Source organism: Bradyrhizobium elkanii USDA 76 (assembly GCF_023278185.1).
Lineage (GTDB): Bacteria > Pseudomonadota > Alphaproteobacteria > Rhizobiales > Xanthobacteraceae > Bradyrhizobium > Bradyrhizobium elkanii.
This window is the reverse complement of record NZ_CP066356.1, coordinates 6,486,591-6,544,261: the sequence shown is the minus strand read 5'-3', so window position 1 is coordinate 6,544,261 and position 57,671 is coordinate 6,486,591. Positions and strand designations below refer to the sequence as shown.

Sequence of the window (57,671 nt, the reverse complement as noted above, 5' to 3'; positions counted from 1 at the left end):
CGAAGGATCGACGGCCACCAGGTCGGCCGCCGCCGGGTGTGGCCGATCAGCGGTCCGAATGCAGCTTCTCGAGAAACTCCTTCACGGCGCTGACGGCGCCGGTGTTGGAGGCGACATAGCCGGGAAGGGCGCCCACCGCCTTGTGGAACTCGCTGCTCTTCATGATGTCGAGCACGCGCTGCATCGGCTCGGTCTCGAGGAAGGCGCGCCTGCAGACGAAGAAATAATCTTCCGTGAGCAGGCGGATGAAATCGAGCCCGAACTGGCGCGCCGCGGCCTCGACGCCGAAGCTCGCATCCGCCATGCCGCTCGCGACATAGGCGGCGACCGCCGCATGGGTGAATTCCATGTGCTGGGCGCCGTTGATCCGCCCTTCCGGGATCTTGTGCAGCGCCAGCAATTGATCGAACAGCAGCCGCGTGCCGGAATCATGGTCGCGGTTGACGAAGCGGGCCTTGCGCTCGACCAGGTCCTTCAGCGACGTGATCTTCAGCGGGTTGCCGCGCTTGACCATCAGGCCCATCTCGCGCGTCACGAAATTGATGACGCGGTCCTCGCGCGGATCGAGCCATTCGCGGCAGGCCTTGATGCCTTGCGCGCGTAGTTCGCCGCGCGGCAGGTGCACGCCGGAGAGATCGCAGGCGCCCTGCGCCAGCGAGACCAGCGAGTTCTGGTTGCTGACATAGCGCAGATCGACGCCCACGCCGCCTGCGCGGTCGAGGAACTCGCGCAGCTTGGACACCGCAAAGCCGTGGCTGGCATGGACCCGGATCACCGACGGCCGCTGCTCGAGAAACGGCTTGATCTCGGTGACCAGTTCCTGCGCGAGGTTCTCGAGCTGCAGCCCGAGCCGCGCCTGCATGCGCTCGCCGGCCCACACCAGCTTCTCGCCGAAGGGCGTCAGCTTCGAGCCCTTGCCGCGCTGCGTCTCCACCAGCGGCACGCCGAAGAAGCCGGTCCATTGCTCGATCAGGTTCCAGACATGGCGGTAGGACAGCTGCGCGTCGTTGGCGGCGCTGGTGATCTTCCCGGTCTTCCTGATCTCGTTGAGGATGCCGAGCATCACGACCGCGGTCTGCGGGCTGTCCTCCTTCCGGAATCGCCAGACGGTCTCGATCTCGATCTGCAGCATGGTGGCCACCAATTATGAATTTGACTTCATATCCTGGCATGCCAATAGGCACAAGATATCATATTTACTGCTGATCAAAGCCTCCTAGGTTGAGTGACAACACGAGGAGGAAATATGATGTCTGTTGCATATGACTATGAGCGTGACGCCCGCCGCGCGACGACCATCAGGGACGAATTGCTGCTGATCGACGGCGCTCGCGTCCGTTCGCTGTCCGGAAACACCTTCACGTCGCTCAATCCCGCCACCGAGCAGGTGATCGCGACCGTCGCCGAAGGCAACGAGGCGGATGTCGACCGTGCCGTGGCGGCTGCCCGCCGCGCCTTCGAGGGACCGTGGCGCACCATGCGCGCGGCCGAGCGTGGCCACATTCTGCTCCGATGGGCCGAGCTGCTGAAACAGCACGCCGATGAAATCGCAGCGCTGGAGAGCCTCGATGCCGGCAAGCCGATATCGGCGGTGCTGCGCCAGGATTTTCCGGCGGCCATCGACACGCTGACCTATTACGCCGGCTGGGCCGACAAGATCAGCGGCGATGTGGTCTCGGCGCGCGACGACGCGCTGACCTATACGGTGCGCGAGCCGGTCGGCGTGGTCGCCGCCATCGTGCCGTGGAATTTCCCGCTGATGATCGGCATGTGGAAGCTCGCGCCGGCTCTCGCCTGTGGCTGCACGGTGGTGATGAAGCCGGCCGAGCTGACCTCGCTGTCGGCGCTCAGGATCGGCGAGCTCGCGCTCGAGGCCGGGTTGCCGAAGGGCGTGCTCAACATCGTGACCGGCCCCGGCCGTGTCGTCGGCGATGCGCTGGTCAATCATCCCGATGTCGACAAGGTGACGTTCACCGGCTCGCCCGGCGTCGGCCGCGGCATCATGAAGGGCGCCGCCGGCAACTTCAAACGGGTCTCGCTCGAGCTCGGCGGCAAGTCCGCCAATGTGATCTTCGACGATGCCAATCTCGAAGCCGCCGCCAAAGCCGCGGCTGCCGGCATCTTCTTCAACGCCGGGCAGGTCTGCTCGGCCGGCTCGCGCGTGCTGGTGCAGGAGAACGCCTATGACGAGGTGGTCGAGCGTCTGGTCGCCCGCGCCGAGGCGTTGCGGGTCGGCGATCCCGCAGATCGCGCCACCGCGCTCGGGCCGGTCATCTCCGAGAAGCAGATGCGCTCGATCCTCGATTACGTCGAGATCGGCAAACATGAGGGCGCGCTGCTGGCCACCGGCGGCGCGCGGGTCGGTGACCGCGGCTATTTCATCAGTCCCGCGGTGTTCGCCAACGTCGCGCACGAGATGCGCATATCGCAGGAGGAGATTTTTGGTCCCGTCGTCAGCGTGATCAAGTTCAAGGACGAGGCCGATGCGCTGCGCATCGCCAACGGCACCGCCTACAGCCTCGCCGCCGGCGTCTGGAGCGCCGATATGGGCCGCGTGCAGCGCTTCGCCAAAAAGGCCCGCGCCGGCACGGTGTGGATCAACACCTATGGCTACACCGATGTGCGGTTGCCGTGGGGCGGCGAGCGCGATTCCGGCCTCGGCCGCGAGCACGGCACCGCCGCGCTCGATAACTTTACCGAGCCGAAGGCGGTGTGGATGAACCTCAACGTTTGACGATGCGCAACGCCGTCAAACGGGGGCGGGTAGGCGGGCCCGCACTGATGGGATTGCGCGAGAACGCGTCGCATAACAGCTGTCGTCCCGGCGAAGGCCGGGACCCATAACCCCAAATCCGCGTTGTTGGAACACGCTGGGGCCGCAGCGGCCTCTACAATTGACTCTTGTGGTTATGGGTCCCTGCGTTCGCAGGGACGACACTGTGGAGACACGATCGTCTCTTTCCTCTATCTTTGCGCGGGGACAAGAGCGAACACGCAGAACGAGGCGATCGTGCAGACGAAAAAATTCGGCGACAGCGGCCCGCAGGTCTCGGTGATCGGGCAGGGCACCTGGTATCTCGATCGCGGTGACCGCAAGGCGGCCGTCGCTGCGCTGAAGCGCGGCATCGATGCCGGCATGACGCATATCGACACCGCCGAGATGTATGGCGACGCCGAGCTTGTGATCGCAGATGCGATGTCAGGCCGCCGCGACGAGCTGTTCCTGGTCTCGAAAGTCCTGCCGAGCAACGCCTCGCGACGCGGCACCATCACCGCTTGCGAGCGCTCGCTGAAGCGGCTGAAGACCGATCGCCTCGATTGCTATCTGCTGCACTGGCGCGGAACCACTCCGCTTGCAGAGACGGTCGCGGCGTTCGACGAATTGATCGCGGCCGGCAAGATCCGCGCCTGGGGCGTCAGCAATTTCGACACCGAGGATCTCGACGAACTGCTCGATGTCGCGGGTGAGGGCACGATCGCCTGCAACCAGGTACTCTACCATCTGCAGGAGCGCGCCATCGAGCATGCCGTGATCCCGTGGTGCGAGCAGCACGGTGTCGCCGTCGTCGCCTACTCGCCGTTCGGTCACAATGATTTTCCCGCGCCGTCGAGCAAGGCCGGCACGGTGCTGCAATCGATCGCGCAGGCGCACAAGGCAACGCCGCGCCAGGTCGCGCTGAGCTTCCTCACGCGGCTGCCGTCAGTGCTCGCGATTCCGAAGGCGTCGAACGCGGACCACGCGGCGGAGAATGCTGCCGCCGGCAAGCTCAAGCTCAGCGCCGAGGAACTTGCCGCGCTCGATGCCGCGTTCCCGCGCGGGCCGAAGCCGCGCTCGCTGCCGATGCTCTGAGCGCGTTCCGCTTCACACAGTTCTTAACAAACTGTTGCAGTTGCGGCGGCACACAGCCTGCGGCGGGCGGTCGCGCGCGCTGGTGCATATCGGAGTCCCGTTTTCGGGCATTGTTCTTGCGGCGGAATTGGCGTTTTGTACGCGCAGCAGATTCCCTTTATTTTGCCTTCGAGATTGCCGTGACACCGCCCCCCGCAGCCGTGGCCGCCAGGCTGGACAGCGTTCCCCTTTCATTGCCCGCAAAGACCGCGCCCGCAGCGACAAGCAAGGCGCCCGCCCGCACCGACCGGCCGTTCAAGGGCATCGCGCTGATCCTGCTGTCGACCGTGTTCCTGGGCACCTCCGACGTCACGGCAAAATATCTCTCCTCCACGCTGCCCTCGATCGAGATCGCCTGGATCCGCTTCCTGGTGTTCGCGATGATCATGACGCCGGCGATGCTGCCGGGCTCGCCGCTGTTCGCGCTGCGCAGCAGCCGTCCCGGGCTGCACGTGCTGCGCGGCGCCGCATTGCTCGGTTCCTCGCTGATCTTCATCACGGGGCTCGGCTTCCTGCCGATCGCCGAAGCCTCGGCCACCAGCTTCGTCTCGCCGCTGTTCGTCACCGCGCTGTCGATCGCTTTCCTCGGTGAGAGGGTCGGCATGCGACGCTGGATCGCGACCGCGGTCGGCCTCGCCGGCGTGTTCATCATCCTGCGGCCGGGCACCAGCGCGTTCCATCCCGCCGCGATCTTCCCGCTCGTCTCGGCGCTGGCCTGGGCCGGCACGCTGATCCTGACGCGCATGATGAGCGGCAGCGAGCGCCCGATCACCGTGATGACCTATTCGTCCATCGTCGGCGTCGCCATCGTCAGCGCGCTGGTGCCGTTCGTCTGGGTCACGCCGAGCTGGCACGACATCATGTTCGGCATCCTGATCGGCGTTGCGTCCACCGTCGGACAGTGGATCGTGGTGCTGGCATTCCGCTATGGCGATGCCTCGGTGCTGGCGCCGTTCTCCTACACGCAGCTGCTGTGGGTCAGCATCCTCGGCTTCCTGATCTTCGGCGAAGTGCCCGACAGCTGGACCATCCTCGGCGCCGGCTTCATCGTCGCCTCGGGCCTCTACACCGCGCATCGCGAGCGCGTCCGACGGTCGCAGCTGCTGACCGTGGCCAGCGAGCCGTCGCCGAACGCCTGACCACAGTACCAAGAATCGTGCGCTGGTTGCGAGGCCAGCCTCCGCTAGCGTTGCGGGTGTACAACAGTGGGGCCGAAACTTCGACCTCCGGAAGCTGAATCGAAGGATTTCGGACACAATCAACAATCGCGCGTTTGGCAGCATGCTAATCTCGTCCCAAGAGCGCCGTAGAGCGTTTGGGGGCAATTCACGTGCATTTTGGTTCGGTCTTTTTTTCGTTTGCTCGGCAGTTTCGCGGTGTGTTGGCTTCGGCAGTCTGCGTCTCGGCGGCTGCAAGCCTGTTGCCGTCCAGTTCGGCACAGGCCCAGAGCTTCACCTGGGGCGGCAGCGGTAGCACAACGAGCAGTGCCGACTACCAGCTCCCGACCAACTGGTCGACGACGTCGCCCGGCGCGCCGCCGATCCTCCCGACCCAATCCGCCATTTTCGATTCGACGGGATCGGCGACGGTCACGATCGGCGCTGGCCCGATGCTGCTGGACTCGTGGACCTTCACCGCCAATTCGCAGTCGTACACGATCAGCGGCAACCCGGTTAACTTCGCCCTGACGGGGCCGAGCGGCGGCCTGATCAACCGGGCCAACAGCGGCCAGACCATCACCATCAGCGCCAACATCAACGACGGATTTGCGCCCGGCGCGATGGTGCACCAGCTCGGCAACAGCACGCTGGTGCTCGCAGGGACCAATGGCTACTCCGGCGGCACGCTGATCTCGGCCGGCACCGTGCAGGTGACGAATGCGGATTCGGTCGGCACCGGCACCATCACGCTCAATGGCGGCACGTTCCAGATGCAGTCGCCGACGGTCTCGAGCGTCGCCTTCGCCAACAACATCGTGGTCAATGCGGCCGGCGGCACGGTCGATGCGAACGGCGCCCAGGTCAATCTCCAGGGCGTGATCGCCGACGGCGCCGGCGCCGGGGTTCTGCGCCTGATCGATTCGTCGGCGTCCGCGTTCTCCAACGTACAGCTCTCCGGCGCCAACACCTATTCCGGCGGCACGCTGGTGGTCGATACGACCGTCGTCGTCGGCAACAACAGCTCGGTCGGGTCAGGCAGCGTCACGCTCGACAATGCCTCGTTTCAGGCCGACGGCCTCGGCAACCTGACTTTCAGCAACAACTTCAAGATCAATACGTCGGCCATCGGCAGCGCGATCGACGCCAATGGCGTCACGCTCACGATCGCCGGCAACATCGCCGACGGCAACGGCCCCGGCAAGCTGACGGTGCTGGACAATTCGGGCGGTCTCGGCCGCGTAGTGCTAACAGACACCAACACCTACACGGGCGGCACCACGATCTGCGATTGCGCGACGTTGCAACTCGGCAACGCCAGCCACACCGCCTCGATCGTCGGCGAGGTCGCGGTCGACGGCAAGTTCGACATCGTCAACGCCAACACGGCCGGCATCACCAAGATCGTCAACGACGGCTTCAACGGGATCGCCACCACGACGTTCTACAATTCCACCACGGCGTCGACGGCGACGATCGTCAACCAGAATTTCGGCATCACGGAGTTTCGCGACAGCAGCACCGCGGGCAATGCCACCGTGAGCAACACCAATGGTGCGCTCACGATCTTCCGCGACACCAGTTCTGCCGGCAACGCCAGATTCACCAACACCAACGGCGGCACTGTGGTGTTCGGCGACGCGTTTGGTCCTCCCGGCGGCTCCGACACCAGCACGGCCGCCAAGGCCGTGATCGACAACTCCGACGGCGGTGCCGCGGTGTTTCTGGGCCACACCAATGCGGGGCAGGCCACCATCACCAACGGCACCAATGGCGGTTCGACGCAGTTTTTCGAGTCCTCATCCGCGGCTTCCGCAACGATCGTCACGCTCGCGGGCGGTCAGGTCGCCTTTTTCCAGAACAGCACGGCGGCAAACGCCAGCTTCGACAACAGCGGCGTGCTCTATTTCGGATCTGGCGGTTTCAACCCGGTGGAGGCGCCGACCGCGGCCAACGCGACGATCATCAATCGGGACGGCAGCGTTCTCCAGTTCGATGCCTATGCCACCGCGGGCAATGCGACCATCGACAACCAGGCCGGCAGCCAACACATCTTCACGGCGTTCGCTACGGCGGGCGATGCCACCATCATCACCGAAGCCGGCAGCACCATCAAGTTCTTCAACAACGCGACCGGCGGCAACGCACAGTTCATCACCAACGGCACCGGACTGGTCGATTTCTCGCTCAGCACGGGGCTGAACGGCGACGGGCGCATCACCGCGGGTTCGATCGCAGGCTCCGGCTTCTATTATATCGGCTCAGGCAACACCCTCGTCGTTGGCAGCAATAATCTCTCGACGGCGCTCAGCGGCGTGCTTGCCGACTTCGATCCGTTGAACCCATTCCATATCTGTGGCTGCTTCGGCGGTGGCCGCACCGGTCCCGCCAATTTCGAGAAGACCGGCAGCGGTACCCTGACGCTGTCCGGCGTCAACAGCTATACCGGCACCACGACGGTCAACGGCGGCATTCTTCAGGTCGACGGCTCGATCGCTTCGTCGAGCCTCACCACGGTGAATGCCGGCGGTGCGCTCGCCGGCATCGGCACCGTCGGCAACACGACGATTGCAAGCGGCGGCATCCTGATGCCCGGCAATGCGACATCAGGCACATTCCTGAACGTGGCGGGCAACCTCGCCTTCCAGTCCGGTGCACTGTACCTCGTCGGGCTCAATTCGACGGCGTCCACCCTGGCCAAGGTGGGCGGCAGCGCGACGCTGGCCGGATCGGTCGGCGTCAGCGTCGCCGCCGGCAGTACGATCGCCAAGCAATACACCATCCTGTCGGCGGCCGGCGGCCGCAGCGGCACGTTTGCGGGTGTCGATTCAACCGGGCTGCCGTCGAACCTCGTCGCGACGCTCGGCTATGACGCGAGCAACGCCTATCTGAACTTCACGCTCGATTACGGCGCGAAGTCGAAGCTGAACGTCAATCAGCAGAACGTCGCCACCACGCTGCAGAACTTCTTCAACGCCAATGGCGGTATCAACGCGGTGTTCGCCGGACTGTCGCCGAACGGCCTGACGCAGGCTTCGGGTGAGGGCGCGGCCGGCTCGCAGCAGGCGACGTTCAACGCGATGGGCCTGTTCCTCGGTCTGCTGACCGATCCGTTCGTCGCCGGGCGTGATGGTGGCCTCGGCGGCGGCGCGGGGGCGACGCCGTTCACCGAGGAGAGCACCCCGCTTGCCTATCCGGCGCGCAAGACCGAGCCGCGCGATGCGCTGGCCGCGATTTACACCAAGGCGCCGCCACTGCAGCCGAGCTTCGAGCAGCGCTGGAGCGTTTGGGCGGCGGGCTATGGCGGCTCGCAGACCACCAGCGGCAATGCGGTGCTGGGTTCGAACAACACCAGCAGCAGCCTCTATGGCACCGCGGTCGGCGCCGACTACCGCTTGTCGCCGAACACCATTGCCGGCTTTGCGCTCGCCGGCGGCGCCACCAGCTTCAGCGTCAACGGTCTCGGCTGGGGCCGCTCCGATCTGTTCCAGGCCGGCGCGTTCGTTCGCCACAGCGTCGGCGCGGCGTACTTAAGTGCTGCGCTCGCCTATGGCTGGCAGGATGTCACCACCGACCGCATCGTCACCGCGGCCGGCGCCGATCACCTGCGCGCCAACTTCAATGCCAATGCGTGGTCGGGCCGGCTCGAGGGCGGCTATCGCTACGCCACGCCGTGGATCGGGCTGACGCCTTACGCGGCGGCCCAGTTCACGAGCTTCGAGCTGCCGGCCTATGCGGAGAGCGTGGTCTCCGGCGACGGCGCCTTCGCGCTGAATTATGCAGCGAAGAGCGTCACCGACGTCAGGAGCGAACTCGGCCTGCGCTCCGACAAGTCGTTCGCGGTTGACGGCGGCATCGTGACGCTGCGCGGCCGCGTCGCCTGGGCGCATGATTTCAATCCGGACCGCGCCGTCGGTGCGGTGTTCCAGACACTGCCCGGCGCGGCCTTCGTGGTCAACGGCGCGGCGCAGGCCAGCGACTCGGTGCTGACCACGGCCTCCGCCGAGCTGCGGTGGCGCAACGGCTGGTCGGCCGCCGCGACCTTCGAGGGCGAATTCTCCAACGTGACGCAGTCTTACGCCGGCAAGGGCGTTATGCGCTATACGTGGTGACCCTCCGTGCTATAGCCTCCTGCGGCGAAAGCCTGTCCCGGACGTGATCCGCGACGGCATTTCGCGGGACGAAATACGCATCAAAATGAGTGGGACAAAACCCACGCGGGAGGGAATATGCGCGCAGCGATCTTCAGGAACGGCGAGATTGTCGTCGACCGGATGCCCGAGCCGAAGCCCGGCGCCGGCCAGGTGCTGGTCAAATCGCTCGCCTGCGGCATCTGCGGATCCGATCTGCACGCGCGCAAGCACGCCCACCGCATGGTCGAGCTGAGCAAGTTCCTGCCCGGCCGCACGCCGATGGATCTGTCGCGCGACGTCGTGTTCGGCCATGAATTCTGCTGCGAGGTTCTCGACTACGGGCCGGGCACCACGCGCAAGCTGAAGCCGGGCACGCGCGTATGCTCGCTGCCGGCGTTGCTGACGCCGGAGGGCCCAAAGGGCATCGGCTACTCCAACGACTATCTCGGCGGCTATGCCGAGCAGATGCTGCTCAGCGAGCCGCTGCTGCTCGAAGTGCCGAACGGGCTTGCGGCCGAGCACGCCGCGCTCACCGAGCCGCTTGCGGTCGGCGTCCATGCGGTGGCGATGGCCAATATCCACGGCGGCGAGGTGCCGCTGGTGATCGGCTGCGGACCGGTCGGGCTGGCGGTGATCGCGGCGCTGAAGATCAGGGGGCTCGGCCCGATCGTTGCTGCCGATTATTCGCCGGCGCGGCGCCTGCTCGCCGAGAAGATGGGCGCCGATGTGGTGGTCGATCCCGCCAAGACGCAGCCCTATGCGAGCTGGGCCGAGCACGCCCAGATGACCGACGCGGAGAAGGCGGCGCGTCCGCCGATGCAGGCGCTGCTGCCGCCGCTGAAGCCCGCGCTGATTTTCGAATGCGTCGGCGTGCCCGGCGTGCTGCAGCAGGTGTTCGAGGGCGCCCCGCGCAGCGCCCGTGTCGTCGTGGTCGGCGTCTGCATGGAGACCGACAAGTCCGAGCCGATGCTCGGCATCATCAAGGAGCTCAACGTCCAGTACGTGCTCGGCTATACGCCGGAGGAATTTGCCTATTCGCTGCGCCTGATCGCGGAAGGCCAGGTGGATGCCGCCTCGCTGGTCACCGGCCGCGTCGGCATCGACGGCGTCGCGCAGGCCTTTGCCGATCTCGCCAATCCCGAGGAGCACACCAAGATCCTGGTCGAGCCGTGGCGATAATCTGGCGCTAAACTGATGGCGATGGGCGCGGTTTGCATTTCGTGATGCCGAACCTATAGTTCGCTGTCTGTTATCGCACTGACTGCACGAACCTCATGCGCGTTTCAATCATCACGGGAGGCGGCTCCGGCATTGGCGCCGCAGTCGCGCGCCGGCTCGCCGGCCCCGGTCAATCCCTGATGCTGCACGGACAGGGCGCCGAGGCCACCGGGCTCGCGCGGCTGAATTCGGTTGCGGAGGAATGCCGCAGCAAGGGCGCGAAGGTCGAGGTGAGCACCGGCGATCTCGCCAAGTCCGGCGCCGGCACCGCGCTGGTCGCGGCAACGCGGGCCGCGTTCGGGCCGATCGACAGCATCGTGCACGCCGCGGGCTTTGCCGACCGGCGCGAATTCTCAAGCCTGCCACGCGAGGCGCTGGAGCGTGCCTTCGCGGTGATGGCGGCGGCCTTCCATGAAATCGCGGCGGCCGCGCTGTCCGACCTCACGCGCAGCGCGCAGGGCCGCGCCGTCGCGGTGTCGAGCTTCGGGCCGCATCGCTTCGTGCCCGGCGCCACCTATCCGGGATCGGCGGCTGCGAAAGCCGCGCTCGAGGTGCTGGTGAAGTCGCTTGCGATCGAGCTCGCCGCGTCGGGCGCCACCGCCAATGCCGTGATGCCCGGCTACACCCGCAAGGATCCCGGCTTGTTCGGCGCGCTGGATACCGCGACCTGGGAGCGCGTCGCAAAGGCCAATCCGATGCAGCGGCTGGCCGAGCCCGACGAGGTCGCCGCCGTCGTTGCCTTCCTGCTGTCGCCGGAAGCAGGCCACGTCACCGGCGCGACGCTGCCGGTCGATGGCGGCCTGACCTTGATGTGACGGCATGAGCGAGGGCACGCCAGCACAACAGGTCGATGTCGCCGTGCTCGGCGCCGGCATGGTCGGCGTCTCGGCGGGCCTCGCCGCGCGGCAGCGCGGGCTCTCCGTCGTCATCGTCGATCGCCGCGAGCCCGGCAGCGAAACCTCCTACGGCAATGCCGGTATCATCTCGTCAGGCTCGATCCTGCCGCTCAATACGCCGTCGCTGCTGAAGAACCTGCCGAAATATCTGACCAACGCGCATCCGGCGCTGCGCTGGAACATTGCGTGGGCGCTTGCCAATGCCGGCTGGGTGATGCGCTTCCTCGCTGCGGCGACGCCATCACAGACCAGGCCGCGCGCGGCCGCGCTGTACGGCCTGATCGGAACCTCGCTGAAGCTGCATCGCGACTGGATCGTGCAGGCCGGCGCCGGCCATCGCATCCGCGAAACCGGCTGGCTCAAGGCGTGGCGCAGCGACGGGCTTGCCGCCGCGCAGGCCGAGCAGGCCGCGCTCGCCGAATTCGGCATCAGGAGCGAGGTGCTTGATCGCCAGGCGATCTCCGCGCTCGAGCCCAACATCATCCCTGCCTACAGCACGGGTCTCCTGCACGCGCAGACGGCATCGGTCGATTCACCCGGCGCGGTGGTCAAGGCCTACGCGCAGATGCTCGCCGCTGGCGGCGGCACGATCAGGCAATCCGGGATCCGGCGGATCGAACCGCACGGCGACGGCTGGCGCGTGCAGCTCGCCGACGGCGAGATCGCCGCGCGCCATGTCGTGGTCGCGCTCGGGCCGTGGTCGGCCGAGCTGCTGCGGCCGCTCGGCTATCGCGTGCCGCTGGCGTTCGAGCGCGGCTATCACCAGCACTTCGTGCCGAACCCGGCACGCAAATTGCTGCGGCCGATCCATGATGCGGACGGCGGCTTTCTGATGACCCCGATGGAGCAGGGCGTTCGCGTCACCAGCGGCGTCGAGCTCACCGCGCGCGACGCGCCGTCGAATTTTTCGCAGCTCGAGGCGGTGGTGCCGATGGCGCGCAGCGTGGTCGAATTTGGCGATGCAGTCGGCGAGCGCTGGCGCGGCGCGCGGCCGACGCTGCCCGACAGCCTGCCGATGATCGGTGCGGCGCCGCGGCATCGCGGGCTCTGGCTCGCCTTCGGCAACCAGCATATCGGCTTCACCACCGGCCCCGGAACGGGCGCCGCAATCGCGGCGATGATCGCGGGCGATGCACCGCCGTTCGAGGCGCAGGCATTTTCGCCGAACCGGTATATCGCGTGACACGCGCGAGGCCGCCTGCGATGTTTGGCGATCAAGCGCGCGGTAACCGAGGGGCAGGATGAACTACGTCTGGGATTTCGGCATCCTTGCCAAATACAGCCATCTGTTCTGGCTCGGGCTCGGCTGGACCATCGCCTACACCATCGGCACCATCATCCTCGGGACCCTGATCGGCCTGATCGTCGGCATGCTGCGGCTGCGGCGGATCCCGGTGATCGACTGGCTCCTGATCGCCTATATCGAATTGTTCCGCTGCACGCCGCTGCTGGTGCAGATCATCTGGTTCTACTACGCGTTTCCGGTGGTGATCGGCGTCAACATCCCGGCGCATGTCGCAGCCGTCAGCGTGCTGTCGCTCTATGGCGGCGCATTCTATGCCGAGATCGTGCGCGGCTCGATCGAGAGCGTGCCGGTCGGGCAATGGGACGCCGCGAAGGCGCTCGGCTTCCGCGGCTGGCGCCTGATGCGGCTCGTGATTCTGCCGCAGGCGCTGAAGCCGATGATGGCGCCCTATGTCAACCAGTCGGTCACGCAGCTCAAGAACACCTCGCTGGTCTCGATCATCGCGGTGCCCGATCTCGTCTACAACGCGACCTTGATCAACGCCGACACCTACCGGCCCCTCGAGGTCTACACCATCGTCGCGCTGATCTATTTTGCGATCCTGTTCCCCTCGACGCTGGTGGCCAGGCGGCTGGAGCGCGGGCTGACCTACGACAAGGTGTGAGGTCTCGCACCACCGTCATGGCCGGGCTTGTCCCGGCCATCCACGTTTTTTTCTTGTAGAAACGAAGACGTGGATGCCCGGGTCAAGCCCGGGCATGACGAGTTGACGGAGGCGGAGCTTCACCCCCTCAAATACTCAACTCCACCGGCACGTCCTCGGGCTTGACGCCGGCGAGGCCGAGGCCCTTGACGAACCATTCGCGCATCTGGCCGATGCCGCGGTTGTAGTCGATCCACACCGAGAGGAAATCGCGCCAGCGCTTGTCGGCTTCGCGCCGTACCGCCGTGCCGCTCGCGATCGTCACCGACGGCGAGGCCAGGATCTTGTAGGTGCCGAGGTTCGGGTTCTTGGCGATCGCGGTCAGCCCGAGCACCAGCGCGTTGACCACGCAATCGACGCGGCCCGACGACATTTCCAGCATCACCTCGTCGCGCGACTTCAGCGACTTGATGGTGGCGTTCGGCGCAAAGCGCCGCGCCACGGCTTCGTTGGCCGAGCCGACGTCGACTGCGATCTTCACCTCGGGCTTGTTGATGTCGGCCCAGGTCTTGGCTTCCAGCCCCTTCTTCAGCATCGCGCCGAACGGATGCGGGAACACCAGATTTGTGAAATCGACCACCAGCGCGCGCTGCGGCGTCGGGTTGAGCGCGAAGCCGAGGTCGATCTTGTTGGCCTGCAGATCGAGAATTGAATTGCCGTAGGTCGACTCGACATATTCCAGCTTGACGTCGAGCAGTTTGGCCAGATCGTTGGCCATCTCGATCGAGAAGCCGGACCAGGTGCCCGAGGCGAGGTCCTTGTTGAAATAGGGCAGTTCGCCCGGCAGCACCGCGATCCGCAGCACCTTGCTGGCCCGGATGCGATCCAGCGTGTTGTCGGCTGGCGTCTGCGCCGAGGCCGGCGTTGCCATCGCGGCCGCGAGCGCCGCGCCGCTGCCGATCCCGAGCGCATAGCGCAGCGCGTCGCGGCGATCTTCGGAAATTGTGATGTCGTCGGATTGAGTCAAGCGGGCCTCCCTGCACCAGATCGCCGGAAGCCTAGCGTCGGTATCCGGTACCAGCAATACCGCCGGCCTGCGCCAATAGTAGGCGATGGGGTGGCTATTTCTTCACCTCCCCTTGGACTGAGCTCTCAGCGCGCCGTCATGGCCGGGACAAGCCCGGGCATGACGAGTTTGTGGGGACGTTCAGCGGTTCCGCGAGCGGGAGAGGCCAGTGATCGCGGCTCTCAATACCGTCCCGGCACGTACATTTCCTGCGGGATCGGGCCGCGGTGATAGTCGGGGTTGCGCACCCGCGGCGGCAGCACTACCGGCTGATGGGTGACCGCCTGATAGGGGATCTGGCTCAAGAGATGCGAGATGCAGTTGAGCCGGGCGCGCTTCTTGTCGACGGCATCGACGATCCACCACGGCGAGTCCTGCAGGTGCGTGCGTTCCAGCATCGTTTCCTTGGCCTTGGTGTAGAGCTCCCAGCGGGTCCGCGCCTCGACGTCCATGGGGCTCAGCTTCCACTGCTTCAGCGGATCCTGGATCCGCATCGAGAAGCGGAACGCCTGTTCCTCGTCGGTGATCGAGAACCAGTATTTCAGGAGGATGGTGCCGGAGCGGATCAGCATGCGCTCGAATTCCGGCACCGAGTTGAAGAATTCCTCGTACTGCTCGTCGCTGCAGAACCCCATCACCTTCTCGACGCCGGCGCGGTTGTACCAGCTGCGGTCGAACAGCACGATCTCGCCGCCGGCCGGCAGATGCGAGACATAGCGCTGGAAGTACCATTGCGTGCGCTCGCGCTCGTTCGGCGCCGGCAGGGCCGCGATCCGGCACACCCGCGGATTGAGCCGCTGGGTGATGCGTTTGATCACGCCGCCCTTGCCGGCGGAATCGCGGCCCTCGAACAGCACGACGACCTTCTTCTTCTCGTGCTGCACCCAGTCCTGCAGCTTGACCAGCTCGCCCTGCAGCCGCAGCAATTCGCGGAAGTAGAACTTGCGGTCGATCGACGGCTTGCCGGGGGCGCCGTCATGGTCGAGCTCGTCGAGCCTCATGTCGTCGAGCTCGAGCTCGAGTTCCTCGTCGAGGCTGTCGGCCATCTCCTGATGGATGCGGGCGCGCAAGGCTTCGTCGTGCAAGGCTTCGTCGTGCAAGGCTTCATCGCGCAAGGCTTCATCCCGGGAGGCTTCGTCGGTGAGGGCGGAGGTCGTCATGAAGGTCCGTCTTTCAGTATGTTAGATGGATCGGACGGCAGCATTGACGGGCGATGTTACCCCTCTATGACAATGCCATGACCGCTGTTTCACGCCGCCGGGCGGACTGTGCTAACAAGTCGACAAAACCAAAAAGGGAGATGTGCCGATGATTTCGCTCACGCCAAAAGACGTCCTGCCGGAGGACGGCACCGCCGGCACGCTGGTCGGACGGGTCTGGCTGCCGCAGGCCGGCGGACCGGCCGTCGTCGCGGTACGGGCAGACGGCGTGTTCGACGTTACGGCGCGGTTCCCGACGGTGAGCGCGCTCTGTGAGGAAAGCGATCCCGCGGCCGCGCTGCGCGCCACGCGCGGCGAGCGGATCGGTGATTTCGAGGCGATCCTCGCCAACACCCCGCCCGACGGCCGCGACAAGGCCAGGCCGCATCTGCTGGCGCCGGTCGATCTCCAGGTGCTGAAGGCCGCCGGCGTCACCTTCGCGATCTCGATGCTGGAGCGCGTGATCGAGGAGCGGGCGCGCGGCAATCCGTCCTCGGCGGACGCGATCCGCAAGGAGGTGGTGCGCCTGGTCGGCGACGATCTCTCCAAGCTGAAGCCCGGCTCCGAGCAGGCGATGAAACTGAAGCAGGTGCTGATCGATCAGAATGCCTGGAGCCAGTATCTCGAGGTCGGCATCGGTCCCGACGCCGAAGTGTTCACAAAGGCGCCGACGCTGTCCTCGGTCGGATCAGGCATGGATGCCGGGCTGCATCCGAAGTCGACCTGGAATAATCCGGAGCCGGAGGTCGTGCTGATCGTCTCCGCCGCCGGCAAGATCGTCGGCGCCGCGCTCGGCAACGACGTGAATCTGCGCGACTTCGAGGGGCGCTCGGCGCTCTTGCTGTCGAAAGCCAAGGACAACAACGCGTCCTGCGCGATCGGCCCGCTGCTCCGGCTGTTCGACCAGACCTTCTCGCTCGACGATGTCAGGAAGATGGATGTCGGCCTGACCGTGACGGGCGCAGACGGCTTCGTGCTCGAGGGCCATTCCTCGATCAGCAAGATCAGCCGCGACCCGACCGATCTGGTCGCCCAGACCATCGGCCCCGTGCATCAATACCCTGATGGATTTGCGCTGTTCCTCGGCACGATGTTCGCGCCGGTCAAGGACCGCGACGCCAAGGGCGAGGGTTTTACCCACAAGCGCGACGATATCGTCACCATCGCCGCGCCGCAGCTCGGCAAGCTGGTCAACCGGATGCGGGGCAGCGACGAGTGCGAGCCCTGGACCTTCGGCGTCGGTGCACTGATGAAGAACCTCGCACAGCGCAAGGTGCTCTGAGGATCGGGACGGGACGGCGAGTCCACTACCTCGGCCGCTTCGTCGGCCATGTGCGGCCTGTCGCGCGGCGGCAGGTCGGCGCTGAGTTGCGCCCGCAATCCGGTGACGTTCAGCCGCCTCTTGCAGAGCGTTGAACGACGATGATGGTGACTGTGCGAAAGCGGCGGCATTGTCGAACATGTTCAGAAACCTGCGCGGCAGAGCGACCGCGTGGCGCAACTTGAGCGCGCTAAAACACGAGGAATTTGCCGCTTTTTCCTGGCTTTATGTGAACCAGTTCATCCTCGTTCGCGCGGGTTCGCTCCAGCATATTGGCTCGACGCGAACAGAAGGAGTCGCGGACATGAGCGAGCAGCCATCAAACGGAATGCCCGATTGGCTCACCACCGATATGCTGGTCATTGCCGTCTCACTGGCCATCATCGTGATTGGGATATGGATCGCGCCGTAGCCTGGTTGTCGCGGCGAGGCCGTCCAGCCGGGCAGGGTGCCAGCGCCAATCACTGAGTTGCCCGACGGCGCAAGCCTCTCTTGCAAAACGGAACAAGATGCAAAGCTCGGACGATTCATGTTGCGAGAATGTGGATGTGACGCACAGATCATGCAACACACTCGGCGTCGTCCCGGCGAAGGCCGGGACCCATTACCCCAAATGCCAATGATCGCGCGACGCTGGGGCCACAGCCTTCTTCAACTACTCGACCCTGTAGTTGGGTCCCGGCCTTCGCCGGGACGACGGCGTACATCTTGGCGCGACCGACGGCACCATTCAGACGCGAGCAACACTCACACCGGCAACGCCGTCGAATACTTCACCTGGCTCAGCGCAAAGCTCGACTCGATCGAGGCGATGCCGTCGAGCCGGGTCAGCTTGTTTTTCAGGAATGCTTCATAGGAGGAGAGGTCGGCGGCGACGACGCGCAGCAGATAGTCGCGATTGCCCGTCATCAGGTAGCATTCGAGCACCTCGTCCCATTTCGAGATCGCGCGCGCGAAGCGGTTGAGGTCTTCTTCCTTCTGCCGCGCCAGCTTGATCGAGATGAAGACCGAGACGTGCAGCCCGATCGACTTCTGGTCGACGGTTGCGATGTAGCGAGAGATCACGCCGCGCTCCTCGAGCAGCTTGACCCGGCGGTGGCAAGGCGACACCGACAGCCCGACCTTGTCGGCGAGTTCCTGCATGGTCATGCGGCTGTCGGTCTGGAGCAGACTCAGGATCTTGCGGTCGATGGCATCGAGGGCGGGCATTGGGATGAACTCGTCAGTTGAAGCCGGATCGTGGGAATTTATCCCAATTTTTCCTGTGCTGTCGCGTGGAATTGAGATTTTCGCCGCCGCTTGCGGCAGTAACATTCCGGCATATCGCCCGGAGCATCGCCATGGGAATCGCGCCTGAACGCCTCGACATGCTGTCCGCCCTGGCCCGCAAGGTGCTGTGGCTGTCGTCGTGGACCATCCATCACGCCAACCATGTGCGGCTCTCGACCGACGGGTTGAAGGTCGGCGGCCACCAGGCGTCGTCGGCCTCGCTCGCCAACATCATGTCGGCGCTTTATTTCTCGGTGCTGCGCCCGCAGGACCGCGTCGCGGTGAAGCCGCATGCGAGCCCGGTGTTTCACGCCATCCAGTATCTGTTCGGCCACCAGACCCGCGACAAGCTGGAGAATTTTCGCGGCTACAAGGGCGCGCAGTCCTACCCGTCGCGCACCAAGGACAGCGACGACGTCGACTTCTCCACCGGCTCGGTCGGCCTCGGCGTCGCGCAGACGCTGTTTGCCTCGCTGGTGCAGGACTACGTCAAGGCGCATGGCTGGCTGAACGACCGGCCGGAGGGCCGCATGATCGCGCTGGTCGGCGACGCCGAGATGGACGAGGGCAACATCTTCGAGGCGCTGCTCGAGGGCTGGAAGCACGGCCTGCGCAACACCTGGTGGGTGGTCGACTACAACAGGCAGTCGCTCGACGCCGTGGTGCGCGAGGGACTGTGGGCCAAGTTCGAGACCATGTTCCGCAACTTCGGCTGGGACGTGGTGATCGTGAAGTACGGCAAGCTGATGCTCGAGGCGTTCGCCGAGCCCGGCGGCGAGGCGCTGCGGCGCTGGATCGACAATTGCCCGAACCAGATGTACGCCGCGCTGTGCTTCCAGGGCGGCGCCGCGTTCCGCAAGCATCTGCGCGACGACATCGGCGACCAGGGCGAGGTGTCGGCGTTGATCGAGCGCCGCAGCGACGACGAGTTGCTGGCGCTGATGTCCAACCTCGGCGGCCACGACATGGCGAGCATGATCGAGGCCTTCGAGGCGATCGACCATGATCGGCCGGTCTGCTTCATCGCCTACACCATCAAGGGTGTCGGCCTGCCGATGCAGGGCCACAAGGACAACCACGCCGGCCTGATGACGGTGGCGCAGATGGAGAAGTGGCGCGCCGCGCAGAACATCCGCCCCGGCCACGAGTGGGACAAGTTCGAGGGCCTGTCGCAGGAGCCTGCGAAGCTCGAGGCGTTCCTCGCCGAGGCGCCGTTCAACCGCGAGGGGCGCCGCCGCCTGTCGGCGCCTGAAATCGATGTGCCGGAACGGTTGGCCTTCAAGGCCTCGGCGCAGATGTCGACGCAACAGGGTTTTGGCCTCGTGCTGCACGAGCTGGCGCGCGGCGATAGCGAACTCGCCTCGCGCATCGTCACCGCATCGCCCGATGTCACCGTGTCGACCAATCTCGGCGCCTGGGTCAACCGCCGCGGCCTGTTCGCGAAGGCGGAGAACCACGACCTGTTCCGGCAGGAGAAGATCCCGTCCGCCTACACCTGGGAATATTCGCCGAAAGGACAGCACCTCGAGCTCGGCATCGCCGAGATGAATCTGTTCATCATGCTGTCGGCGCTCGGCCTGTCGCACCAGATCAATGGTGCGCGGCTCTTGCCGGTCGGCACGCTGTACGATCCCTTCATCGAACGCGGTCTCGATGCGCTGAACTACGCCTGCTACCAGGATGCCCGCTTCATGGTGGCGGCGACGCCGTCGGGCATCTCGCTGGCGCCGGAAGGCGGCGCGCATCAGTCGATCAAGACGCCCTTGATCGGGATCGGGCAGGACGGGCTCGCCTCGTTCGATCCGGCCTTTGTCGATGAACTTGCCGTGATCATGGGCTGGGGCTTTGGCCACATGCAGCGCGAGGGCGCCGAGGGCGGTTCGGTTTACTTGCGACTCTCGACGCGGACGCTGGAGCAGCCGCAACGGATCATGACCCCGGACCTGCAGCGCGACATCACCGACGGCGCCTACTGGATGCGCAAGCCGGGCCCGAACTGCGACATCGTCATTGCGTATACCGGCACCGTCGCGCCGGAGGCGATCGAGGCGGTCGGCCTGATCGGCGAGAGCCACCGCGACGTCGGTCTGCTGGCGGTAACTTCCGCCGACCGGCTCTATGCGGGTTGGTCCGCCGCACGGAATTTGCGCCGCGACCGCCGCGGCGCGCAGCATTTGAGTCATATCGAGCGCATGCTGGCGCCGCTCGGCCGCGACTGCGGCATTGTGACCGTGATCGACGGCCATCCGGCAACGCTCGGCTGGCTCGGCAGCGTGCGTGGCCACCGCGTCGAGGCGCTCGGTGTCGAGCATTTCGGCCAGACCGGCACGATCGGCGACCTCTACCGCCACTATGGCATCGACGCCAACGCCATCATCGACGCGGCGGAAAGCGTCTCGGTCGGCGCCCCGGTGCGGCATCGCAAGATGGCGGTGTGAGCCATTGCAGGCTCCACATCGTCGTCCCGGCCTAGTGCGCAATTGCGCACGGGGGCCGGGACCCATTACCACAACTGGCAGCAAGTAAACGCGACTCGTTCTAACAGCACCGTTTAGCAATTGCCGGCGGTGGTTATGGGCCCTGGCCTTCGCCGGGGCGACGAGACCAACCTTGCCACCTGCGCGATAGCGACATTATATGCTGTTCGCGCGCACGAGCCGCGTCCCGCATATGGCGGGTTCAATTCGCCGGGCTTTCGTGCAAGGATGCCTGCCGAACGCTTTCGTTCCCCATTCCATACGCCCCGTACAAGAGGTTTCCGATGGTCAATCGCATGCAATTCTACATCGACGGCGCCTGGGTCGATCCCGTCGTCAAAGGCAAGTCCACCCCGGTCGTCAATCCGGCGACCGAAGAAGCGATGTATGAGATTGCGCTCGGCTCCAAGGCCGATGTCGACAAGGCAGTCGCCGCCGCCAAGCGCGCCTTCGAGACCTATTCCCAGACCAGCCGCGAGGAGCGCGTCGCGCTGCTCACCAAGATCGTCGAGGTCTACAAGGGCCGCATGAAGGAGATCGGTGCTGCCGTCTCCGACGAGATGGGCGCGCCGCTGCCGATGGCCGAGAAGCTGCAGGCCGGCGCCGGCCTTGGCCACCTCATGAACACCCTCGAAGTGCTGAAGAAGTACGAGTTCGAGGAGACCATGGGCACCGCCGTGATCGTGCGCGAGCCGGTCGGCGTCGTCGGCATGATCACCCCCTGGAACTGGCCGCTCAACCAGATCGCCTGCAAGGTCGCGCCCGCGCTCGCCGCCGGTTGCACCATGATCCTGAAGCCGTCGGAGTTCACCCCGACCTCGGCGCTGATCTTCGCGGAAATCCTTCATGAAGCCGGCGTGCCGAAGGGCGTATTCAACCTGCTCAACGGCCTCGGCCCCGAGGTGGGTGCGGCGATGAGCGAGCACCCCGACATCGACATGATCTCGTTCACCGGTTCGACCCGCGCCGGCGTCGACGTCGCCAAGCGTGCGGCGCCGACCGTGAAGCGCGTCAGCCAGGAGCTCGGCGGCAAGTCGCCGAACGTGATCCTCGATGGTGCCGACCTGACCAAGGCGGTGACCGGCGGCGTGATGCACATGTTCAACAACTCGGGCCAGTCCTGCAACGCGCCGTCGCGCATGATCGTGCCGCTCTCCAAGATGAAGGAAGTGGCCGCGATCGCGAAGGGCGTCGCCGACAAGACCAAGGCCGGCGATCCGCGTGCCGACGGCACCACGATCGGTCCGGTGGTCAACCGCGGCCAGTGGGACAAGATCCAGGCGCTGATCCAGAAGGGCATCGACGAGGGCGCAACGCTGGTCGCCGGCGGCCCGGGCCTGCCCGAGGGCGTCAACAAGGGCTTCTATGTCCGTCCGACCATCTTCGCCGACGTCACCAACGACATGACGATCGCCCGCGAGGAGATCTTCGGACCGGTGCTGACCATCCTCGGCGCCAAGGACGAAGCCGATGCGGTGAAGATCGCCAACGACACGCCGTATGGTCTCGCCGGTTACGTCTCGGCCGACACCGTGGAAACCGCGCGCCGCGTCGGCCGCCAGATCCGCGCCGGCAACGTCAACCTGCAGGGCATGCCGAACGAGCGCACCGCGCCGTTCGGTGGCTACAAGCAGTCCGGCAACGGCCGCGAGTGGGGCCGCTACGGTCTGGAAGAATATCTCGAGGCCAAGGCGGTCGCCGGCTACAACGCCGCGTAAGCCGAGCCACGAGAGACGTGACTTTTGGCGCCGAGGCAGGCAACTGCTCCGGCGTCAGACGTTTTGGGAAGGTACAAGTTTTTGTCGTCGTCCCGGCGAAGGCCGGGACCCATAACCACCGATGCATCTGGTTGAGTAAGCTCGGGCCGCATTGTTCGAATAACGAAGGTCTGTGGTAATGGGTCCCGGCCTTCGCCGGGACGACGAAGAGACTTAACCGCCGAGCGCGCCCTGGGTGTTGACGTAGAGCGCATAGATCGACTGGCTCGCCGCCATGAACAGGCGGTTGCGCTTGATGCCGCCGAAGCAGAGGTTGGCGCAGCGCTCCGGCAGCGCGATGCGGCCGATCATGACGCCGTCGGGCGCGAACACGACCACGCCGTCGAGCTCGGGATCGCCCATGCCCCAGCCGCACCACAGATTGCCGTCGATGTCGCAGCGCATGCCGTCGGGCGTGCCCGGGCCGGCGTCGATGAAGACGCGTTTGTTGGAGATCGTCTTGCCGTCGGCTGCGACGTCATAGGCGAGGATCTTGCGGTTCGGCTCGCCGCGGGATTCCACGACGTAGAGGATCTTCTCGTCCGGCGAGAAGCACAGCCCGTTCGGTCCCAGCACGCCCTCGGCGACGACGGCGGCCTCGCGGGTTGCGGGATCGAGCCGGTAGACGTTGGGCTCGATCTCGGGATCGGCCTTGTAGCCTTCGTAGTTGCCGAGCAGGCCGAAGATCGGATCGGTGAACCAGATCGAGCCGTCGGATTTCACCACGACGTCGTTTGGCGAGTTCAGCCGCTTGCCGCCGAAGGAATCGATCAGCACCGTAATCGATCCGTCATATTCGGTGCGCACCACGCGGCGGCCGCCGTGCTCGCAGGTGATCAGCCGGCCCTGGCGATCGCGGGTGTTGCCGTTGGCGAAGTTCGACGGCTTGCGGAAGATGCTGACCGCGCCGGTCTCTTCCTCCCATTTGAGGATGCGCTGGTTCGGGATGTCGCTGCACAACAGATAGCGGCCGTCGCCGAACCACACCGGACCTTCGGCCCAGCGCAGGCCGGTCGCGATGCGTTCAACCGCGGAGAGTTTAAGCCAGTATTTCTCGAAGCGCGGATCAAGCGCGTGGATCGCGGGATCGGGATAGCAGGTCGCGGGACGCCAGCCGGCGGAATGAACATCGGACATTTGCTGTTCTCGTTGTTGTTTTTCGATGGTGTTTCCTTGAGCGCCTGGTTTGCTATCATTGTCGGCCTGCGACCGCAATTCGGTCGCAGCAATCAGGAAAGAAGAGGGACGGCATGCCACGCATTTTGATGACCGGCGCATCGGGGGGAATCGGAACGAGCCTGCGCAAGCTGCTGCCGCCGATCTATCCGGATCTCCTGCTGAGCGACATCAAGCAGCCCTCCGATCTCGGCGGCTACGAAAAGTTCAAGGCGGCCGATCTCGCCGACCTCGCAGAGGTCGAGGCGATCTGCGAGGGCGTCGACGGCATCCTGCATTTCGGCGGCTATTCGGTCGAAGGACCCTGGGACGCGATCCTGCAGTCCAACATCATCGGCTGCTACAATCTGTTCGAGGCGGCGCGCAAAAAGGGCGTCAAGCGCGTGATCTTCGCCTCATCCAATCACGCGGTCGGATTCTATCCGCGCCATCACCGCATCGGCACCGACGTCACCGCGCGGCCGGACAGTCGTTACGGTGTGAGCAAGGTGTTCGGCGAAGGCGTCGGCGCGCTCTATGCCGACAAGCACGGCATCAAGGTCACCTGCCTGCGGATCGGCAATTTCGGCGAGGCGCCGCTCGACCACCGCCGGCTCTCGATCTGGCTCAAGCCCGAAGATCTGGTTCAGCTCTGCCGCATCGGGCTCGAGCATCCCGACATTCATTTCGAGGTGTTGTACGGCGCGTCCTACAATGAGCGCTCGTGGTGGGACAATCACCGCGCCTACGATCTCGGCTATCGCCCGACCGGACGGGCTGAGGATTTCCGCGAGCACGCGATGGCCGAGCAGGCCAAGCTGCCGCCGGATCCGGTCGGCGACTATTATCAGGGCGGCGCGTTCTGCAGCATGGAGTTCGATGGCGACAAGGAGAGAGTGATCGACTGGAAGAAGTGATCAATCCTCGCATTGCGGCAGTTGCTTCACGGATTCGGTGTGCTGCTGCGCGTCCTTCGAACCTTGCCCGGATGTCTTGGGCGGGTTGCCGGGCCCGTCAAAGGTCTCGGCGAAGTGCGTGAGAGGAAAGGCGAGGCTGATGGTCTGCCCGGTAAGGTTCTTGGCTTCGACGGCGATGGTCTGCGCGTGCTTCAGCCGCTCGATCATTTCGCCGTCGGCCTCGAGCGTGCCGCCGCAGCCGAGCGTATAGCAATGCGGCTTGGCGATCTGGATCGGCTCGTCCTGATCGATGCGGAGGCTGATCGTGCCTTCCAGCATGGTCCGCGTTCCGACGTTGGCGCTCACGATGGCGCGCTTGCTGTTCTGCGGCGAGACGCTGAGTGTGCCGCCCGACGGCGAGCACTGACCGCGCGCGGCGGCGCCGACGAAGCAGCTAGCCTCTGTCAGGCACGTCTTGGTCCAGGGCTCGTAGGTGAGCTGCGTCGCGCGCGGATCGCCCGCTTCGCCGACGCCGCCGAGCGCGAGCTGCACGGCCAACGATCCAAGGAATATAGCCACGTAGCGCATCGCCGTCTCCTTCACGAGGAGGCCGCGTATCGCGCTATTGCGGCTTTTTGTCGTTGGAGATGCGGACGAGATAATCCGCCTTGCTGTACTGCATGTGATCGACGCAGAGCTGCGCCAGCGCCCAGCCGTCGCGGCCCTTCAAGAGCTCGATCATCAATTCGTGCTGGCGGCGCGACAATGCGAGGCCCTCGCTGTCGGCGAGATTTTTGGCGCGCATCGGCAGCGTCAGGTTCATGTAGTCCTGCAGCGAGCGGACGAGGTAGGGATTGCCGCAGGCGGAGAACAGCGCGAGGTGGAACGCATCGTTGGTCTCGTGAATGCCGCGCATGTCCTGCGCCTCGGCCTTGGTGCTGTAATGCCGTTGCAGTTCGCTCAATTGGTCGATCAGGCTTTGCGGCGCGGGCAGGGCGATCATCAGCGCGGCCTGGCGCGTCAGCATCTCGCGTACCTCATAGATCTGCCGTACTTCCTCGGCCGAATAGAACCGCACCGTGGCGCCGACATTCTTCTCGCGCAGCACGATGCCCTGGCGCTCGAGCTGGAACAGCGCCTGGCGGACGAAATGCCGGCTCGCGCCATAGCGCTGCATCAAGGTATCCTCGACCAGCCGCAAACCGGGCGCGAAGCGGCCGAAGATGATGTCCTCCTCCAACCGGCGGATCACTTCCGCCTGTTCCTCCTCGCGCGAGGGGGCCTGGAGTTCGGGCAATGTGGGCTCGGCTGTCATGCGCTCTCGGCTCCCGATCGGTGCCTGAGGTCAGCATGGCGCCACGGTTATTGTCAATAATGGGGGCGATTTTGCCGCAGACCAGCCACCCGTCGCGACCGGATTATCTCATATTGACAATAATTCCTGCCGCTCCTTAAGTGCGGCCGAACAACCACGGGACGACAAGAAAATGGCCGACGGACTTCGCAAGGGACTGACAAGCTATGGTGACGCCGGCTTCTCGCTGTTCCTGCGCAAGGCGTTCATCAAGGCGATGGGCTATTCGGACGATGCGCTCAATCGCCCGATCGTCGGCATCACCAACACCTATAGCGATTACAATCCCTGCCACGGCAACGTGCCGCAGATTATCGAGGCCGTGAAGCGCGGCGTGATGCTGTCGGGCGCGATGCCGTTCGTGTTCCCGACGATCTCGATCGCGGAGAGCTTTGCGCATCCGACCTCGATGTATCTGCGCAACCTGATGGCGATGGATACCGAGGAGATGATCCGCGCCCAGCCGATGGATGCGGTGGTCGTGATCGGCGGCTGCGACAAGACCTTGCCGGCGCAGATCATGGCCGCGATCAGCGCCGATCTGCCGACGGTGGTGATTCCGGTCGGGCCCATGGTCGTTGGCCATCACAAGGGCGAGGTGCTCGGCGCCTGCACGGACTGCCGCAGACTGTGGGGCAAGTATCGCGCCGGCGAGATCGACGACAATGAGATCGAGGCGGTGAACGGCCGCCTTGCGCCTTCCGTGGGCACCTGCATGGTGATGGGCACCGCCTCCACCATGGCCTGCATCACCGAGGCGCTCGGCCTGTCGCTGCCGATGAGCGCGACGATCCCGGCGCCGCATGCCGAACGCTTCCGCTCTGCGGAGGCCAGCGGCCTCGTCGCGGCCGAGATGGCGAAGACCAAGGGACCGAAGCCGAGCGAGATCCTGACGCCGTCGTCGTTCCGCAACGCCCAGGTCGTCATGCAGGCGATCGGCGGCTCGACCAACGGGCTGATCCACCTCACGGCGATCGCCAATCGCTCGCCGCACAAGATCGACCTCGAGGCATTCGACAAGCTGGGCCGCGAGGTTCCGGTGCTGGTCGACCTCAAGCCGTCGGGCGAACACTACATGGAGCATTTTCATCACGCCGGCGGCGTGCCGAAGCTGATGGCGCAACTCGGCGACCTCATCGATCTCGATGCCAAGACCATCACCGGCCAGACCTTGCGTGAGGTCGTCGCCAACGCGGAGGATGTGCCCGGGCAGGACGCGATCCGCTCCAAGGCGAACCCGATCAAGTCCGAAGGCGCGATGGCGATCCTGCACGGCAATCTCGCGCCGCGCGGTGCCGTCATCAAGCATTCGGCGGCGAGCCCGAAACTATTGCAGCACACCGGCCGCGCCGTGGTGTTCGAGTCGGTCGAGGACATGACGCTGCGGGTCGACGATCCCGCGCTGGATGTGACCGCCGACGACGTGCTGGTGCTGCGCAATGCCGGCCCGAAGGGCGCGCCGGGCATGCCGGAGGCGGGTTACCTGCCGATCCCGAAGAAACTCGCGCGCGCCGGCGTGAAGGACATGGTCCGCATCTCCGATGCGCGGATGAGCGGCACCGCGTTCGGCACCATCGTGCTGCACATCACGCCGGAATCCGCCGTCGGCGGTCCGCTCGGGCTGGTGCGGAACGGCGACATGATCCGGCTCGATGTCGCCAAGCGCAGCATCGATCTTTTGGTCGACGAGGCCGAATTGCAGAAGCGCCGCGCCGCGCTCGCGCCGGCCGGTACGCCCGATTGGGCCAAGCGCGGCTACGCGCACCTTTTCAACGAAACCATCCTGCAGGCCGACGAGGGCTGCGATTTCGACTTCATGCGCGCCAAGGGGAAGTAGCAAGTCGCAAGTAGCCGGCGTCGTTCGGCCCGGCGGTCGAATTGTCGATAATTTCTGCGATGCGGCACTCAATAATACCCGAGGGCAGCTCGTTTCGCCTGTTTTATTGACAATCCAGCGCGACTGGTGGGATGATCTCCTCAATTAAAAACAGGGGGAACGTCGCGATGGGCTATTCAGCTGGGATCGTCGGGATTGCCGTGGCTGCGGCAGCGTTGCTGCTGCCGCCGCGTGCTGGCGCGCAGGAGGTCAAGCATTACCGCTTCGCGCACGATCAGCAGCTCAATACCGGATATAGCGTCGCCTACGACATGTTCTCCGCCAAGCTCAAGGAATTGAGCAAGGGGACCATGATCGTCGACCAGTATCCGGGAGCGCAGCTCGGACAGGAGCCGCAGCTGCTGCAGCTTGTGAAATCCGGAGACATTGAATTCGCCATCATCTCGTCGGCGAACACTGCAACCATCTCGCCGCAGGCCGGTGTGATGTCGCTGCACTTCCTGTTCCGCGACGCCAACCACGTGGTCAAGGCGCTTGCCGATCAGAAGGTGATCGATGCGATCAAGGCGATGATCGACGACACGTCGCAAGGCCTTCATGTCATCGCGACGGGCAGCCAAGGTGTGAGAAGCATCTATGCGAGGAAGGAAATCCACAATGTCAGCGACCTCAAGGGTGTAAAGATTCGTGTTCAGGCGACGGCTACGGAAGACACGATCTTCCCGGCTTACGCGGCGCAAACCGTCCATATGCCGTTCGGCAGCGTGTACACGTCATTGCAGACCGGCGTCGTCGATGCGGCGGAAAACAGCGTGAACGTTTACCTCGTCAACAAGCACTACGAAGTCGCGCCGGTGCTCTCGATGACCGAGCACGAGGCCAACAATGCGCTGCTGTTCGTCAGCGACAAGCTGTGGCAGAGCCTTTCAGCCGAGCAGAAGACCTGGGTGACGACGGCGGCCGCCGAGGTCAGCGCCAAGGAGCCGGCGAAGGCGTTCGAATTGGAGAAGAACGCGGCTGCAAAACTGAAGTCGTTCGGCGTCAAGGTGGTCGAGGACGTCGACAAGAAGAGCTTTACCGCGATCGCCGATCCCTATCTCGACAAGCTCGCCAAGGATCTCGGGCCACATGCGGAGAAGATCAAGAATTTGATCCGCGCGGTCAACTAGACAAGCGTCGTCCCGGCGAAGGCCGGGACCCATACGCTGCGGCTCGTCCATTGAAGCACCGGGCCGCCGTTCTTTCTCAAAGCATCAGGCGCCGGTGGTTATGGGTCCCGGCCTTCGCCGGGACGACATACGAGGACGGAGCATTCGATGGCCATCGCCGACACGCTGGTGCTGCAACGGCAGCGGCATCTGAAATGGCGGGCGCTCGACCGGCTCGAGCTGATCCTGATGATGCTGTGCGGCTTGCTGTGCTTCGGCTTCTCGCTGTCGGTGACCGCAGATATCGTCACCCGCACCATCGGTCATCCCTGGCTGTGGCTGCAGGAGGTGACCTCGACGCTGTTCATCTACGCGATCTTCATCGGGGCCGCGGTCGCGACACGGCGCAACGACCATCTCTATCTCACCGCGATCTCCGAAGCGCTGCATGGCAGGTCGCGGCTGCTCGTGGAGATCGTCATCCGTCTGGTGGTGCTGGGCGTCGCCCTTTGCCTGGTGTGGTACGGCTATCAAAATTACCTCCGCGGCTTCGGCAGCTTCCGCCTGCCGTCGGGTACGCCGATCGCCTCGCTCTATGCGGTGATCCCGCTCTCCGGAATCCTGATCGGTCTGTTCACGATCGAGCAGCTCGTCAACGGCATCCGCAACGGCTTTGACCATCCGGAGCCGCCGGATGACGACCTTCCGATTCCTGCGATCGACACCCGCGCGACGACGGGAGTTCAGCCGTGAGCGCCCCGGTCGTGCTTGCGCTGATGTCGTTCTGCTTCCTGTTCTTCGGCTATCTCGGCGTGCCCGTGCCGTTCTCGCTGATGGCCGGCGTGTTCGTCGGCGCAGTGCTATCAGACGTCTCGCTGGCGGCGATCATCCAGAAGATCTTCGACGGCGTCGATTCCGAGGCGCTGCTTGCGATCCCGTTCTTCCTCCTGGTCGGCGAGCTCATGAGCTCGGCAAATGTCGTGGTCCGCATCGCCAATCTGTCGGTCTCGCTGGTCGGTCACATCAGGGGCGGGCTGTCGCAGGTCGTTGTCGTCTTCAGCATGTTCTTCTCGGAGATGTCGGGCTCGACCACCGCCGACGTCGCGGTCATGAGCCGGGCGCTCGGCGGGCCGATGCGGCGGGAAGGGTATGAGCCGGCCTTCATCGCCGCGATCATCGCCTCGGCCTCGACGATCGCAGCGCTGGTGCCGCCGAGCATCACGGCGGTGGTCTATGGTGCGGTCGGCAATGTCTCGATCGCCGGGCTGTTCATGGCCGGCGTGGTGCCCGGGCTGATGATCGGCTTCGGGCTGATGATCTATTGCTACTTCTTCGGGCCCTCGGGCCTGCGCAAGCCGCGCGCGCCGCCGCGCCAGGTTGTGTTCGCCGCCGGTGACGCGGCGCTCCCGATGATGATCCCGGTGATCCTGCTCGGCGGCATCCTGACCGGCTGGTTCACGCCGACCGAGGCCGGGGTCGTTGCGGTCGCCTACATCGTCATCGTGGTGATCCCGGCGCTGAACCGCGGGCACCTGAAGAAGATCCCGTACGACTTCTGTCTGGCCGGCCTGATCTTCTCGCTGCCGCTGATCACGATCGGCGCGGCGAACGCGTTCGGCTGGATGCTGGCCTATCTGCGCGGCGCGATCTACATCGCCGACTGGATCACCTCGATCGCCGGCAACGACCCACACCTCATCATGCTCCTGATGGTGCTGCTGTTCACCGTGGTCGGCGACTTCATCGAGCCGGTGCCGACCATCATCATCTTCATGCCGCTGGTCAACGCGCTGACCCAGGCCGGCGACATCAACGGCGTGCATATGGGCGTGGTGCTGATCGCAACGCTGGCGTTCGGCCTGATCACGCCGCCCTACGGGCTCGTGCTGCTGATGGCCTCGAAATTCGTCGGCATCAGTTTTGCAAAAGCGTTGCGGGCGGCGCTGCCGATCTATGTCGTGTTCCTGGTCACGATCTGCTTCACGATCTATTTTCCGAAGGTCGTGCTGTGGCTCCCCAAGCAGGTGATCCCGGAATCGGTCGGCTGCTTCAAGGCACCCGGCGGCACCGGCTATATCTGTCCGAACTAGCCGATCCGTCGCGGGCCTACTTCGACTTGCTGGTGAACTTCTTCACGGCGACGCGGAAATCGTCGGTATGCATCGCCGTGATGATCTTGTGTTCCTCGGCGTCGAGCTGCTGCTTGGTCGGCGTGGTGGCGGCCTGATAGACCAGTGACTTGGTCCCAGCTATTGCGGCGGGCGGATTTTGCGCCAGGCGCTCGGCGAGTTGCCGGGTGGCCGCCTTCAACTCGGCCGCGGGGACGGTCTTGACGACGAGACCCCATTCATAGGCCTGCTGCGCGGTGAATCCATCCTCGGCGAGGAAAATCTGCAGCGCGCGGCGGGTACCGACCGTGCCGACGATGCCGACCGTGCTGCCGCCATCCGGCGACACGCCGATCTTGGCATAGGCGGGCGTGAAGCGGGCATCGTCTGCGGCGATACACAGGTCGGTCACGAACGCGAGGCCCATGCCGGCGCCCGCCGCCGAACCATGCACGCTGGATAACACGATCTTCGGCATCCGCCGGACGGTCTCGATGAAGGCATGGTAGTGGTGAAGCATCTCGCCGACCACGGGGGCGACATTGTTGGCTTCGGTCGCAGCGCCGATGGTCTGCAGATCGCCGCCGGCGCAGAAGGCGCGGCCTTCGCCCTCGATGACCAGCACGCGAATGTCCTTGTTGGCTTCGACCTCGGCGCTGAGTTGCTCGAGCTTTTTGGCGATCGTCATGTCGATCGCGTTGAACGCGGCCGGCCGGTTCAGCGTGATGGTCGCGATGGCGCCGTCGATGCGGAGCAAAGCGGGGTCGTTGGCGGAGGGGGCGGGTGCTGGCATATTGAAGACCTTGGGCTTGTTGGTTCCGCATATTTAAGGCCTTGGCGGGAGCCGTGGCAATCCGGCCCGGCGGCCGGGGGGGGGCGCCCAGAATCGCCTGGGACCCCCTTGCGTCCGCTCGAGCCATGAGGCCAAATGGCACGCGCCTTCGGTACGCAGACACGAGCGCTGTGGGGACGGGGCAAGCAAGCTAACATCGACAAGAGGAAACGGCATGGGTCGCTCCTGCTCGCGCGTATTTGGGTTGTTCCGATGACGGGCTCGGTCATCATCGTGGGCGCCGGACACGCCGGCTTCCAGCTCGCGGCGTCGCTGCGCCAGGCCGGCTTCGCCGAACGCATCGCCCTGATCAATGATGAAGGCCATTTGCCGTATCAGCGGCCGCCGCTGTCGAAGGCCTATCTGAAGGGGACCGGCGGGCCCGAGACCCTGATGTTCCGGCCCGACAAGTTCTACCAGGACAACGAGATCGAGCTGATCACCGATCGCGCCCATGCGATCGACCGCAATGCGCGGAAAGTGGCGCTCGCCTCCGGCGCATCGCTCGACTACGGCCATCTGGTGTTCGCCACCGGCGCGCGGAACCGGCTGCTGGATATCCCCAACGCCAGGCTCGATGCAGTCCGCTACCTGCGCATCCTGGATGAGAGCCAGGCGCTGCGCGACTTGATCGCGCCCGGCATGCGTGTCGTCGTGATCGGCGCGGGCTTCATCGGGCTCGAATTCGCCGCCACCGCCCGGGCCAAGGGCCTCGAGGTCGATGTGGTCGAACTCGCCTCCCGCGTGATGGCGCGGGCGGTGACCGCGGAGATTTCCGAGTTCTCGCAATCCCGCCACAGCGCGGCCGGCATCCGGATTCACCTCGGGGTGCAGGTCACGGCGATCGAGGCCGATGGCGGCAAGGTTACCGGCGTCAGCCTGAGCAACGGCACGCATATCCCGGCCGATCTCGTCGTGGTCGGTGTCGGCGTGCTGCCGAATGTCGAGCTTGCCGCGGAGGCCGGCCTGCCGGTGGCATCCGGCATCATCGTCGACGAGCATCTTCTGACCGCCGATCCGAACGTCTCCGCGATCGGCGATTGCGCGCTCTATACCAGCAAACGCTTCGGCGGATCGCTGCGGCTGGAGTCGGTGCAGAACGCGACCGACCATGCGCGCTGCGTGGCGTCGCGGCTGACCGGCAAGACCGAGGTCTATGACGGCCTGCCGTGGTTCTGGAGCGATCAGGGCCCCGACAAGCTGCAGATGGCGGGTCTCACCACCGGCTACGACCGCGTCGTGGTGCGCGGCGACCGCGCGCAGGGCGCGTTCTCGGCGTTCTGCTACCGCGGCGACAAACTGCTCGGCATCGAATCGGTCAACCGCGCCGGCGATCACATGTTCGGCCGCCGGCTGCTCGGCGCCGGCGGCTCGATCACCCCGGAGCAGGCGGCGGATGCGAGCTTTGATCTGAAGAGTGCGCTTTCCTAACAACCTCGTCGTCCCGGCGAAAGCCGGGACCCATACTCCGCGGCGGGTCTAGTGAACGGGACTAGTCGTTCCAGCGCCGCAAACAATTGACATTTGTGGTTATGGGTCCCGGCCTTCGCCGGGACGACGTGGGGAGAGAGCGTCCTCGACCTCCTGCGCCGTCGGCATCGACGGCGCGGCTCCCATCCGTTGCACGCAAATCGAGGCCGCAGCGTTGGCGTAGGCCAGGGCGTCGCCGAGCGGCTTGCCGATGGCAAGCTGTGAGGCGAGAGCGCCGACGAAGCAATCGCCGGCGCCTGTGGTGTCGACGGCCTTGACCTCGCGTCCCGGCACGAGCAGCGGCTGGTTGTCGACCAGCGCCAGCACGCCACGCTTTCCGAGCGTGACGCAAACGATCCTGCCTTGCCCCAAGGTCCGGGCCGCCTCGGAGAAGCGCTCCGGCGTGTCGCTGTCTCGCAGCTCCGTGCCAGTCAGGTAGCCGAGTTCGGTCTCGTTCATAACGAGGATGTCGACGAGATCGAGCAGAGCCTTGTCGGCCTGTTTTGCCGGTGCCGGATTAAGGATCGTGGTGGCGCCGACGGCTCGGGCGCGCCGGAAGAAGGCAGCGATCGCCGGCAGCGGGATCTCGAACTGGCTGACCGCGACGTCGCCTCTTACGAAATCAGGTGAGGCGACGTCACGGGCACTGACCAGCCCGTTGGCGCCCGGCACGACGACGATCGTGTTGTCGGCATTGGCGAGCGTGATGATCGCCGTGCCTGAATGGGTGCCGCTCGTAGTCTTGACGCAGGAGAGATCGACGCCTTGCGCGACAAGGAACGCTCGCAGTTCCTTGCCAAACGCATCGGTGCCGAGCCGGCCGACAAGCGTGGTCGGGACGCCGAGCTTGGCCGAAGCCACCGCCTGGTTGGCGCCCTTGCCTCCGGGAAAATAGAGCACGGCCTCGCCGGCGACGGTTTCGCCGATCCGCGGATGGCGCTCGGCGGTCGCCACCACGTCCATATTGATGCTGCCGGCGACGAAGACGTGCCTCATGACTAGCCCCGTTCACCGATATCAGGCCTCGGCGCGAAATTCCTGCTTGACCGCTGCGATATCGGCGAGTGTCGGCAAGCCGGCCTCGTTGCCGAGCTTCTGGATCTTGAAGGTCGAGGCTGCACGCGCGAACTTGAAGTGCTCATGCCAGCCTTTGCTCGGGTTCGAAAGGTAAGAGTAGATGTAGGCGCCGTGGAAGACGTCGCCGGCGCCGTTGGTGTCGATCACGCGCGCGCGCGGGATCGGGAAAGCCGGCAGCGTGCGCACCGTGCCGGCCTCGTCATACCAGAGCAGGCCGCGCTCGCCCATGGTGACGCCGCCGACCTTGCAGCCGCGGCTCTTGAGATAGTCGAGCATCTGCTCCGGCGTCTTGTCCATCTGCTCGCACAGCCGTTCGGCGACGATCGCAATGTCGATGAATGCGAGCAGCTCGTGGGTGTTGGTGCGCAGGCCGCCGCCGTCGAGCGAGGTCAGGATGCCGTCCTCGCGGCACAGCTTTGCATAATGGATCGCGGCGTCCGGCTGGTGGCCGTCGATGTGCAACGCGCGGCAGCCCTTGATGTTCAGCAGCGGAAAGGGGTGGATGTGCTGGTCGTCGCGGCAGCGGACGATGGCGCGCTTGCCGTCGTTCGGCATGATGAAGGACAGCGAGGAGGAGTTGACCTTGCGGGGGTGGAACGAGATGCCGTACCTGTCGGCCATGTCCCAGAACATCCGTCCCAGCCAGTCATTGGCCATGGTGGCGATCAGGTCCGGCGGGACGCCGAGCTTGGCGCAGCAGAATGCTGCGGTCACGGCGTTGCCGCCGAACGACACCGCATAGGCGTCGGCGACGTGCTTTTCGTCGCCGACGGGCATGTGATCCGTGATGAAGGTGACGTCGATATAGGTCTGTCCGATGAAGAGAGCCTGCATTCGCTTTCCGTCGTGGCTTGGTGTGGTCCCGGCCGGCGGTTCCAGACTAGCATTGCTGATCGGCCGATATAGCTGAAATTATTCGCAACCCTGCCTGGTTTACAGGTAGAGGTGATGATTGCGCCGGGCCGTTCTCGCATGCGGCATAACGGCCGGCGGCAGTCCGTGGTTCCGGGTTGGGTCAAGGGAGAAACACAATGACGGCAGATTCGGGGAGGTTGCAGCCATGATTACCGGTCTCGATCACGTCGTCGTCCTGACCGGCGACATCGCGGCTGCCAGCGCGGCCTACGAGACGCTGTTCGCGCGGACGCCCTCCTGGCGCTACAGCGACGGCGGCGCGGACCGCACGCTGTTCACGCTCGACAACACCACGCTGGAATTGGTGGCGCCGCGCGGCGACGATGATGCAGCCCAGCGTGTCCGCAGCGCGCTAGCCACCCAGGGCGAGGGGCTTGCGAGCCTCTGCTTCCGCACCAGCGATATCGCGAAGACACACCGCAGGCTCGATCGGCTGACGCTGAAGCCCGAACCCATCACTGAAGTCGAAAGCCGCGACGAGACCAGTGGCGTCGTGCTGTCTTGGAAGCGGACCCGCGCTGCGACCGATGCGACGCGCGGCGTGCGCATGTTCTTCCTGGAGCGCGCGCAGGAGCGGCCGCTGTCGGTCCGCACCACGACCGCATCGATCACCGCGATGGATCACGTGGTGGTTTCGACCGCCGATCCGGAACGCGCCGCCGCGCTCTATGGCGCGCGGCTCGGCCTCGACATGGCGCTCGACCGGTCGCATCCGGAGTGGGGCCGGCTGATGTTCTTTCGCTGCGGCGACCTCGTGGTCGAGGTCACGCACCGGCCGGGCAAATCGGAGACGGACGCGCCGGACCGGCTGCGCGGCATCTGCTGGCGCGTCGCCGACATCGATGCCACACGTGCGCGGCTGATTGCCGCTGGCGTCGACGTCTCCGAGGTCCGCACCGGCCGCAAGACCGGCACGCGCGTGATGACGGTGCGCAACGGCACATGCGGTGTGCCGACGCTTCTGGTGCAGCCGTCACAGGGAAAGCCGGACTAGGCTGCGTCTCATCCGCGGGTCGTCCCGGCAGTGCGTGTTTTGAGTTTCTCGTCATTCCCCGGTGCGCAATTGCGCACCTGGGGGCTCGCGAAGCGAGAACCCGGAATCCATTCACGCACGGAACATGTTGCCCGATGGATTCCGGGTTCATGCCGCGCACGCCCTCAGGTGCGCAATTGCGCACCGGGGAATGACGAGGAGGGTGGTTGCGAGAAATATTCCCGCACAAGCGTCACGACAACATTCGTTCTCAAACGTCGCGCGTCATGCTACATTCACCAACCCAGCATCACCGGGCGATCGATTTGGCCAAGGCAAAGCGAATACAGAGATGGCAGCGCGACCCCCAGGGGATGCGGCTGCGGATTCTCGAGGCCGCAAAGCAGGAATTCGCCGCCCATGGCCTCGCCGGCGCGCGGGTCGACCGCATCGCGGCCAACGCCGGCGCCAACAAGCGCATGCTGTACTACCACGTCGGCAACAAGGAGGATCTTTATCTCGAGGTGCTGGAAGGCGCCTATGAGAAGATCCGCGCCGAGGAGCGCACCCTCGATCTCGAGCATCTCGATCCGCCCGAGGCGATCGGACGCCTGATCGACTTCACGTGGAACTATTTTCTGCGCAATCCCGAGTTCCTGGCACTGCTGAACACGGAAAACCTCGCCAAGGCAAAACACCTGAAGCGATCGACCAAGGTCAAGTCGATGCACTCGCCCTTTGTCGAGATGATCCGCACCGTGGTGACGCGCGGGGTCGAGAGCGGCGATTTCCGAGTCGCGGTCGATCCGGTGCAGCTCTACATCTCGATCGCCGGGCTGGCGTTCTTCTATCTCTCCAACAGCGCCACGCTGAGCGTGATCTTCGGCCGCGACCTCTTGAAGAAGGACGCCCGCGACGAGCGCCTCGAGCACATGACCGCGCTGGTGCTGGCGGCGCTGACCGGCAAGTCGACGGCAGGATTCGGCGGAGCGATGCCGGCGCTGAAGTCGATGGAACACCGCGTGGTGTGAGGCGGCGCGTTCGCGCTTATTGCCAATGGTGTCTTGTAGCCCGGATGAAGCGCAGCGCAATCCGGGGCAGCTTTATCCGTAGACACTCCGGGCCCCGGATTACGCTCCGCTGCATCCGGGCTACGGACCATAGAATTCTCGCCTGACGAAAGTAGCGTATTTCGGTGCGATTTTGCCGCGCGCTTGGGGCTGGACAGTATTTATCCAACGGGTTAATTTCTGAACGAACAGAGAGACTGCAAAGGGAGCGTGACGTGGCGGAGGCAAAGAGCCCTTCGGGCCTGTCGAAGGTGCTGAATGCGGCGTGGGTACGTCCGTTCCTGTTCTTGGTCGTCATCGTGGCGGCCTGGGACCTCGCGATCCGCTTGTTCCATATTCCGGCCTACCAAATTCCCTCGCCCGGCGACGTCGTGGCGGTGCTCTGGAGCGACTGGCCGGAGCTGCTGCGGCAGTCCTGGCCGACCACCTATGCAACGATTTGCGGCTTCCTGCTCTCGGCGCTGTTCGGCATTCCCGTCGCGATGCTGATCGCGGGTTCGAAGACGGTCGAGAGCTACGTCTATCCGCTGCTGGTATTCTCCCAGTCCGTGCCGAAGATCGCGATCGCGCCGCTGTTCGTGGTGTGGTTCGGCTTCGGCATCATCCCCAAGGTGATCTCCGCATTCCTGCTCGGCTTCTTCCCCGTGGTGGTCTCGGCGGTGCAGGGCTTCAAGTCGGTCGACCCTGATATGGTCGATCTGGCGCGCGCGATGCAGGGCAGTCGCTTCCAGGTGTTCCGCGCGGTCAACCTGCCGCACGCGATGCCCGCGATCTTTTCCGGCCTGAAAGTCTCGGTGACGCTCGCCGTGGTCGGCGCCGTCGTCGGAGAGTTCGTCGGCTCCAATTCCGGCATCGGCTACGTGATGCAGCGCTCGATCGGCACCTTCGACCTGCCGACGATGTTCGCCGCGCTGGTGATCCTTGCGCTGCTCGGCGTCATCCTGTTCTGGATCGTCGACCGCATCGAGCGGCTGGTGATCCCCTGGCACGTCAGCCAGCGCGACGACATCATCTTCGCTTCCTAGCGCAGCAACCGGACAAGCGGTCCACGCAAGGACCGCGGACAATAAAGGGAGAACAACCATGAAGCGTTTGATTGCGGTCGCGGGTGCCGCGCTCGCCTGGACCGCACTAGCGGTGGCACCGGTGTCCGCGGCCGACAAGGTCGTGCTGATGCTGAACTGGTACGTCTATGGCGAGCACGCGCCGTTCTATTACGGCAAGGCCAAGGGCATCTACGCCACTGAGGGCATCGACCTCGAGATCCAGGAAGGCCGCGGTTCGGCGGCGACCACGCAGGCGGTGGCGGCCAAGACCGCCGATTTCGGCTATGTCGACGTGCCCACGATGATGCGCGCCGCGGTGAAGGGCGCGCCCGTGATCGCCACCGGCGTGCTGCTGCAGACTAGCCCGATGTCGGCGATGAGCCTTGCCGACAAGAACATCAGGAAGCCGGAGGACATCAAGGGCAAGACGGTCGCGATCACGCCGGCGGATTCGATGACGCAGATCTGGCCGCTGTTCCTGAAGAAGACCGGCCTCAGGGAAAGCGATTTCAACACCGTCGCCGGCGACGGCCAGACCAAGCTCAACGCCGTGATCAACGGCCAGGCCGACCTGCTGCTCGGCTACGTCATGGACCAGTCGATGAAGATCAAGGATGCCACCGGCAAGGACGTCTATCCGATCAAGTTCGCCGACTACGGCATCAACATGGTGTCGTCGGGCATCATCGCGAACTCCGACTATGTGAAGGCCAATGCCGACCTGGTGCGCCGCTTCATGTCGGCGACCACCAAGGCGGTGGAAGCCGCGGAGAAGGACCCCAAGGCCGCCGCGCAGACGATCCTCGACGCCAACCCGAAGGGCGGCAAGATCGACACGTTGACGCAAGGCTTCGAGCTGACGATCCCGCTTTATCGCACGGCGGAGACCAGGACCAGGCGGCCGTTCCAGGTCACCGACCAGAACATGACCGAGTCGGTCAATTTGATGGTCGAGTATGGCGGCCTCGACGCCAAGGCCAAGGCCAATCCGAAGGCGTTCTACACCAACGACTATCTGCCGAAGGGCGATTCGTGACTGCAACAGGCACCATCATTCCGGGGCGATGTGAAGCATCGAACCCGGAATCTCGAAATTCCGGGTCTGGTCCTTCGGACCATTCCGGAATGACAGCAATCTATGTCCCTGCGGACCGGGCAGAATGAACCCAGCGACCAAGCCAATAGCCGACGTTCAGCCCGCCGCGCATCTGCGTCTGGTGTCGGACCGCGCGGCCGGTGCCACGCCGGGCATCAAGCTGTCGGGCGTGTCGAAGACCTACCGGTCGCGCGACGGCGATGTGCCGTCGCTGCGGCCGCTCGACTTCACCATCAATGACGGCGAGTTCTTCGTCGTGGTCGGGCCCTCCGGCTGCGGCAAGTCCACGCTGCTCAAGATGATCTCGGGCCTGCTGCCGCCGACGACGGGCGAGGTGCTGGTCGACGGCGAGCCGGTGACCAGGCCGCACGGCAATGTCGGCATCGTGTTCCAGAACGCGCTGCTGCTGCCTTGGCGCAACATCCTCTCCAACGTGATGCTGCCGATCGACATGAAGCAGCTGCCGCGGGACAAATATCTCGCCCGCGCCAAGGACCTGCTGAAGCTGGTCGGCCTCGAAGGTTTCGAGAAGAAGCTGCCCTGGCAGCTGTCCGGCGGCATGCAGCAGCGCGCCTCGATCTGCCGCGCGCTGGTGCACGATCCGAAGATCATGCTGATGGACGAGCCGTTCGGCGCGCTCGACGCCATGACGCGCGAGCGGATGAACGTCGAATTGATGCGGATCCAGCGCGAGACCGGCAAGACGGTCTTGCTGATCACGCACTCGATTCCCGAGGCCGTGTTCCTCGCCGACCGCGTGCTCGTGATGACCGAGCGGCCCGGCGCGATCGCCGCGATCTACGACGTGCCGATGCCGCGGCCGCGCTCGCTCGAGACGATGTCCGATCCTGTCTTCAACGAACTGGTGCAGCGGATCCGGAAGCATTTCTTCACACAGGGGTCGCTGGACTAACACCCGAGCCTTCAATGCCGCTTCGCCTCAAAGTCAACGACATCGCGTTCTTCGAACGGCCGCTGGTGTTCGCCCGGCCGTTCCGCTTCGGCGCGGTGACGATCACCGCGTCGACGCAGATGTTCGCGCGGGTCGAGATCGAGGTGGAGGGAAAGGGTCGCGCTACCGGCGCCGGCGCCGAGATGCTGGCGCCGAAATGGTTCGACAAGCGGCCGCATCTGACCGAAGCGCAGTCGCTCGACGGACTTCGCCGCTCGCTTGCGGTTGCGCGCGAGCTCTATCTTGCGAACAGGGGTTTTGAGACCGCGTTCGGCCTCCATGCCGAACGTATCGGCCCGCAGGTCGCGGCCTGCGCTGTGGAAGACATTCCTCCACTTGCCGCCGGATTCGGCCCGGCCGAGATCGACAAGGCGATCCTGGATGCGCTGCTGCGCGCGGCCGGCGCGAATTTCTTCGACGGCATGGCCGGCAATATCGCCGGCATCGACGCGCGGCTGACGCCGGATGTCGACGATGCCGCGATTGCGCGGTTCCTTTCTACACGCAAACGGCTCGAGCGGGTCGCCGTCAGGCACACGGTCGGAATGGACGACAAAATTGAAGGCGAGGGCGGCGTCGCCGACCGCAACGAGACCGCCGGTGCGCGCTATTTCAAGCTCAAGCTGAACGGCGATCCCGCGCATGACGCGGCGCGGCTGGCGCGGATCGGCAGCGAGCTTGCGAAGCTGCCTTACGCAACCAGGATCACGCTCGACGCCAACGAGCAATATGCCGACCTTGCCGCGCTGAGCGCGCTGGTCGACCGGCTCGACCATGACGCGGCGTTGCAGCCGATCAGGGCAAACCTGCTCTATATCGAGCAGCCGATGCCGCGCGATATCACAAGAGCCTCGCCGCTCGGGAAACTGGCGGCGCACGGCTTCATCATCGACGAGGCCGACGATTGCTATGATGCATTCCCGCAGGCGCGCGCGCTGGGCTATCGCGGCATCTCCTCCAAATCGTGCAAGGGCATCTACAAGTCGATCGTCAACGCCACCCGCGCGGCGACGTGGAGCGCTGAGAGCGGCGGCTATTTCATCAGCGGCGAGGACCTGACCTGCCAGGCCGGGCTCGGCGTGCAGCAGGACCTTGCGCTCGGCGCGCTGATCGGCGTCATCCATGCCGAGCGCAACGGGCACCATTATGTCGATGGCTTTGCCGATACGCCGGCTGACGAGGCCGACGCCTTCCTCACCGCGCATCCCGATCTCTACACGCGCGCGGGCGGCAAGGTCCGCCTCGCGATCCATGACGGTGATCTGCTGACCGGATCGATCGCCGCCGCGCCGGGCTTTGCCAGTTCGGTCCATCCGGACTGGTCCACCATGCAGCCGCTCAGGCGGCCAACACCACGCGTTTCGCAGGAGCAGACAGTATGACGACCAAGCGCCTCGGCCTGATCATGAACGGCGTCACCGGCCGGATGGGGCTCAACCAGCATCTGATCCGCTCGATCGTCGCGATCCGCGAGCAGGGCGGCGTGCAGCTCGCGAACGGCGACCGCGTCATGCCCGATCCGATCCTGGTCGGCCGCGATGCCGAGAAGGTCGGCGCGTTGGCAAAACGCTACAACATCGAACGGCACACCACCGATCTCGATCGCGCGCTCGCGGACAAGGGCGACACGGTGTTCTTCGACGCCGCCACCACGCAGGCGCGGCCCTCGCTGCTGACCAAGGCGATCAATGCCGGCAAGCATGTCTATTGCGAGAAGCCGATCGCGACCAATCTTGAAGAGGCTGTTGCGGTCGTGAAGCTCGCCAATGCCAAGGGCCTCAAGCACGGCACGGTGCAGGACAAGCTGTTCCTGCCGGGCCTGAAGAAGCTCGCTTTCCTGCGCGACTCCGGTTTCTTCGGCCGCATGCTCTCGGTGCGCGGCGAGTTCGGCTACTGGGTGTTCGAGGGCGGCTGGCAGGAAGCGCAGCGGCCGTCGTGGAATTACCGCGCCGAGGACGGCGGCGGCATCATCCTCGACATGGTCTGCCACTGGCGCTACGTGCTCGACAATCTGTTCGGCGAAGTCGAGAGCGTGACCTGCCTCGGCACGACTGACATCCCCGAGCGCTATGACGAGAAGGGCAAGAAATACCAGGCGACCGCCGATGATTCCGCCTACGCCACCTTCCGCCTGAAGGGCGGCGTCATTGCGCACATCAACATGAGCTGGGTGACGCGCGTCTACCGCGACGACCTCGTCACCTTCCAGGTCGACGGCACCCATGGCTCGGCGGTGGCGGGCCTCACCGACTGCGTGATCCAGGCACGTCAGGCGACCCCGCGGCCGGTATGGAATCCGGACGAGAAGCGGATGCACGATTTCTATGCCGACTGGCAGAAGCTGCCTGAGAACGTCGTTTACGACAACGGCTTCAAGGAGCAGTGGGAGATGTTCATCCGCCATGTCTGCGAGGACGCGCCCTACAAATACACCCTGCTCGAAGGCGCCAAGGGCGTGCAGCTAGCGGAATGCGCGCTGAAGAGCTGGAAGGAGCGGCGCTGGATCGACGTCGCCCCGATATCGGTCTGAGAAAGGACCTTGCCATGAACAAGCCAGTCCTGCCCAAGCCTGCCCTGACAGAGTCATCCCTGTCGCTGAAACTGCCGACCGCCGATGGCGGCCTCGAGACCTATCGCCTCGCGGCGTCGCGGACCTTTCCGGCGAAGCTCGAGGGTACGCTGAACCGCGTGGCGTTCTCGGCCGCGCATGTGGTGGCCGATCCGCGCGCCGACGTCGATCCCTGGTTGGCCGCGGCGATCGACTGGGACAAGACGATCGCGTTTCGCGAGCACGTCTGGGACCTCGGCCTCGGCGTCGCTGAAGCCATGGACACGGCGCAGCGCGGCATGGGGCTGGACTGGGCGACCTCGCTCGAACTGATCCAGCGCTCGGTGCAGGCGGCGAAGGCCAAAGGCAATGCACTGGTGTTCTCCGGCGCCGGCACCGACCATCTCGCGGTCGAGGACGCCAGGTCGATCGACGATGTGATCCGTGCCTATGAGGAGCAGATCGCAGCAGTGGAGAAGGCTGGCGGTCGCATCATCCTGATGGCCTCGCGCGCTTTGGCAAAGCTCGGCAAGAGCGCTGACGACTACGCCAGGGTCTACGACCGCGTGCTGTCGCAGGTCCGTGAGCCCGTGATCATCCACTGGCTCGGCGACATGTTCGATCCCGCGCTATCGGGTTACTGGGGCACGGCCGATCTCGACAAGGCGATGGATACGGCGGTTGCGATCATCAACGCCAATGCGGCCAAGGTCGATGGCGTCAAGGTCTCGCTGCTCGACAAGCAGCGCGAGATCGACATGCGGCGCCGCCTCGATCCGCGCGTGAAGATGTATACCGGCGACGACTTCAACTATGCGGAGTTGATCGCCGGCGACGACAAGGGATTTTCTCACGCGCTGCTCGGCATCTTCGATGCCATCGCCCCGGCAGCGTCCTATGCGCTGTCGCGGCTCGCCGCGGGCGATGAGGCCGGCTTCCACGATGTGCTTGGACCTACGGTGCCGTTGTCGCGCCATATCTTCAAGGCGCCGACGCGCTTCTACAAGACAGGCATCGTGTTCATGGCCTATCTCAACGGGCACCAGGATCACTTCACCATGGTCGGCGGGCAGGAGAGCGCACGCTCGACCTTGCATCTTGCCGAGCTGTTCCGGCTCGCCGACAAGGCCGGGCTGCTCGCCAATCCGGAAGCCGCGACGCGGCGGATGGCGACGATCCTGGCCACCCGCGGCATCGACGCCTGATGCGCGATTTCTCCAATGACCACCGCTGGCTGTCGCTGAACACGGCGACCGTTCGCAGGCAGGGCGACCTTCTCGCCATCGTCGAGGCCTGCGCGCGCCGTGGCATCCGCGCCATCGATCCCTGGCGCGACCAGGTCGCAGCGGTCGGCCTCGATCGCGCCGTCCGCGCGGTCAAGGATGCCGGGCTCGATCTGTCGGGCTATTGCCGCGGCGGCATGTTCACGGCAGATGGCGCGCATCGCAGCGAGGCGCGCGACGACAATCGCCGCGCGGTCGACGAGGCGGCGGCACTCGGCGCCTCCTGCATCGTGCTGGTGGTCGGCGGCCTGCCGCAATATTCTCGGCCGGGCAGCGCGGATTCGAAGGACATCGCGGCCGCGCGCCATCAGGTGCACGACGGCATCGCCGAGATGCTGGATTATGCGAAGCTGGCAAAGCTGCCGCTAGCGATCGAGCCGCTGCATCCGGCCTATGCCGCCGACCGCGCCTGCGTGAACACCACGAAGCATGCGCTCGATATCTGCGACGCGCTCGATCCCGGCAGAACCGGCGCGATCGGCGTCGCGCTCGACGTCTATCACATCTGGTGGGATCCGGAGCTGATGGGCCAGATCGCGCGCGCCGGCCAGGATCGCCTGCTTGCGTTCCACGTCTGCGACTGGCTGGTGCCGACCAAGGACATCCTCAACGACCGCGGCATGATGGGTGACGGCGTCATCGACATCAGATCGGTGCGCGCCGCCGTCGAGGCGCAGGGCTTTGCCGGCTATTCGGAGATCGAGATTTTCTCGAACGACTGGTGGGGCCGTCCGCTGGACGAAGTGCTGCGAACCTGCATCGAGCGGCACCGGACGGTGGTTTAGGACGCCGTCAGGTGGGCACGGCGCTTCATGCGCGCCTCGTGCCTCATCAGGACTCTTCGTTGCGGTGCTCGATCTCCAGCGTGACGAGGCGCGCCAGCAGCGTTGCCGGATAGAGCTGGCCGAAGATCGCCTCGAGATTGCACAGGCTCCGCGCGATCGGATGCAGCGGGGCGACGTCGCCATAACCTGTCGTCGTGAGCGTGGCGAAGCTGAAATAGAGGACGCGGCTCGCCAGCGTCGGACTGTCTTCCACCTTCATGCCGGGAAATGCGTCGGGCCTCAGCGTGCCGACAAAGGTGTAGAGCGCCGCGAAGATCACGGCGACCGTGAGATAGAGCAGGACCGCGCCGATCACACGGTGATAGGTGACGCGGCCTGGCGCGAACGTCGCGCGCGCCACCGTCACCGCCATGGTGAGGCCGACGAGCAGCCAGGATCCGGCGAACAGGTTGAGATCGAAAATTGAAGGTGAGCGTAGTCTCAGGATTCCGCCCGTGACGATCATGACGAGCGCGACCAGCATCGTGACGACCGCCAGCGCGCTGCCTGACATCAGGAAGACGCCGCCGACCAGGACCAGCGCGAGCAGGAGTTCAAAAATCTGGAATTCGAACAGGCCCAACGCCTGTAACGGCGCCACCACGAAAATCATGACCACGAGCAGGACAGTGAGCACTGTCAATAAGGAATCGCCCCAGCGCTCGCGTAGCTCGCCAGTGCTCATCCAGCCGCGCTTCATTCCCGCCCCGTCATTCGGCATTGCATCAGGACGCCGGTAGCAGACATTGCTGCGCGCCGGCCGCAAAGGCAAGATGGGGGACTGGCATTCCGTGGCGCACCCGGCGATCCGGATCGCCGGCCGGCCGTCTCAGGGGCTCGCAACCCGCTGCAGCGTGTTGAAGCGAGCTTTCTGCTCGCTGCTCAGCATCGTATAGAACTCATCCAGTGCAGGCTCGATCAGCTTCGCGGCCTTTTGCATGGCTTCGAGCCGGTGCTGCATCGCCTCCAGCCGGCCGACCGGCGTCAGCGGCACGTCGTTCGGACAGGCCGCCTGCAGGTCCGCGATGGCTTTTGTGGTCGCATCGCTCAGGCGGTCGAGCGCTTCCTTTTGCTTGCCCGCCGGATGAAGCGAGGCCGCGATCCGGTTGATCGGCAGGTGGGCCAGGTCGGATTTCGAATCGCCGCAATTGCCGGTTTGCGCGGTCGCCTCCTGCTGCTGCGGCGAACGCTCGCCGACATGTGGACCAAGCGCATTGAAGCGGGCCTGCTGCTCGTCGCTGAGCGAGCTGTAGAAATTCTCCAGCGCCGGCCGCACGATCTTGATCGCCTCGAGCGTCGCGCTGATGCGGTTCTGCATCGACCGCAGGCGGCCGGTGGGCGTCATGGCATAGCTGTCCGTGCAGGAGTCCTTGAAGATGTCGGCGGCCTTTGCCGCTGATGTCTTCAACTCGTCGAGCAACGCCCGCTGCTGCTGGTCCGGCCGTACCGCCCGCGCGATGTCGGCAAGCGGCCAGGCCGTGACGCCCTTGTCGGGCTCTCCGCAGAGCTGCTTGAGTGCCTGCGGGCTCGTGTCGCTGCGTTGACGGGACCAATCGCGACCCGCGGTCGCCCGATAGTCGCCAGGGTTGATGCTGGCATAGGCGGAGTAGGGAGTGTTGGTGTCCCAGAACACGGTGTCGACGAAGTCGTCATAGGCGTAGGCCCAATAGCCGGGCTCGTAGGCATAGGACCAGAACGTGTAGTCAAAGATGTCCGAATAGGCGTAGGGCCAGAACACCGGCCCAAGCCACGCCACGAAGGCCGCGTGGCTGCCGCGGCGCCAGGCATGCCGGGGCGCCCAGCCGCCCTGGCGCGCCGCAAGCCCTGCCTGGCTCTGCGCATTTGCCTGCTCGCGGAAGTGTGCGGCAAATCGCTCGCGCTGAGCCGCCTGCGTCGCGGCCGTGGTCGCGACCGCGGCGCCAACCGCAGCCCCAACCGTCGCTGCCGGCGCCAATCGCTGCTGACGGGCAAATTCGGCCTGCTGCGCACGCTGCTCGCGCTGCAACAGGCGGTTCTGCGCCTGCAGGGCGCGGTCATGGACGCGTTGCGCGCGTGCGCCTTGCACCTTTTGCGACTGCAATTGCTGCAGGCGATCGATCCGGGTCTGCCGCTCGGTGGTCTGGCGCGACAGCGCGTCACGCTGCCGCTGCTGCGCCGCCTGCTGGCGTTGCTGGATCATTTGCTGTTGCTGCTGCGCGCGCTGTTGAACGCGCTCCGTTGGCGACGGCCGCTCGCTCAAGCGCGACGGTGGGCTCGGGCGTGACGGCGCCGCGATATGCGGAGCCTGACGCTGCGGTGCTCCGCGACGGAATTCGGGGCGTGGCGCTGCGACACGCGGCGCTGCGATATGGGGGGCCTGGCGCACCGACGGGGCGGCGAAATGCGGTGCCGGGCGCAGCGCCATCGCCGGTCGCTGCGGGGCGTGGAACGCGGGTGGCGCCGGCCGTGCCATCGCGAGTGGCCGTGCCATTGCAGGCGGTCTCGCCATTGCGGGCGGCCTGGCCATTGCGGGCGGGGCGGCGTGTACCATCGGGGCGGGACGCGCCATCGCGGCCGGTGCAGCCGGCCTTGCCGCCGGTGGACCCTTTCCGTGTGGCTGGGCGGATGCGCCGCCGTGCGCCACGAGCATCGAGCTGCCAATCGAAAAGACAACAAACAAAGCGCTGCGGGAAAGCATGAGCTTAGCTCTCCGTTCAACAGTCGCCCGCAGTGCTTTAACGCACCGACGTCGGATTCGTTCGTTGTGGCTACGGCCGGCGTTACGGTCTTCCGGCGCGGGGAACCGTCAGGAGACATCCTGCGTGAGGGTCGCCGCGATCCGCTCCGTCGCCCAGTCGACCTGATCGGCCGTGATCACCAGCGGCGGAGCAATCCGGATGGTGTGTTCATGGGTGTCCTTGGCGAGGATGCCGCGCGCCTGCAGCGCCAGACAGTAGCGGCGGGCGCCGCCGGCTTCCGGGTGCAGCTCGATCGCCAGCATCAGCCCCCGCCCGCGCACCTCGCGGATCACGTTGGCGCGGATGTCCTGCAATCCGGCGAGAAAGCGCGCGCCCTGTTGCGCGGCGTTCTCGATCATTCCCTCGTCGATCAGCACGCGCAGCGCCGCCCGCGCCACCGCGCAGGCCAGCGGATTGCCGCCGAAGGTCGAGCCGTGCTGGCCGGGCCGCAAGGTGCCGAGCACGGCGTTGTTGGAAAGCACCGCCGACACCGGATAGAAGCCGCCCGACAGCGCCTTGCCGAGCAGCGTCACGTCGGCCTCGATCCCTTCGTGCTGCTCGGCGAGCAGCTTGCCGGTGCGGCCGAGCCCGGTCTGGATCTCGTCGAGCACGAGCATCACATTGTGCGCGGTGCACAGCTCGCGCACGCGGGCGAAATAGCCTGGCGGAGGAATCACGACGCCGGCTTCGCCCTGGATCGGCTCGACCAGGAAGGCCGCGGTGTTCGGCGTGATCGCCTGCTCGAGCGCGGCGGCGTCGCCGAATGGGATGATCTTGAAGCCCGGCGCGAACGGTCCGAAATGGTCGCGCGAACCGGGGTCGGTCGAGAAGCCGACGATGCCGAGCGTGCGTCCGTGGAAATTATTGGCGCAGACGATGATCTCGGCCTGCCCGTCCGGAACGCCCTTGACCTCATAGGCCCATTTGCGCACCGACTTGATCGCACTCTCCACCGCCTCGGCGCCGCTGTTCATCGGCAGCACCTTGTGCGAGCCGGTCAGTTCCGCGAGCTCGCGGTAGAAGGGAGCGAGCTGGTCGTTGTGGAAGGCGCGCGAGGTCAGCGTCAGCCGACGCGCTTGTTCGATCATGGCGGCGAGGATCTTCGGATGGCAGTGGCCCTGGCTCACCGCCGAATAGGCGGAGAGACAATCGAGATACCGGTTGCCATCGGTATCCCAGACCCAGACGCCTTGGCCGCGGGACAGCACGACCCCGATCGGCTCATAATTGTAGGTGCCGAACTGCGCTTCGGTTGCGAGGAAATCAGTGACCGATGCATTCATCATGCGTCACTCCCGCTGCAGCGCACGAGAGATTACATCAAATCGTGCCTGCAGTTGATTTGGGCATCAGTTCCTCCACAGGGAAGTGTGTCGCCGGCCAAATTCGCAGGCGACGATGTGTCGTCTTAGGCGCTGATGCTGCAGGGCACGCTGAGGAAGCCGCGGAAGCGCACCCGCCCGCCGCGCACCGGCTCGCCGTCGAGCGCGTAGTTCGGGAAGCGTTCGAGGAACCGCGATATCGCGACGGCGCCTTCGAGGCGCGCCAGCGCCATGCCGGCGCACTGATGCGCGCCGGTGCCGAAGGCGAGGTGGCGGTTCGGCGTACGCGCGACGTCGAAGCCTTCGGGATTGGGGAATTGCGCGGGGTCGCGGTTGGCCGCGCCGATGCACAGCGTGACCAGCGTGCCGGCCGGCATCGTGATGCCGCCGAGCTCGGTTTCTTCCACGATCATGCGGTTGCCGAGCTGGTTCGAGCTTTCGTAGCGCAGCATCTCCTCGACCGCGGTCTTGATGAGCTCGGGGTGCGCGATCAGCCGTTGCTTCTGATCCGGATTTTGGGTGAGCGTCACCAGCCCGTTGCCGATCAGATTGGTCGTGGTCTCATGGCCGGCGTTGAGCAGGAAGATGCAATTGTGCAGCAATTCCTTCGCGGTCAGCCGCTCGCCATTATCCTCACCCTGGATCAGCCGGGTCAGCACGTCGCGTTCGGGATTGCCCGGTCTGGCGCGGCGGCGTTCAACCAGCGTTTCGAGATAGCCGAGAAAATCCTTCACCGCATTATTGCCGCGGTCGAACGCGTCCTTGCCGATCACCGGCTCCAGCGCGCCCAGAATCGCCAGCGACCAGTCGCGCAGCGGCTCGCGTTCGTCGTGCGGCACGTCGAGCAGATTGCCGATCACCTCGACCGGGATCGCCGAGGCGAAGTCGCCGATCAGCTCTGCGCGGTCGCGGGTCTCGATCCGGTCGAGCAGGCTGTCGACCAGCGCGATCAGGTCAGGCTCCATGCCGGCGATCGCCCGCGGCGACAATGCGCCCATGATCAGCCGCCGCACGCGGGTGTGGGCCGGCGGATCGTTGAAGACGAGGCTGGTCGTGTGATGCTCGTAGAGCAGCGAGTTGCCGTATTTCGGCAAGAACTCCTTCTTCTTGTCGGAGGAGAATACCTTGGTGTTCTTGTAGGCGGCGACGAGGTCGTCGTAGCGGGTGAGAAAATAGCAGCCGTTCGGCAGCCGCTTGACCGGCGCGTTCTCGCGCAACGCGCGATAGGTCGGGTAGGGGTCGGCGTAGAATTCCGGCGTCAGCTTCTCGAGGTCGAAGCCGTCAGCCAGCTCGCACGCGTGTCCGTTCATGGCGCATCCAACCCAATTAGTTTCATTTGCAACTATCGTAAGCCGCGGGCCGCTGCCGCGCAACACAATTTGCCAGGCGCCGGGAACAGCGCGCCGGGCGTTGCGTGGTGCGAGCAAATCGCAGAGCCATATGCGGTTTTGCGCTTTGATGAAGCGCGCGCGCCCCTCTACAGTCGCGACCAAGCAACAAGACCGGAAACGCCAATGCATGCCCGTGCCGACACTGCGGCCTCCTGGCCCGAGGAGATCTTCTCGATATTGCAGCGCTTCGAGGTGCGTCAGGTGCCCTACGTGCCGGACGCCGGGCATTCAGAACTGATCGAGCGGGTGCTGGGGTCGTCCTCGATGCGCGGCATCGCGCTGACCACCGAGGAGGAGGGCGTGGCGCTGCTCGCGGGCGCCTGGGCCGGCGGCCAGCGCGGCGTGCTGCTGATGCAGTCGAGCGGGGTCGGCAATTGCATCAACATGCTCTCGCTGGTGCAGATCTTCCGCTTGCCGTTCCTCACGCTGGTGACGATGCGCGGCGAATGGGGCGAGTTCAATCCCTGGCAGGTGCCGATGGGCTCGAACACGCAGGGGATTCTCGAACTGTCCGGGATCAAGGTGCTGCGCGCCTCGCACCCTGAAGAGGTCCGCGAAGTCGTCGAGGCCGGCGCAGCGCAGGCCTATAACGCCTGCACGCCGACCGCCGTCCTGCTGTCGCAGCGCCTGATCGGGGCAAAGGTCTTCACCAAATGAGCAAAGCCAATCTCCTCGACCGCCGTGCCGTCGTTGCCGAACTGCTGAAGGATCGCAAGGGCGCCTTTGCCGTCGGCGGCCTCGGCGCCTCGACCTATGACATCGCCGCCGCCGGCGACCACGACCGCAACTTCTATCTCTGGGGCGGCATGGGCGGCGCCGTGATGATCGGGCTCGGCCTTGCGCTGGCCCAGCCGACGCTGCCGGTCGTCGTGATCACCGGTGACGGCGAGATGCTGATGGGGATGGGAAGCCTCGCCACCGTCGGCCTGCAGCAGCCCAAAAATCTCTCGATCATCGTGCTGGACAATGAGGCCTATGGCGAGACCGGCGGCCAGGCCAGCCACACCGGCGGAACCGCCGACCTCGTGGGTGTTGCCAAAGCCTGCGGAATCGGGGATAGCCGGGCGATCAGCACGATGGCGGAGGTCGAAGCTTTTGCCTCGTCTTTGCAAGACGTTACGGCGGGGCCGCGGTTCGCCAGCGCGAAGATCGACGGGGCCAATCTGGAGCGCGTGCTGTCCAGCCGCGACGGCACCTACCTCGTGAACCGCATCAGAGGGTCGATCGGCCACACTCCTATTTAAAGTGGCTTTCGCGGTGCAATAGAACCTTGACTTTTGGTAAAGTGAGTGATTACTCACGACCCAAATGTCTACCTTACGCATGACGAGTGACTTGCGGCGTCAGTTGATCCTGAGCGCCGCCAAGCGGTGTTTCGCCCGCAACGGCTTTGCCGGCACCACGACAAAGAGCGTGGCGGCCGCGGCTGCCATTTCGGAAGGGCTGCTGTTCAAGCACTTCCCGTCCAAGGCGGCGCTCTATGCCGAGATCCTAGCCGAAGAGTGCGAGGCGGATCCCGATCTCGCGCATCTGCTCGGCCAGGAGCCCTCGACCGCGACGCTGGTCGAGCTGGTGCAAGGCATGGTCGGTCACTTCATGCAGTTGCGTGATGCGCCGGACCAGGAAGAGGCGCAGCGGATGCGGTTGATGGTGACGAGCCATCTCGACGACGGCGAGTTTGCGCGCCTGCTCTACGACAAGGTCGGCAAGCTGATCGGTCCGACCTTCGCCGCCTCGCTCGAGCGGGCGATCGCCGCCGGCGAGGCCACGAAGATCGGCGACGAGCCGCTCAACCTGTTCTGGTTTGCGCACCATACCGTGCTGATGGGTGCGCTGACGCAGCTGCCTGCGACACCATGCCTCCCCTACGGTGATGCCGCCGCGGCCGAGCGGCAGCTTTGCCAATTCATCCTTCGCGGCATCGGACTTACCGAAGCCGCAATTTCAACTCATTTGGGCCGCCAGCCGTCGCCGATCGCAGGACCGTCGGTAACTGCAGAAAGTGCATGACATGAATATTCAGACCGAAAGCCACATCTCGGGGCAACCGATCAAGGAGAAGCAAGCCAAGCGTCCCGTCCGCATGGTGCGCTGGTTCATCATCGTAGGCCTGTTGCTGGCCCTGCTCGTCGGTGCGCTGGTCGGCTTCAACGCCTTCCGTAGCCACATGATCGCGCAGTTCTTTGCCAACAATAAGCCGCCGCCGGCGAACGTTTCGGCCGTCGAGGCGAAGACCGAGGTGATTCCGAACCTGCTGACCGCCGTCGGCGATCTCGTCGCCGTGCACCAGGTCAACGTCACGACCGACGTGCCGGGCCGCATCACCGAGATCCTGTTCACCGCCGGCAGCCATGTAAAGGCCGGCACGCCGCTGGTGCAGTTGTTCGACGCACCGGAGCAGGGCGACCTCGCCAACTACAAGGCGCAAGCGACCGTCGGCGAGCTGCAACTCGACCGCGCCAAGCAGCTCGCGTCGCGCCAGTTCGGTCCGCAATCGACCGTCGACACCGCGCAGGCTGCCTACGACCAGGCCAAGGCGGGCATTGCCAAGACCGAAGCGCTGATCTCGCAGAAGCTGGTGCGCGCACCGTTCGAAGGCGATCTCGGCGTGCGCCAGGTCGAAGTCGGCCAGTACCTGACGGCCGGCACCCAGATCGTGTCGCTGACCGATCTGTCGGTGCTGTACGCCAACCTGACCGTCACCGAGAAGCAGAGCTCGCAGATCAAGGTCGGCCAGGCCGTACGTGTCTCGGTCGACGCCTATCCGGGCCGCACCTTCGAGGGCAAGATCACGACCATCGAGCCGCAGATCGCGACCGACACCCGCAACATCCGGGTTCAGGCCACGATCCAGAATCCGGACAGCATCCTCAAGCCCGGCATGTTCGCGACCACCACGATCGTGCTGCCCGGGAAGCCGCCGGTTGTGACGATTCCCGAAACCGCGGTCGACTACACGCTGTACGGCGACTCGGTGTTCCTGATCACCGAGAAGAAGGGCGACGACGGCAAGACCACCCTGACCGCGGACCGCACCTTCGTGAAGACGGGCAACCGCGTCGAGGGCCGTGTCGAGATTCTCAAGGGCCTGAAGGCGGGCGACAAGGTCGTCGCCGTCGGCCAGATCAAGCTGCAGTCGGGCATGGCGGTTGCGATCTCGACCGATCCGCCGCCGCCGGTTCCGGCCGAACCGCCGCGCTACTGATCTTCATTCATCGAACTCGGAGGGCCATTGGCCCTCCGCCACATCTTGCCGCAAGCCGGCAGAACACGAATCGAGTTGGCGATGGCCTTCACTGATATTTTCATCAAGCGCCCGGTGCTGTCGGTCGTCGTCAGCCTGCTGATCCTGCTGATCGGCCTGCGCGCGGCGATGGTTTTGCCAATCCGGCAATATCCGAATCTTTCGAACACCGTCGTGACGATCACCACGTCATACCCCGGTGCGTCGCCCGAGCTGATCAACGGCTTCATCACCACGCCGATCGAGCAGGCCGTCGCGTCGGCCGAAGGCGTCGACTACATGACGTCGAACTCGGTGCTCGGCACCTCGACGATTCAGGTTTACGTCAAGCTCAACCACGATCCGAACCAGGCGCTGACCGAGGTGCTCGCCAAGGTCAACTCGGTCAAATACCTGATCCCGAAGGAAGCGTTCGATCCCGTCGTGACCAAGGCGACCGGTGACACCATCGCCGTGATGTATCTCGGCTTCTCGAGCGAAGAGCTGACCGGATCGTCGATCTCCGACTACCTGACCCGCGTCGTGCAGCCGGTGCTCTCGACGGTCGATGGCGTCGCGTCGGCCGACATCCTCGGCGGCCAGACCTTTGCGATGCGCGTCTGGCTCGATCCGACCCGCATGGCCGGACGCGGCGTGTCGCCCAACGACGTCGCCGCCGCGATCGCCGCCAACAACTTCCAGGCGGCCGCCGGCCAGACCAAGGGTTTCTTCATCGTCTCCAACGTCTCGGCCAATACCGACCTTCAGAACATCGATCAGTTCAAGCGGATGATCGTGAAGGCGAAGGACGGCGGCTTCGTGCGCATCGAGGACATCGCGACGGTGGAGCTCGCGGCGCAGAGCACGGACGCCAGCGTCGCCTTCAACGGCGAGCATGCGATCTTCATCGGCATCAAGGCGACGCCGCAGGGCAACCCGCTGACCCTGGTGAAGGGCGTGCGCGCGCTGTTCCCCGACCTCGAGCGCAACCTGCCGCCGTCGATGAAGATGAAGGTGGCCTACGATTCCACCAAGTTCATTCAATCGTCGATCGACGAGGTCGAGAAGACGCTTACCGAAGCGGTCCTGATCGTCGTCGTCGTCATCTTCCTGTTCCTGGCCTCGCTGCGGTCGGTGATCATTCCCGTCGTCACCATCCCGCTGTCGCTGATCGGCGTCTGCATCCTGATGCTGGCCGCCGGCTTCAGCTTCAACCTCCTGACGCTGCTGGCAATGGTGCTGGCGATCGGCCTTGTGGTCGACGACGCGATCGTTGTCGTGGAGAACATCCATCGACATCTCGAGGAGGGCCTGCCACCGGTGCAGGCATCGCTGAAGGGGGCCCGCGAGATCGTCGGTCCCGTCGTCTCCATGACGATCACGCTGGCGGCGGTGTACGCGCCGATCGGCTTCCTCGGCGGCGTGACCGGCACGCTGTTCCGCGAATTCGCCTTCACGCTGGCCGGCTCGGTGATCGTGTCGGGCGTGATCGCGCTGACGCTGTCGCCGATGATGTGCTCGGTGTTCCTCAAGAGCGCGGAGGAGGGGCGTTTCGCCAGGCTGGTCAATCGCGTGTTCGGCGGGTTGACGCGCGCCTATGGCCGTCAGCTCGACCGTTCGCTCGACTACCGCCCGATCACGGCGCTGTTCGCCGTGACCATCCTCGGTCTGGTCGGCTTCCTCTATATGCACATCCAGAAGGAGCTGGCGCCGCAGGAGGACCAGGGCATCGTGTTCGCGGTGACCAAGGCGCCGAAATACGCCAACATCGACTACATCGATTTCTACGGCGACAAGATGGACAAGGAGTTCCAGAAGTTTCCCGAGACCGACCTGCGGTTCATCCTGAACGGCATCACCGGTCCGCAGGGCGGCTTCGCCGGCATGCTGCTCAAGCCGTGGGATGAGCGCAAGCGCAGCGCGCAGGCGCTGCAGCCGCTGGTTCAGGCCGAACTGTCCAAGATCGAGGGCATCAGCGCGTTCGCGTTCAGCCTGCCGCCGCTGCCCGGCGGCCCCGGCGGTCTGCCGGTGCAGATGGTGATCTCTTCGACGGCCGGATTCCAGCAGGTGTTCGACCAGATGAGCAAGTTGAAGGATGCGGCGCGCAAGAGCGGCCTGTTCATCGTCACCGACAGCGACCTCGACTTCAACCAGCCGGTGGTCCGGGTGAAGGTCGATCGCTCGAAGGCGAGCGATCTCGGCATCACGATGCAGTCGATCGGTGGCGCCTTGGCGACGCTGCTCGGCGGCAACTATGTCAACCGCTTCAATCTGGAAGGACGCTCCTACCAGGTGATCCCGCAGGTGCCGCGCGCCAGCCGGCTCGCGCCCGAGGCATTCAACGATTACTACGTTCCCACCGCGACCGGGCAGCTGGTGCGGCTGTCGACCGTGGTTTCGGTCGAGACCGGCGTCGATCCCAACGCGCTGACCCACTACAACCAGCTCAACTCGTCGACCTTCCAGGCCGTGCCGATGCCCGGCGTCTCGATGGGCCAGGCGGTGGAGTTTCTGCAGGGTGAAGCCAAGAAGCTGCCGTCAGGCTTCAGCTACGACTTCCTGGCCGACTCCCGGCAATACGTCCACGAAGGCAACCAGCTGCTGGTCACCTTCGCGTTCGCCATCATCATCATCTTCCTGGTGCTGGCGGCGCAGTTCGAGAGCCTGCGCGATCCGTTCGTGATCATGATCTCCGTGCCGATGGCGATCGTCGGCGCCTTGATCCCGCTGTTCTTCGGCGTAGCCACCATGAACATCTACACCCAGGTGGGCCTGCTGACGCTGGTCGGACTGATCACCAAGCACGGCATCCTGATGGTGGAGTTCGCCAACGAGTTGCAGCTCAACGAGGGACTGGACCGCCGCGCGGCGATCGAGATGGCCGCCCGGATCCGCCTGCGTCCGATCCTGATGACGACGGCGGCCATGGTCACCGGCCTGCTGCCGCTGCTCACGGCCTCGGGCGCGGGCGCTGCCAGCCGCTTCTCGATCGGGCTTGTGGTCGTGGCCGGCATGACGATCGGCACGCTGTTCACGCTGTTCGTGCTGCCGATGGTCTACACGGTGATCGCGACCGACCACCAGGCCGCGGCCCGTTCCGACCGCGCCAAGCAGATCGCCGACTACGAACTCGAAGGCCGCGGCGGCGCATTGAAGCCGACCTGAGCCCTCCAAGCTCATGCTCGCAGGGAAGGCGGCACTGGCGAAAGCCACTGCCGCCTTTTCTTTGTCTCGTGATAGCCTTCACCGCAAAGATTGGGAGGAAACAGCCATGGCGAGCGAGTTTGCGGCGGGTAATTACCGGTTCATTCCGGCCGTGTTTCAATATTCAAGCGGCGCGCAGGCAAACGCCGGCTACGAGATCGAGCGGGTGCGCTTCGATCGTCTGCTGCCTCTTGCGGAAGGTTTTGCGCGGATTGCGGCTTACATCAAGGACGCCGGCCGGCCGCTGACCGCGTTCTGCGCCTGCGAATTGCGTTCGCCGGCCGCCTTCACCGAGGATGGCTTCCGCGCCTTCAACCAGCATTACGTCAAGACGCTCGCCGAATGGGGCTTGTTCGACGGCACCATCAATCCGGTGGCGCGCAGCAACGTCTGTCCCGAAATCGATCCGCCGGCCGAACCCTCGTTCCATGCGTTCTCGTTCACGCGGCCGAGCACGACGACGTCACCGTCCTTCGTGATCGCCGGCGGCGCCGAGGCACGCGGCGGCACCGCCAGCTATCGGGACCGCATCGTTTGCTATCGCGATCTCAGTCCCGGCGCGTGGCGGGAGAAGGTCCGCTTCACCGCCAGCGAGATGGAGCGCCGTCTGGCGGAGTTCAGCTTCGGCTGGCAGGAGACGACGGCGGTGCAGGCCTACACCGTGCACGACATCCATCCGGTGCTCGTCGACGAGCTGGTTCGCCGCGGCGCCACCCGCTCCGGCCTGACCTGGCACTTCTGCCGCCCGCCGGTGGTCGATCTTGAATACGAGATGGATTGCAGGAGGGTGCTAAGGGAAGTGGTGATTTAAGCGGATAATCTGAGGCGCGCACTGCTAATCCCGTCATCCTGAGGAGCGCGTAGCGCGTCTCGAAGGATGAACGGCCCGGTCGGTGGCCGTCGACCCTTCGAGACGCGCGTTCCGCGCTCCTCAGGGTGACGGGGAGAGGATAGGCGCT

Annotated in this window: 47 protein-coding genes; 33 read left to right on the top strand and 14 right to left on the bottom strand. The window is 65.1% G+C overall.

What is annotated here, in order from left to right; genetic code table 11:
* Positions 1-46: 46 nt before the first annotated feature.
* Complete coding sequence (locus JEY66_RS31470) at positions 47-1,132, bottom strand: substrate-binding domain-containing protein (protein ID WP_018270466.1); 1,086 nt, start codon at positions 1,130-1,132, stop codon at positions 47-49.
* A 117-nt stretch (positions 1,133-1,249) separates the two neighbouring features.
* On the opposite strand from JEY66_RS31470, the gene JEY66_RS31465 reads away from it, so the two are divergent.
* From JEY66_RS31465 to JEY66_RS31430, 8 genes are all read left to right on the top strand, one after another.
* Positions 1,250-2,734 carry an aldehyde dehydrogenase family protein gene (locus JEY66_RS31465; protein WP_026192467.1) on the top strand — a complete coding sequence of 495 codons (1,485 nt, stop codon included), beginning with the start codon at positions 1,250-1,252 and terminating at the stop codon, positions 2,732-2,734.
* A gap of 276 nt (positions 2,735-3,010) precedes the next feature.
* Positions 3,011-3,850: an aldo/keto reductase gene (locus JEY66_RS31460; RefSeq protein ID WP_016844110.1), complete on the top strand. Its 840-nt coding sequence runs from the start codon at positions 3,011-3,013 to the stop codon at positions 3,848-3,850.
* A gap of 200 nt (positions 3,851-4,050) precedes the next feature.
* On the top strand, positions 4,051-5,028 hold the full coding sequence (locus JEY66_RS31455) for a DMT family transporter (protein WP_016844109.1): 978 nt from the start codon (positions 4,051-4,053) through the stop codon (positions 5,026-5,028).
* Positions 5,029-5,270: 242 nt separating this feature from the next.
* Complete coding sequence (locus JEY66_RS31450) at positions 5,271-9,158, top strand: autotransporter domain-containing protein (RefSeq protein WP_018270467.1); 3,888 nt, start codon at positions 5,271-5,273, stop codon at positions 9,156-9,158.
* Positions 9,159-9,275: 117 nt separating this feature from the next.
* On the top strand, positions 9,276-10,358 hold the full coding sequence (locus tag JEY66_RS31445) for a zinc-binding dehydrogenase (RefSeq protein ID WP_018270468.1): 1,083 nt from the start codon (positions 9,276-9,278) through the stop codon (positions 10,356-10,358).
* Positions 10,359-10,453: 95 nt separating this feature from the next.
* Complete coding sequence (locus tag JEY66_RS31440; RefSeq protein WP_018270469.1) at positions 10,454-11,212, top strand: SDR family NAD(P)-dependent oxidoreductase; 759 nt, start codon at positions 10,454-10,456, stop codon at positions 11,210-11,212.
* A gap of 4 nt (positions 11,213-11,216) precedes the next feature.
* On the top strand, positions 11,217-12,476 hold the full coding sequence (locus tag JEY66_RS31435; RefSeq protein WP_018270470.1) for an NAD(P)/FAD-dependent oxidoreductase: 1,260 nt from the start codon (positions 11,217-11,219) through the stop codon (positions 12,474-12,476).
* A gap of 58 nt (positions 12,477-12,534) precedes the next feature.
* The gene (locus tag JEY66_RS31430) at positions 12,535-13,203 is read left to right on the top strand and encodes an amino acid ABC transporter permease (RefSeq protein WP_016839817.1); all 669 of its coding nucleotides are present in this window, start codon (positions 12,535-12,537) and stop codon (positions 13,201-13,203) included.
* Between the two features lie 127 nt (positions 13,204-13,330).
* On the opposite strand, the gene JEY66_RS31425 is transcribed toward JEY66_RS31430, so the two are convergent.
* Positions 13,331-14,209 carry a transporter substrate-binding domain-containing protein gene (locus tag JEY66_RS31425; protein WP_016839818.1) on the bottom strand — a complete coding sequence of 293 codons (879 nt, stop codon included), beginning with the start codon at positions 14,207-14,209 and terminating at the stop codon, positions 13,331-13,333.
* 221 nt (positions 14,210-14,430) lie between these two features.
* Positions 14,431-15,294 (bottom strand): polyphosphate kinase 2, encoded by an 864-nt coding sequence (gene ppk2 / locus JEY66_RS31420; RefSeq protein WP_050999414.1) that lies wholly within the window; start codon positions 15,292-15,294, stop codon positions 14,431-14,433.
* Between the two features lie 262 nt (positions 15,295-15,556).
* Between ppk2 and JEY66_RS31415 the strand changes: the two genes are divergently transcribed.
* Together JEY66_RS31415 and JEY66_RS31410 are read left to right on the top strand one after the other, a co-directional pair.
* Positions 15,557-16,729, top strand: a complete 1,173-nt coding sequence (locus JEY66_RS31415; protein ID WP_016841344.1) for a fumarylacetoacetate hydrolase family protein — start codon at positions 15,557-15,559, stop codon at positions 16,727-16,729.
* Positions 16,730-16,859: 130 nt separating this feature from the next.
* Positions 16,860-17,180 (top strand): hypothetical protein, encoded by a 321-nt coding sequence (locus tag JEY66_RS31410; RefSeq protein ID WP_240537043.1) that lies wholly within the window; start codon positions 16,860-16,862, stop codon positions 17,178-17,180.
* A 335-nt stretch (positions 17,181-17,515) separates the two neighbouring features.
* Here the strand turns inward: JEY66_RS31410 and JEY66_RS31405 are convergent, their stop codons facing one another.
* Positions 17,516-17,977 (bottom strand): Lrp/AsnC family transcriptional regulator, encoded by a 462-nt coding sequence (locus tag JEY66_RS31405; protein WP_016841346.1) that lies wholly within the window; start codon positions 17,975-17,977, stop codon positions 17,516-17,518.
* 131 nt (positions 17,978-18,108) lie between these two features.
* On the opposite strand from JEY66_RS31405, the gene JEY66_RS31400 reads away from it, so the two are divergent.
* Positions 18,109-20,475 carry a transketolase gene (locus JEY66_RS31400; RefSeq protein WP_018270472.1) on the top strand — a complete coding sequence of 789 codons (2,367 nt, stop codon included), beginning with the start codon at positions 18,109-18,111 and terminating at the stop codon, positions 20,473-20,475.
* A gap of 323 nt (positions 20,476-20,798) precedes the next feature.
* On the top strand, positions 20,799-22,232 hold the full coding sequence (locus JEY66_RS31395) for an aldehyde dehydrogenase family protein (protein ID WP_018270473.1): 1,434 nt from the start codon (positions 20,799-20,801) through the stop codon (positions 22,230-22,232).
* 213 nt (positions 22,233-22,445) lie between these two features.
* On the opposite strand, the gene JEY66_RS31390 is transcribed toward JEY66_RS31395, so the two are convergent.
* Complete coding sequence (locus tag JEY66_RS31390) at positions 22,446-23,408, bottom strand: SMP-30/gluconolactonase/LRE family protein (RefSeq protein ID WP_016842166.1); 963 nt, start codon at positions 23,406-23,408, stop codon at positions 22,446-22,448.
* Positions 23,409-23,521: 113 nt separating this feature from the next.
* On the opposite strand from JEY66_RS31390, the gene JEY66_RS31385 reads away from it, so the two are divergent.
* Positions 23,522-24,343: an NAD-dependent epimerase/dehydratase family protein gene (locus JEY66_RS31385; RefSeq protein ID WP_026192469.1), complete on the top strand. Its 822-nt coding sequence runs from the start codon at positions 23,522-23,524 to the stop codon at positions 24,341-24,343.
* On the opposite strand, the gene JEY66_RS31380 is transcribed toward JEY66_RS31385, so the two are convergent.
* Together JEY66_RS31380 and JEY66_RS31375 are read right to left on the bottom strand one after the other, a co-directional pair.
* On the bottom strand, positions 24,344-24,910 hold the full coding sequence (locus JEY66_RS31380) for an invasion associated locus B family protein (RefSeq protein ID WP_125459203.1): 567 nt from the start codon (positions 24,908-24,910) through the stop codon (positions 24,344-24,346).
* A gap of 34 nt (positions 24,911-24,944) precedes the next feature.
* Positions 24,945-25,637 carry a GntR family transcriptional regulator gene (locus JEY66_RS31375; RefSeq protein ID WP_016842163.1) on the bottom strand — a complete coding sequence of 231 codons (693 nt, stop codon included), beginning with the start codon at positions 25,635-25,637 and terminating at the stop codon, positions 24,945-24,947.
* 172 nt (positions 25,638-25,809) lie between these two features.
* Here JEY66_RS31375 and JEY66_RS31370 point away from each other — a divergent pair, with 172 nt between their 5' ends.
* The 4 genes from JEY66_RS31370 to JEY66_RS31355 all read left to right on the top strand — a co-directional run bounded on the left by JEY66_RS31370 (position 25,810) and on the right by JEY66_RS31355 (position 30,751).
* Positions 25,810-27,513, top strand: coding sequence for an IlvD/Edd family dehydratase (locus JEY66_RS31370; RefSeq protein ID WP_018270475.1), 1,704 nt, complete (start codon positions 25,810-25,812; stop codon positions 27,511-27,513).
* Between the two features lie 167 nt (positions 27,514-27,680).
* Complete coding sequence (locus JEY66_RS31365) at positions 27,681-28,682, top strand: TRAP transporter substrate-binding protein (RefSeq protein WP_018270476.1); 1,002 nt, start codon at positions 27,681-27,683, stop codon at positions 28,680-28,682.
* Positions 28,683-28,829: 147 nt separating this feature from the next.
* The gene (locus JEY66_RS31360) at positions 28,830-29,414 is read left to right on the top strand and encodes a TRAP transporter small permease (protein ID WP_016842160.1); all 585 of its coding nucleotides are present in this window, start codon (positions 28,830-28,832) and stop codon (positions 29,412-29,414) included.
* Positions 29,411-30,751: a TRAP transporter large permease gene (locus JEY66_RS31355; protein WP_018270477.1), complete on the top strand. Its 1,341-nt coding sequence runs from the start codon at positions 29,411-29,413 to the stop codon at positions 30,749-30,751. The genes JEY66_RS31360 and JEY66_RS31355 overlap by 4 nt, the downstream gene beginning before the upstream one ends.
* Positions 30,752-30,767: 16 nt before the next feature.
* On the opposite strand, the gene JEY66_RS31350 is transcribed toward JEY66_RS31355, so the two are convergent.
* A complete protein-coding gene (locus tag JEY66_RS31350) occupies positions 30,768-31,562 on the bottom strand; it encodes an enoyl-CoA hydratase/isomerase family protein (RefSeq protein WP_026192472.1) in 795 nt (264 codons plus the stop codon).
* Between the two features lie 252 nt (positions 31,563-31,814).
* Here JEY66_RS31350 and JEY66_RS31345 point away from each other — a divergent pair, with 252 nt between their 5' ends.
* Positions 31,815-33,032: an NAD(P)/FAD-dependent oxidoreductase gene (locus JEY66_RS31345; RefSeq protein WP_016842157.1), complete on the top strand. Its 1,218-nt coding sequence runs from the start codon at positions 31,815-31,817 to the stop codon at positions 33,030-33,032.
* Between the two features lie 99 nt (positions 33,033-33,131).
* Here JEY66_RS31345 and rbsK read toward each other — a convergent pair whose 3' ends face one another.
* A complete protein-coding gene (gene rbsK, locus JEY66_RS31340; protein WP_018270478.1) occupies positions 33,132-34,067 on the bottom strand; it encodes a ribokinase in 936 nt (311 codons plus the stop codon).
* A gap of 21 nt (positions 34,068-34,088) precedes the next feature.
* Positions 34,089-34,982 (bottom strand): sugar kinase, encoded by an 894-nt coding sequence (locus tag JEY66_RS31335; protein ID WP_018270479.1) that lies wholly within the window; start codon positions 34,980-34,982, stop codon positions 34,089-34,091.
* Positions 34,983-35,208: 226 nt separating this feature from the next.
* Between JEY66_RS31335 and JEY66_RS31330 the strand changes: the two genes are divergently transcribed.
* The 9 genes from JEY66_RS31330 (at position 35,209) to JEY66_RS31290 (ending at position 44,816) form a co-directional block, all read left to right on the top strand.
* Entirely contained in the window at positions 35,209-36,057 is an 849-nt protein-coding gene (locus JEY66_RS31330; RefSeq protein WP_018270480.1) for a VOC family protein, read from the top strand.
* Between the two features lie 353 nt (positions 36,058-36,410).
* The gene (locus JEY66_RS31325) at positions 36,411-37,067 is read left to right on the top strand and encodes a TetR/AcrR family transcriptional regulator (protein WP_018270481.1); all 657 of its coding nucleotides are present in this window, start codon (positions 36,411-36,413) and stop codon (positions 37,065-37,067) included.
* 254 nt (positions 37,068-37,321) lie between these two features.
* On the top strand, positions 37,322-38,131 hold the full coding sequence (locus JEY66_RS31320) for an ABC transporter permease (RefSeq protein ID WP_016842153.1): 810 nt from the start codon (positions 37,322-37,324) through the stop codon (positions 38,129-38,131).
* A 58-nt stretch (positions 38,132-38,189) separates the two neighbouring features.
* Positions 38,190-39,188: an ABC transporter substrate-binding protein gene (locus tag JEY66_RS31315; RefSeq protein ID WP_016842152.1), complete on the top strand. Its 999-nt coding sequence runs from the start codon at positions 38,190-38,192 to the stop codon at positions 39,186-39,188.
* 124 nt (positions 39,189-39,312) lie between these two features.
* Positions 39,313-40,161, top strand: a complete 849-nt coding sequence (locus JEY66_RS31310; RefSeq protein WP_018270482.1) for an ABC transporter ATP-binding protein — start codon at positions 39,313-39,315, stop codon at positions 40,159-40,161.
* A gap of 14 nt (positions 40,162-40,175) precedes the next feature.
* Positions 40,176-41,582, top strand: coding sequence for a hypothetical protein (locus JEY66_RS31305; protein ID WP_018270483.1), 1,407 nt, complete (start codon positions 40,176-40,178; stop codon positions 41,580-41,582).
* Positions 41,579-42,730 carry a Gfo/Idh/MocA family protein gene (locus JEY66_RS31300; protein WP_018270484.1) on the top strand — a complete coding sequence of 384 codons (1,152 nt, stop codon included), beginning with the start codon at positions 41,579-41,581 and terminating at the stop codon, positions 42,728-42,730. The genes JEY66_RS31305 and JEY66_RS31300 overlap by 4 nt, the downstream gene beginning before the upstream one ends.
* Before the next feature lie 14 nt (positions 42,731-42,744).
* Positions 42,745-43,953: a dihydrodipicolinate synthase family protein gene (locus JEY66_RS31295; RefSeq protein ID WP_018270485.1), complete on the top strand. Its 1,209-nt coding sequence runs from the start codon at positions 42,745-42,747 to the stop codon at positions 43,951-43,953.
* Positions 43,953-44,816 carry a sugar phosphate isomerase/epimerase family protein gene (locus JEY66_RS31290; RefSeq protein WP_016846141.1) on the top strand — a complete coding sequence of 288 codons (864 nt, stop codon included), beginning with the start codon at positions 43,953-43,955 and terminating at the stop codon, positions 44,814-44,816. Before JEY66_RS31295 ends, JEY66_RS31290 begins: the two co-directional genes overlap by 1 nt.
* Before the next feature lie 46 nt (positions 44,817-44,862).
* Here the strand turns inward: JEY66_RS31290 and JEY66_RS31285 are convergent, their stop codons facing one another.
* The 4 genes from JEY66_RS31285 to JEY66_RS31270 form a co-directional block, all read right to left on the bottom strand.
* Complete coding sequence (locus JEY66_RS31285; RefSeq protein ID WP_240537048.1) at positions 44,863-45,492, bottom strand: potassium channel family protein; 630 nt, start codon at positions 45,490-45,492, stop codon at positions 44,863-44,865.
* A 192-nt stretch (positions 45,493-45,684) separates the two neighbouring features.
* Positions 45,685-47,034 carry a Spy/CpxP family protein refolding chaperone gene (locus JEY66_RS31280; RefSeq protein WP_240537044.1) on the bottom strand — a complete coding sequence of 450 codons (1,350 nt, stop codon included), beginning with the start codon at positions 47,032-47,034 and terminating at the stop codon, positions 45,685-45,687.
* A gap of 606 nt (positions 47,035-47,640) precedes the next feature.
* Positions 47,641-48,855, bottom strand: a complete 1,215-nt coding sequence (rocD, locus tag JEY66_RS31275; protein WP_026192474.1) for an ornithine--oxo-acid transaminase — start codon at positions 48,853-48,855, stop codon at positions 47,641-47,643.
* 125 nt (positions 48,856-48,980) lie between these two features.
* Entirely contained in the window at positions 48,981-50,204 is a 1,224-nt protein-coding gene (locus JEY66_RS31270) for a cytochrome P450 (protein ID WP_016842927.1), read from the bottom strand.
* 204 nt (positions 50,205-50,408) lie between these two features.
* Here JEY66_RS31270 and JEY66_RS31265 point away from each other — a divergent pair, with 204 nt between their 5' ends.
* The 6 genes from JEY66_RS31265 (at position 50,409) to cnbZ (ending at position 57,523) form a co-directional block, all read left to right on the top strand.
* Positions 50,409-50,942, top strand: a complete 534-nt coding sequence (locus JEY66_RS31265) for a thiamine pyrophosphate-binding protein (RefSeq protein ID WP_018270486.1) — start codon at positions 50,409-50,411, stop codon at positions 50,940-50,942.
* Positions 50,939-51,529 carry a thiamine pyrophosphate-dependent enzyme gene (locus JEY66_RS31260; RefSeq protein WP_016842925.1) on the top strand — a complete coding sequence of 197 codons (591 nt, stop codon included), beginning with the start codon at positions 50,939-50,941 and terminating at the stop codon, positions 51,527-51,529. The genes JEY66_RS31265 and JEY66_RS31260 overlap by 4 nt, the downstream gene beginning before the upstream one ends.
* A 64-nt stretch (positions 51,530-51,593) precedes the next feature.
* Positions 51,594-52,295 (top strand): TetR/AcrR family transcriptional regulator, encoded by a 702-nt coding sequence (locus JEY66_RS31255; RefSeq protein ID WP_026192475.1) that lies wholly within the window; start codon positions 51,594-51,596, stop codon positions 52,293-52,295.
* Between the two features lies 1 nt (position 52,296).
* Positions 52,297-53,490 carry an efflux RND transporter periplasmic adaptor subunit gene (locus JEY66_RS31250; RefSeq protein WP_016842923.1) on the top strand — a complete coding sequence of 398 codons (1,194 nt, stop codon included), beginning with the start codon at positions 52,297-52,299 and terminating at the stop codon, positions 53,488-53,490.
* An 81-nt stretch (positions 53,491-53,571) separates the two neighbouring features.
* Positions 53,572-56,673, top strand: a complete 3,102-nt coding sequence (locus JEY66_RS31245) for a multidrug efflux RND transporter permease subunit (RefSeq protein WP_018270488.1) — start codon at positions 53,572-53,574, stop codon at positions 56,671-56,673.
* A 106-nt stretch (positions 56,674-56,779) separates the two neighbouring features.
* On the top strand, positions 56,780-57,523 hold the full coding sequence (gene cnbZ, locus JEY66_RS31240) for a 2-amino-5-chloromuconate deaminase CnbZ (protein ID WP_016842921.1): 744 nt from the start codon (positions 56,780-56,782) through the stop codon (positions 57,521-57,523).
* Positions 57,524-57,671: the final 148 nt, after the last annotated feature.

Bases quoted from the DNA above. Each gene is read 5' to 3' on its own strand.
- JEY66_RS31300 (WP_018270484.1), top strand. From the start codon at position 41,579: ATGACGACCAAGCGCCTCGGCCTGATCATGAACGGCGTCACCGGCCGG.
- JEY66_RS31290 (WP_016846141.1), top strand. From the start codon at position 43,953: ATGCGCGATTTCTCCAATGACCACCGCTGGCTGTCGCTGAACACGGCG.
- cnbZ (WP_016842921.1), top strand. From the start codon at position 56,780: ATGGCGAGCGAGTTTGCGGCGGGTAATTACCGGTTCATTCCGGCCGTG.
- JEY66_RS31370 (WP_018270475.1), top strand. From the start codon at position 25,810: ATGGCCGACGGACTTCGCAAGGGACTGACAAGCTATGGTGACGCCGGC.
- JEY66_RS31380 (WP_125459203.1), bottom strand. From the start codon at position 24,910: ATGCGCTACGTGGCTATATTCCTTGGATCGTTGGCCGTGCAGCTCGCG.
- JEY66_RS31270 (WP_016842927.1), bottom strand. From the start codon at position 50,204: ATGAACGGACACGCGTGCGAGCTGGCTGACGGCTTCGACCTCGAGAAG.
- JEY66_RS31315 (WP_016842152.1), top strand. From the start codon at position 38,190: ATGAAGCGTTTGATTGCGGTCGCGGGTGCCGCGCTCGCCTGGACCGCA.
- JEY66_RS31345 (WP_016842157.1), top strand. From the start codon at position 31,815: ATGACGGGCTCGGTCATCATCGTGGGCGCCGGACACGCCGGCTTCCAG.
- JEY66_RS31360 (WP_016842160.1), top strand. From the start codon at position 28,830: ATGGCCATCGCCGACACGCTGGTGCTGCAACGGCAGCGGCATCTGAAA.
- JEY66_RS31365 (WP_018270476.1), top strand. From the start codon at position 27,681: ATGGGCTATTCAGCTGGGATCGTCGGGATTGCCGTGGCTGCGGCAGCG.
- JEY66_RS31390 (WP_016842166.1), bottom strand. From the start codon at position 23,408: ATGTCCGATGTTCATTCCGCCGGCTGGCGTCCCGCGACCTGCTATCCC.
- JEY66_RS31440 (WP_018270469.1), top strand. From the start codon at position 10,454: ATGCGCGTTTCAATCATCACGGGAGGCGGCTCCGGCATTGGCGCCGCA.
- rbsK (WP_018270478.1), bottom strand. From the start codon at position 34,067: ATGAGGCACGTCTTCGTCGCCGGCAGCATCAATATGGACGTGGTGGCG.
- JEY66_RS31330 (WP_018270480.1), top strand. From the start codon at position 35,209: ATGATTACCGGTCTCGATCACGTCGTCGTCCTGACCGGCGACATCGCG.
- JEY66_RS31295 (WP_018270485.1), top strand. From the start codon at position 42,745: ATGAACAAGCCAGTCCTGCCCAAGCCTGCCCTGACAGAGTCATCCCTG.
- ppk2 (WP_050999414.1), bottom strand. From the start codon at position 15,294: ATGGCCGACAGCCTCGACGAGGAACTCGAGCTCGAGCTCGACGACATG.
- JEY66_RS31265 (WP_018270486.1), top strand. From the start codon at position 50,409: ATGCATGCCCGTGCCGACACTGCGGCCTCCTGGCCCGAGGAGATCTTC.
- JEY66_RS31385 (WP_026192469.1), top strand. From the start codon at position 23,522: ATGCCACGCATTTTGATGACCGGCGCATCGGGGGGAATCGGAACGAGC.
- JEY66_RS31305 (WP_018270483.1), top strand. From the start codon at position 40,176: ATGCCGCTTCGCCTCAAAGTCAACGACATCGCGTTCTTCGAACGGCCG.
- JEY66_RS31395 (WP_018270473.1), top strand. From the start codon at position 20,799: ATGGTCAATCGCATGCAATTCTACATCGACGGCGCCTGGGTCGATCCC.
- JEY66_RS31350 (WP_026192472.1), bottom strand. From the start codon at position 31,562: ATGCCAGCACCCGCCCCCTCCGCCAACGACCCCGCTTTGCTCCGCATC.
- JEY66_RS31435 (WP_018270470.1), top strand. From the start codon at position 11,217: ATGAGCGAGGGCACGCCAGCACAACAGGTCGATGTCGCCGTGCTCGGC.
- JEY66_RS31430 (WP_016839817.1), top strand. From the start codon at position 12,535: ATGAACTACGTCTGGGATTTCGGCATCCTTGCCAAATACAGCCATCTG.
- JEY66_RS31260 (WP_016842925.1), top strand. From the start codon at position 50,939: ATGAGCAAAGCCAATCTCCTCGACCGCCGTGCCGTCGTTGCCGAACTG.
- JEY66_RS31335 (WP_018270479.1), bottom strand. From the start codon at position 34,982: ATGCAGGCTCTCTTCATCGGACAGACCTATATCGACGTCACCTTCATC.
- JEY66_RS31405 (WP_016841346.1), bottom strand. From the start codon at position 17,977: ATGCCCGCCCTCGATGCCATCGACCGCAAGATCCTGAGTCTGCTCCAG.
- rocD (WP_026192474.1), bottom strand. From the start codon at position 48,855: ATGAATGCATCGGTCACTGATTTCCTCGCAACCGAAGCGCAGTTCGGC.
- JEY66_RS31415 (WP_016841344.1), top strand. From the start codon at position 15,557: ATGATTTCGCTCACGCCAAAAGACGTCCTGCCGGAGGACGGCACCGCC.
- JEY66_RS31400 (WP_018270472.1), top strand. From the start codon at position 18,109: ATGGGAATCGCGCCTGAACGCCTCGACATGCTGTCCGCCCTGGCCCGC.
- JEY66_RS31280 (WP_240537044.1), bottom strand. From the start codon at position 47,034: ATGATCCAGCAACGCCAGCAGGCGGCGCAGCAGCGGCAGCGTGACGCG.
- JEY66_RS31255 (WP_026192475.1), top strand. From the start codon at position 51,594: ATGTCTACCTTACGCATGACGAGTGACTTGCGGCGTCAGTTGATCCTG.
- JEY66_RS31465 (WP_026192467.1), top strand. From the start codon at position 1,250: ATGTCTGTTGCATATGACTATGAGCGTGACGCCCGCCGCGCGACGACC.
- JEY66_RS31375 (WP_016842163.1), bottom strand. From the start codon at position 25,637: ATGACAGCCGAGCCCACATTGCCCGAACTCCAGGCCCCCTCGCGCGAG.
- JEY66_RS31245 (WP_018270488.1), top strand. From the start codon at position 53,572: ATGGCCTTCACTGATATTTTCATCAAGCGCCCGGTGCTGTCGGTCGTC.
- JEY66_RS31250 (WP_016842923.1), top strand. From the start codon at position 52,297: ATGAATATTCAGACCGAAAGCCACATCTCGGGGCAACCGATCAAGGAG.
- JEY66_RS31325 (WP_018270481.1), top strand. From the start codon at position 36,411: ATGCGGCTGCGGATTCTCGAGGCCGCAAAGCAGGAATTCGCCGCCCAT.
- JEY66_RS31445 (WP_018270468.1), top strand. From the start codon at position 9,276: ATGCGCGCAGCGATCTTCAGGAACGGCGAGATTGTCGTCGACCGGATG.
- JEY66_RS31470 (WP_018270466.1), bottom strand. From the start codon at position 1,132: ATGCTGCAGATCGAGATCGAGACCGTCTGGCGATTCCGGAAGGAGGAC.
- JEY66_RS31310 (WP_018270482.1), top strand. From the start codon at position 39,313: ATGAACCCAGCGACCAAGCCAATAGCCGACGTTCAGCCCGCCGCGCAT.